This window comes from Aeribacillus sp. FSL K6-8210 (genome assembly GCF_037963925.1).
GTDB lineage: Bacteria > Bacillota > Bacilli > Bacillales > Aeribacillaceae > Aeribacillus > Aeribacillus composti.
The window spans coordinates 100001-156499 of sequence record NZ_CP150172.1; the positions used below are offsets into that span (position 1 = coordinate 100001).

Below are 56499 nucleotides of genomic sequence, written 5' to 3' on the forward strand. Positions count from 1 at the left end.
AGCTCTTCAGCGCCGATGGTAGTGAGGGTTTGTCCCTTGTGAGAGTAGGACGCTGCCAGGCTGCCTTTATTTAATTGTTTTTAGGAGGATTAGCTCAGCTGGGAGAGCACTTGCCTTACAAGCAAGGGGTCGGCGGTTCGATCCCGTCATCCTCCACCATCTTGCATGCTCGTGAAGATCAATTGGAGAGCATGTTCTGTCTTCTTTGATTATACTTCAGCGTACTACATTGAGATTCTTCTTAAGCAAGCTTACTTTCATTGGAATAACAATTTAAGCAAAGGCAAAAACTGAGTATTGAAGTTGTTATTATGCCGGTGTAGCTCAATTGGCAGAGCAACTGACTTGTAATCAGTAGGTTGGGGGTTCGATTCCTCTCGCCGGCATCATTTTAGTTGTTTTATTATGAATATGTCTTTCAATCAGTTGTCAGACAAGCAATGCTTCATCAAATTTGTGGCAGGTTGTTTTGCCCTGATGTCATTGATCGTCTTCCCAATAGTTAAGACAGAAGAGACAGCTGAAAAAATATTTTTGATCATGAGCCATTGCTCAGCAGGTAGAGCAACGAGCAAGGCTTCATCGAATAAGCGACGAGTTGTCCCGACGCATCCAACATCCTCGAAAAGACTGGCAGAGGAAGGGACATCTGACAAATGAAAAATGGATTAGGAGAAAAAAATTTTTTATGAGCCATTAGCTCAGTCGGTAGAGCATCTGACTTTTAATCAGAGGGTCGGAGGTTCGAATCCTCCATGGCTCACCATTTTGACGCGGGTGTGGCGGAATTGGCAGACGCACTAGAATCAGGATCTAGCGCCTTTATGGCGTGGGGGTTCAAGTCCCTCCACCCGCATCATATGCGGAAGTAGTTCAGTGGTAGAACACCACCTTGCCAAGGTGGGGGTCGCGGGTTCGAATCCCGTCTTCCGCTTTTCTCTGCCGGGGTGGCGGAATTGGCAGACGCACAGGACTTAAAATCCTGCGGTAGGTGACTACCGTACCGGTTCAAGTCCGGTCCTCGGCACCATATTGGCGCCCGTAGCTCAATTGGATAGAGCGTTTGACTACGGATCAAAAGGTTAGGGGTTCGACTCCTCTCGGGCGCGCCATATCGGGAAGTAGCTCAGCTTGGTAGAGCACATGGTTTGGGACCATGGGGTCGCAGGTTCGAATCCTGTCTTCCCGACCAGGGAATTTAAAGGGGCCTTAGCTCAGCTGGGAGAGCGCCTGCTTTGCACGCAGGAGGTCAGCGGTTCGATCCCGCTAGGCTCCATCCAAATATTTATTTATACAACCAATTCCAATAATCCACTGAACCTTAGGGAGATTCCTAAGGTTTTTTTATTGCCCATGAAAAATGGACATGCCTGGCGCAGGTCGTTAAAAATTGCATATCACAATAAATTGATTGTTGAGGAAGCCAATCGGCGATATCATTGTGCTTGGTTATTTCTCACACTGACAGTTCGGAATGTCGAGGGAGGAGAGCTTCGCCAAACGATTTCCGATATGATGAAGGGGTTTAATCGTTTGACGAAGTACAAGCGATTTGATGCAGCCGTCCTTGGGTATTTTCGAGCTTTAGAAATCACGAAAAATCATGAAGAACATACATATCATCCACATTTTCATGTGTTATTACCAGTAAAGAAAAGTTATTTCACAGGCAAGTTATATATTAGTCAAAAAGATTGGACAAGCCTTTGGAAAAAGGCAATGAAACTTGATTACACGCCGATTGTACATATACAGCGGGGCAAAGGGAAAACCAAGATTGATGCTGAACAGATCGAGAGTGAAGTGCGAGAGGCTATAGAGGAGCAAAAAGCTGTTTTGGAAATTTCAAAGTACCCTGTGAAGGATACAGATCTTGTCCGCGGCAACAAGGTGACTGAAGACAATTTGGATACGGTCTACTATCTGGACGACGCGCTGTCGGCTCGGCGACTAATCGGATATGGTGGCATTTTGAAGGAGATACATAAGGAAATGAATCTCGGTGATGCAGAGGACAGCGATCTGGTTAAGATTGAGGAAGAAAATGATGAGGTGGCAAACGCTGCATTTGAGGTTATGGCTTATTGGCATCCTGGCATAAAGAATTACATAATCAAGTAAGAAAAGCAGGCCTAGAGCCTGCATTTCTTACTAAGGTAGATGTTTTTTTAACTTTTTGTCCCATCCTGTGAAGACCATTATTGCCGTTATTGGTAGCCCTAATGCCATAACAAAAATCAAAGATACATTTTCAGATGGACCTAAGATTAAATAAATCAATAACATTATAGCCGCGAGGCTAATATAACTTTTTAAAAATGCTATCAGTGAGTTTTTATTCATAATCTCGCCCCATTTTAAATTATTTTACAATCGTGTATTATATTTGTACTGAATAGGATGTATGGTAATTTTTATAATCAGTTATTGTTATTTTTAATCTCTTTCCTTTTTTTGCAGCATTTATAACTTCTTTTTTATAAAGAGAATTAGAACTCAGTTGTGTTGCTAATGCAGAAGCCCATCCAGCAACTCCACCCCATTTAGTAGCAATAGCTAAAATAACAATTTTTAGATTACTATTACCTTTTATTGCTTTCATATTATTAGCCAACTCTTTATTGAGCTTTGGATAAAGTATAAGACCCTACTACAACTCTCTTTTCTGCTGCATGAGCAACATTACTTGATTTATTAAATCCCAAAAAACTTGTTGATCCTAACAGAGGTGGGGCAACCAATATAATCTTCACTAAAAAACCAAATTTCTTCTTTTTCACAATCATAGCATTATCTCCTTTACTTTCACACTCTTTTTCAATCAAAAAACATCCTTTCCTGGAATTATATGGGCCAATATACTACTACTATAAACAAATATAAGTCTTTTTGGGATACTTTGGATATGATTTAATTAGAATTAGTCGAAAATTTAGAAGGGTTTGAATTAAAGATAGGAAAAAACGTTTTACTTTTTATAACGTGTGGTTTTTGGGATTGATAATGTACAACATTAGAGAGCATACTTCCTTTGCTACAGCGACGATTATTTTAGCTGCTTTCATTGCTGTTTGTTTGATGCTTGAGGTGGTTTGGAAAAGATATAAAAAAGACTTAGAAGAATACGAGAAAGATTTTAAAAAAGCTATCAGAGAACAAAATGCTATTTTGGAAGTTTCTAAGTATCCAGTCAAAGATACGGATGTCATTAAAGGGAATAAGGTCACGGATGAAAATGTGGAAACCGTTTTGGTGTTAGACAACGCCTTGGCATATAAGCGATTAATCGGTTATGGTGGTTTGCTGAAACAGATCCACAAGGAATTGAATTTGGGAGATGCAGAAGATGGAGATTTAGTCTATATCTCCGAAAATGACGAAGTAGCAAACGGTGCTTTTGATGTGATTGGCAAGTGGCATATCGGTTTAAAAAATTATGTGATAAAGAGAGATTAATAGGGTGTAGAAAATTAGAGATACAGAAGATACGGGAGATGATTTTCGTATCTTTTTTTATTGCTCGGCGGGTCACTAGAGGGAAGAAGGTGACGCATGGCGGTTGTCAATTAAAATGTGCGGTAGCGGACCGAAGGGAGCATAAGGAGCACATTTTTTTGTGTTGCTTAACATAGTGCTTTGAAGCCGTTAGTATGATCCGAAAAGTGTATAGCGATGGGGGCAAACAAAACTATCGATATCGATCGAAACATAAAAAATGGGAGAATTTCTAATAAATCGCTAAATATGGTTGATTAATGGTATATTTGGTAATATTATTTAATTGATCAGATGAAGAGAAAGTGAGAGTTTAAATATGAGTTCAGCTATACAATGGCTCAGCAGCTTCATTATTTTTTAGGAAAAATTTAAGAAAATAGATAAACATCGCGTAATGAACATTGTTTCTAAATTTCGTTTTATGGTTTTATTGATGAGGTGCAGACTATGTCATATGTAAGAATTTTTTTTCTTATTGCAATCAATGCTTTAAGAGCATATCAAAGCAATTTGTATGAAAAATTTGAAAAAATTTTACCTGAACTTAAGTATCTGGCGAAATATTATATATACTTTTATGCAGCGTCAAATATTTTATTATTAGGGATTATTCTTTTACTAGACCCTTCTCAAAATGTACATATTCATCGTATTTTAAATGACTATAAATGGGAAATTTTAATCGCAAAATATTTAATGGAATTATTTATCATTATAACTTTGTTAAGATTTGAAGTTCCAAAAGGATTTAAAAAAGTTTATGGATTAATACCGTCTATTTTTTATGTAATCACTGCTAATTTTAAAAACGTTTATACATGGATACTGATACAGTTTATATATTATGCATTTTTAGATAAACAACTTTTTTTGATCTTATTGATTTTAAGCTGTATCATCATTTATCTTTCTTTGTTTGCTAAAATATCAGAATTTCAATACATATTAAATATTTTAAAAATGGCTCGTCTCATGTTTGTAATATTGTTAAGTTATCAAATCATTCAAGAAGTATCGCAAAAAGCAGGTTTTAGCTTCGCGAGTGCAACCAATAAAATCGAGGTTTTATTATTTTTATGGGTGGCTTTTCTATTAATTCTGTTAATATCTAACTATTTTTTATTAAGATATATTAAAGCTACTACACGAATTTTCCAGGAAAAACAATTAATCCATTATTTCAAACTATTTTTTATACCCTTCATATTTTTGACTTTGATACAGATCACATCCAGCTTGTTTGTTTTCATCAGCAATATCGAAGAATCACTGATAATCATATCCTATTTAATTTCATCTCTTTTTGTAAAAATCAAATTTATTGATTTTTTAACTATGGAAACTTATGGTTATTATTTGTTTTATTTAAAGTCTTTAGACAAAAAAATTCAATCTGAGTTTATGATGAATATTAACTTAAATAATTTCTTCTTATTATTGCCCGTTTTACTATTTCACCTCTGTTATCTCATTTTAAATCAGCAATATATTTATGCTTTCCTGCTGATGCTTGTATACATATTAGACATTAAGGCAGATGAACTAATCATTTTAATCACGAGAAAAATATTGAAGAAAAGTGAATTGCCTAATTTGTTTATACACACAAAAAAAGGTTTATCCAACGTATTATTAATAGCGTTTGTTCCCAGTGCCATTATTAGCATTCTTGTAAACAGTAGCAGCATAAAGAGCTCCAGCTTAGCTACAACGATGTTGCTGCTCGTTTCCGTCATACTATTTTGTGTGTCAATATTGGCGCATTATTGGAGGAAGAGCTTTTTTGACGAATTACATAAGTGAGGTAAAAAATAAATGTTAGAAATTAAAAATTTAACGTATAGCATAGGGGAGAAAAAAATTTTAGATCATATATCTTTTTCAATACCTGAAAATGAAGTGACAGCCATTGTCGGGCCAAATGGCGTGGGCAAAACTACAACCGTGCAAATATTGTCGAATATAATCAAAACGGAAAATGCTTCTGTTAAGAGCTTAAATCGTAATAAGAAAATCGTTTACTTGGATATTGAATATTTAGTTTTTGATGAATTGACAGCACAAGAGTTTCTCGAGTTACATTCACGAATTCATAATAAAAATAAAGAAGAGCTTGAAGAGCTATTAAACGAATTTGAAGTATTGAATATTAAAGAATTTTTACCGAACAAGTTAAAAGGTCTTTCTTTAGGGCAAAAGCAAAAATTGATTATATTAATGGGATTTATGTCCAATGCAGATATTTTAATATTTGATGAGCCATTTAACGGTTTAGATTATAAATCTGAAATGAATTTTAAAGAGCTGCTCAGAAAAAATAAGTTTAACTTCACAATTATCATCACTACCCATAATTTTCATGATATCGAAAGGTACACTAAGCAGTGCATTGTGATGGAAGATAGCAAAACGATTAAGCAGATTACAAACGTAAATACTCAAAGTTATAAAAAAAATATATTTCAGTATTTAGGTTTAGAACAGGAGCAGTATAAATGAATCGTCAGTTCGTCATAAAAAGGGAAGAGTTCATGAAAATTCCTCTGCTTATATTTGGTTTTTTATTGGCAGGATTCTTCTTTGGCGCATTATTAGAAGTCGATTTAAAAAGGGAAGCTCTCGATCTAAATTTTATTGATATTTTTTTCAATAACGCCTCAATCGGCATTATGTTAGTTCTGCTAACAAGTTTCATATCTTATCCGATTATTTTATATAATTCATTTTTTTTTAGGGTTAAACATATATTTTGGCATAGAGCTCTTTGGCGTATATAAAACTTTCATGACTTTAATTTTCCATACGCCGATAGAAATAGTAGGATGGATCATATGTATCATCGCTTCGAAAAGAATGAAAGATTTTTATAAAACTGTGTTAAAAAAAGAAATAAACAAAGAAAATATAAAGGCTGTTTGTATGTTATTGCTGACAATGATAGCTGTTTACTTTGTTGCAGCCATAGTGGAATATTATGCTTTTGAATTTCTGGGGGGACATAAATGGTTAAATTAAAAGCAAATGAAAAAATATTATTAATACTGTTTACGCTTTGGTATTTATTATCCATACAATTTATCAGTCAATACATGATCATGAATCAAGGCAGTGTAATCTATGAAATGAACATTTTTAAAACGAAAGAAATCATGTTTGTATTCCTAAATTTTGTCATAATGATCTTTTCGATTGTTTTTCTTTTCTTCATTAGCATTGCATAAATATAGTTAGAATTTTCTGTTAATTAATTTTTGTGAATTTGTGCCAAAAAGACAAAACCTAAAGAAAGGTGGCACTGCCCATTTGGTAAATATATACAGTTAAACCAGAGCGACAACGACAAAAGGGAGATTATGGACTGGCTCGCCCATCAAATTTTCGCAACCAAACATAAGCTGGTTTCCACAGAGCTCTCTTTAACCAACGAGTAATTCGAAGTAGGGATTTCTTACTTTTCATCTCCAATTGAATGAGAACATGTAAGCAATACGTGATCAGGGCTAAGAAAATTTGATTTTGAATAGCTGTTTCACTCATTCCATAAAAGTGCTTAATTTCTACGTGTTGCTTGAGCCATTTGAAAAAGAGTTCAATAGCCCAGCGAGATCGGTAAATATCACTTATCTCTTCTGGTTTTAAATCAAATCGGTTGGTGATGAAACGAAGTAAGTTCCCTTTTGTGTCCATAACTTCTAGTAGACGATAGACATTTTCAGTACGATTTTGTGTGGTACCAATGTAGACCATTTTATCGGATAGAACGTGACAATCATCAGGAAGTGAAAATGTATAGACTTCACGAATGACTGCGTTTTTCTTCAGTCTTGAAACGAAGAAATAGCCATCATCTGTCATCCGATCAAAACGTTCATAGTCCACATAACCGCGGTCAAACACATACATGGCTTCTTGATCATCCACTAGGACTTCGAGTTGATTTCGGTCATGTTCTTTTGCTGTCGTAATCACTGCTTTTTCAGGATAGACGGTGTCTTTATCCATGAAAACGAGCCGTAAGTGTAGCTTTACACCAGCTTTTGTTTTACGGAATTTTGCCCATTTATAATGGGTCAAATTCAACGGGAGTGTACTTGAATCAATGATTTTCAGTGGCATATTCTTTCCGTTTTGATAATGGTGCCGTTGAATTTTCCAAACAAGATCCAAGAACAAATTTGCAAGAATTAGTGGGTTGATCTGATTGTTTTTTCGGGATAGCTGAGAGGCACTTATCGATTCAAATCCGAGTGCTTTTTGAAGATCTTCGTCTACAAGTGCATCACTCATTTCCTCTAAGCTCTTAAATTCGAGCAGCTGGGCTACCAATAAAAGTTTAATATAGGCTTCTGTTGTCAGCTTTTTTGTGTAATAGTCCTGTTTCAATTCTTTGACTTGTTCGCTAAGTTTTTGAATATTTATGGGTGAAACCCATTTACCAAATGATGAAATTAGTGTATTCTTGTCCATAATAGTTATCCTTTACGATTGGATTTGGACAGGAACCACCTGTACTTCCATTGTAAAGGATTTTTTTGTTTCGAAATCAATAAAAAATTGAACATTCTTAGTATTTTGAATCATCAGATTTAATTACTGCAATGCTAGTGTCTTTTCTTTCAAGCTTTTATCTATCGATTTATCATACTATTATTTAAACCGCAGAAATATCCATCCATATTTTCAAGCTTTTTTTATTTAATGATTGGATATTTGCCATTTTCCATTACGATCATTATCACAAACTTTATTCATCAAGAGTATGTTTACAATATTTCAACGAATATATACGCAAAAATTTTCATAACGATTATTGTAAACGTAATATATATATTCATCATTGTTAAAAAAAATATCACCGATTCCAAAAAGGCGCTATTATTGTGTATGTTTTTAATCGTAATAAATGCTCTAGTTTTATTCATTAATTTCAATTCACTATAAAAAATGATCGCATGATCATTGACTGTTTTCCAGAGGAACTTTGCAAAATATATGAGAGGATATGAAAATGGTTAATGAAATAAAAATGTATTTTTCTCGTCACAAACCAATTTATGTTATACTTGCTGCAATCATGATAGGATGCGGACTGCAATATTTCATACTTAGCAATGAGAATATGAAGTCTGTACAGGATGCTTTATCGGAAGAATCGGAGTCATTGATTTTCCAAAGCTTCTCTGTCGATATCATTGCCCTCATTGCCTTGCTATATTATATTTTTTGCTCTGCTGCTTCAATCATGAAAGATGGAGTTTTTGAAAAAAATAAAAGCACCCGTAAAATGATTTTACATAAATATACGCTTCTTATTTGTTCGTATTTATTTGCAACGGAATCATTGTATTATCGACTAGCATAATCGTTATCATACTTTATGGATTTCATCATGATATTTTTTATCATGCATTGTTATTACTTATTGCGAAGTCCTATACCGCAATTTTTTATGTAACATGATCTATGTTTTTGGCTGTTCTATTCAAAAAGTATATGTTTATTTTTTCCATGCTTTTTGTTGTGGAGATTGCAAAAATTGCGGTTTTTGCATTTCTGCGTAAATTTGCTGTTTTTGATTACGTTATATTCAATCATTTAGATATTTCTTCTTATTTCCATTTGCCGTCTTCAGGAATTGATAAGGGATATAACATATTATTTTCCATTGCCATATATTTAGCGTATATATTCCTTCTGCAAGCTTTGAGTGTTTATATATTCAACAAGAAAAGAGAGCGAGTAACCTATTAATTAACATTTATCGTTGTTATGGATGGCATTATCACCATTGTAAAGATTTTGAAAAGGCCGTTTAGCTCGCTAGGCTAGCTGTTAAAAATACTTTTGCTTCATATCAAAAGAAAAGAAAAGTCAGACCTGTTCTCTTTTGTCCATTATATGATTAACTGAATATACCAATGGAAAATTTCCGTTTCATAAAAATATGAAAGCACGGCTCCAATACTGATGAAAGGTCCGAATGGTATCGCCGATTTACGGCTTAATTGTTTCGTGATGATGCCAAATAGACCGAATAATGCACCAATTAAGGTAGACAGGAAAAAAGCTAATAAAACTCCTTTAAGACCTAAAGCATATCCTAAAACAGCAAATAGTTTAATATCTCCGCCTCCCATTCCGCCATTGCTTACAATGGCAATGATATAAAGAAGGATAAAACCGACAGTCATTCCAATTATCGAATCATACCAAGGATGAAGCGGAATCCAGGTCCGCAGGAGAACAAATAGAATGAAGAAAAAGATTAAAATTCGATTCGGAATCAATTTGTAAGATAAATCACTCACCGTAATAATGATCAGGAGTGAAACAAAGGATAGTGCTACTATAAGCTCCTTGCTAAATCCAATTTTGTAAAAACTAAAAACAAATAGTAAACCTGTAAACAGCTCCATCACTGGGTAAATAGCCGAAATCGGTACACGGCAGCTGCGGCATTTTCCTTTCTGAAGCACATATGAAAAGATGGGTATTAATTCATACCAGGATAAGAAATGGCCACAATGCGGGCAGTGCGACCTCGGCTGAACGATTGAGCGTTTTTTCGGGATGCGAAGACCGACAACATTAAAAAAAGACCCGAAAATGATTCCGATAACAAAGAAAAAAAGGTAAACGAAAACCATTGCCAAACTCCTCGTACATTAGTATTCAGGGCTGTTTTTATCATTTTGCGTTTTCTTATTTATTTCTGATGAGTTATTTTTATCTGCTGAATCAAAATAAAAGGTAGTTAATTGAATTTCCATCGTAATGGTTTGATTCGTTTCGTCCTCTAAAAGCTCCTTTTCCCCCGGTTTCGTGAACGAAAGGACGTCCACTCGGGTGATTCGCTCTAATTTTTCTATTTCTTGTAGGAATTGTAAAAAATGCTTGAAATCTGGTGAAACAACCGACAGATTAAAGGTTATTAGCTTCACGTTTTTATATTTTTCTTTCTCTGTCGTTTCGTTGGAAGCTGATTGGTTTTCGCTTTGATTAGACGGAGCATCCGTATTTTCATTTTCAGATTGATTGGCTGTAGACTCCATTTCGGTTGATTCATTTTGCTCCTTATTTTCGTTCGTATCGTTCGTATCTGTTTTATTGTTTTCCGATAATAATTCCGATTCAGACAGCGTTTGCTCATCCTGAAAGGAAATGTTCTGGATTTGGCTGCCGCTGACGTATTCCGCTTCCTGTAAATCAAGCAGCAGCTGGTCCATATTGCGGCTTAACGGCATTTTTTTCTCTAATTGAGCAGTATTTTCTTCCTTATCCGTTTTACTTTTATTCAATTGTGCTTCCAATTGCTTCATTTCCACTTCAAGCTGATTGGCATCTAACTGTGCAAGCGCAACATCGTCTTTCAAAGGCTTTACCGTATACATATACACAACGCCAATAAGCAAAAACAGTAAAACGATTAAACAATAAAAAAAGATTTTCCTTTCTTGGAGGAAATCACTCATCTTCTTCACCCCCGTTTTCGTCCTCTAACGCCGAAGAATGAGTCTCAAGAATAATATTCACATCATATCTCGGAATCTCCTTGAACATTTCTTCATCCACTTGTTCATCTGAAGCTTCTTCAAATGTGAAGGTTTTAATTTCTTTGATCCTTACATTTGTAAAAAGAGGGGAAGAGACGAGCTTTGCAACATAAGATGCGGCAACATCCAATGATTCGAATTGGGTTTGGATCGACAATTGTTTATTTTCATATTCATAATGGCTTAAATAGCTATGATTTGGCAGCAATTCCAGCAATTCTTCAATGAAATGTGAGGTAGGTGCGGTCAATTCCTCTGCTTTAGCAACCGCTTCTTCTAAGCTGCCTGATTGTTGTTTTTTTTGATTTTCTACTTGAGTTTCTAAAATTTCCTTATCCATTTTTAAATTTTCGATTCTCGTATCGGCCAGTTTTTTCTCATTTTTCGTATGAATATATTGATAAATAACGATCGATAAACAGATTAGCCAAACAATAAGAAAAGAGATAAAAATAATCAAAACCGTCGAACTTTGTCTTTCGGATTTCGGCAATAAATTTATTTCAGGGATCACTTAACTTCCCCCTTTCAAGGCAAGCCCCAAAGCAGGTATAAAATGACGAGGAACTTTATCCATTTTTTCAGGAGAAAGGTAAGCATCTAAAATCGTAACGGGAATTTGAAATTGACCTTCTATTTTTTTTCTAATCAAATCTAAGTTTGGAAAATCTCCTAACAGCATAATTTTCGATACAGCTTTCTGACCTTTATGAATGGAGTAGCGGTAAAAATTCATCATCCGCTCCAATTCCATTATTTGATCATCAATTAAACCTAAAAATTGCGCTTCGTCACCATTATACGTCCAGGTGAGCAGATGAATAGGCCGGAATTACTCGCTGCGAATGGCGCTCAATAATCTCTACATTTGTTTGCAGTAGCAAAGAATACAGCATAGAAACGACGAAATTTCCATCATCCTCCCTAAAATAACTCACCTCATTTGCCACTTGCTGCAAAAACGAAAATGAATTTCCAGGTGTTATCTTTTTTCCATTTAATTCTTCTACTAACTCATCTAAAAAGATATAGTCTTTCGGAATATTCCAGCTTGCTTCAGCAATTACATCATTTTGTTCGTTTGCTTCTGTTAAAACCGCTTGAATGTTATGTTCTCCTAAATAAGAGGCCGTTGTTTCAACGTTGTTTATCGTTTTGACTTTATCAATATGGTTCGGCCATTCTGAAAGTTCTTCATCTGTTATATTCACTTTTACAACCAACGGCAGATCAACTGATTTTTTTTTAATAAAGAAGGCATACCACGGTGTTTTTGTTTTTTCGAGCAATTGATCCATCGTTTGATTCAGGTCATACTGAATATCTTCAGATGGAATGGTTAATATTTCCGTGGGTGATTCAATCGTCATATCACTTTGATTTTTCCACTCATTGATCTTATCTGATAAAATGTCTTTAGCTTCATCAACAGTCATTCCACCGACATCAATTCCTCCGACTGTAGAACCATCAGGAATTGTAAAGGCAGCGTTTGCGATATGGGGAGTTCCGAAACTAATGGTCGCAGCTGATATAACGATTATGAAAGAAAAAAACAAAGCCATTAACCTTTTCATCCTGCTCATAAAGAACCTGCCTTTCTATGTATCATTTGTCTGATCAAGCTTAGAAGACTGAAACCGGCAAATAAATATATATTACTAAGGTTGACTTTTCATTTCAATGCCAATATTCGGGATCTTTTAGAAGCGCGGTTGATTGCGCAAGGCTCCAGTTCCTTAGAGCTTGTTTCTTCATCGTATGAGTAAAAGAAGAAGTACAATTGATTTGTCTAATTCAGCCTGTAAAAATATAAAATTTTACAAAATAGGTAAAAAATACAGCTTTATTTAGTTAAAAAGACCTATTTTGGAGCAAAATGAAAGCAACGAAGATGGAATATTTTGTATAATAATAGCAAAATTACAGCAATTCATCCACAATAAAATGTAAAAATTTGAATAAATAGTAAAAATATTGTTTTCTTTTAGTCTAAAAGGCTTTATTTTGAAGTAAAATAAAAGTAATAAATAATGTATTTTTGTATAATCATAGCAAATTTTGGAGAGAAAAATTTTTACGGATTTAGTAAAAATGTTCCATATACTTACATTCTATTATTATGATTCGTTTAAGACAATGGTTTTTTAGTCAAAAAGTCCAATTTCAGAGGATATAGTTCCAATTCACTACAGCCATTGCGACTATTACTTAATATTTAAAAAATGGGTGAATATTCTATGAAAATGAAGATTGTGAAGAGAATGGACGGGTTTACACTTGTGGAGATACTAATTTCTCTCGTCATTCTTTCCATCATTATTTTGGCATTTCTTAATCTTTTTGTTTTTACAAATAAAACAACTGTAGTAAACAATGATCAATTAGTGGCAATTCATCTGGCGAAATCAACAATGGAAAGAATTAAGATGAATCCTTTTTCTTATATTGATGAACCAGATAATGATCGCTTTAATCAGCCGCAAGTTTATACTTCTGACAGCTGCTCGAACCGTCCAGATCCCGATGAATGTGAACTTTTGTTTTCTCCACTTATAAATAATAAAACGTATGCAGTTCAAGTAACGGTCAGTCAAACTGCTAATGAAAAAGCGATTCGATTAATGAATGTACTTGTTGAAGTGAATTTACAAAATTCAAAAACACCCATTACTTCAAAGGTTGAAGGGTATGTGAGCTATGAGTAAAAAAATCATATCCTCTAGTAAAGGAATTACGTTAGTAGAAGTTCTTTCAGTGGTTTTATTGGGTTCTGTTATCGGACTGATCGCTTACTCTGTTCTTTTTAGCGGATTAAAAACATATGACCGTGCTATGGAAGAAGCAGCATTGCGCGATGAAGCAGATTATATACTCGCCCATTTAATTGATGAGCTGTTTGTGTTAAAGGTTAGTGAGATTAAGGAGCAGAAATTGCCGGATCCAAGCGGGAATTACTTTTTGATCAAAAATGACGGCAGCAAAATTGGTTTTGATCATGAACATTCACGTGTAGTGATTAATAACAAAGAATTGTCGTTAACAAACGGAAATATCGTGCTTTCTCGCGAATCAAAATTGATAGAAACTGAACGAGAAGATGTGTTTGAAATTTTGTTAGTTTTACAATCTACTAAAACACAGCAAACAATGAAACTGAAAAGTATTGTGAACATTATTGATGATCGAAAAGGAGTGCAAAATAATAATGAAAATCATAATGAATGAAAAAGGATACTCCTTGATCTTAACCATGTTGATCTTTTTACTATTTACAGTCTTGTCTGTTTCCGTTTTGACAGTGGCTTTATCTGGGGTGAAAAGAAATCAAACAAGCGAGGATTATGTTCAAGCTCGTGAATTAGCCAATAAAGGAATTGAGCATATTACGAGTCAGATTCAAAGTGATTTGAAAAATGAACTCGGAGAAGAAGGAATTACCCGCAGCGAGTTTATAACGAAATTAAATACGATTTTAAATCGCTATAAAGACGAGGTAAATAGTGTTCACAATACTGGCGCAATTGGTGAATATCGAGTATATATACGAAATATAGAAAATGTAATAGAAAATGGTGAAGAAAACCCGCTAAAGAAGAAGATAACCTTTTTAAGCAGAGGATTTGTTGATGGCAAGGAAAAAACGGTTATTTCAGAAGTTGAAATTGGTGCACAATCTGTTTTGGAGACGTTACATTATGCGCTCGGTGCCAACAAATTATGTAAAACTCCAAATACCTGTATACCTGGTGAAGGAAATTTGTTTTTGCACGGCGGGGTTTCAATCACAGGGGATATGAAGGTAGACGGGAATTTAATCATAACGAACCGCGGATATGCATTATTAAATCGTGAGGAGAAATGGATTGCGTCCGTTTACCCGAGCATTTTGCCGGCACAAGGAAAAGCAAACGCAAACTTACTACTTGGCGGAAATATTTTTACCTTTAATCATATTCCTCCATATGAACAACATATTACAACTTCTAATTTTGGAAGTTCTTATACAAAGCTAACAGATCGTATTGATGATGCTTTTTACAATCGGCAAGCCCCGGTTATTGTAAAAAGGCAGCCGATCCGTGATGACATTCAAATTCCTGCACAAAAATCGGTTTTTTATTATAAACATAATTCTCCCGGTGTAACGATCATAAAAGCTAATAATAGACTAATCTCAAACCAAAATCGGCCTAATGACAAAGTTTATGCGAGTCATGATGAATGTTTTTTATGGTGTAATGAAAAATACGATGGAAATTACACATTTACTGGGAATAATCTTTTTAAAAGCTTTGCCACTGCAGGTCATTAACAATTCGCAATTCAGATAATCAATTCAAACAGACCACCTTTAAGGAGGGAGCCTATATAGAGAAAAATTTAACAATTGGCAACGAGTGGTCTGATTCGTACAACCCAAATAATTATGACAAAATTCGGGTGGACGGCCCCATATTTGTGAACGGTGATCTGACGATTAGAGGTGCTGATGCGGAATTTAATTCTATTATGTATGTAATGGGGGATGTGACGATTGAATATTCGCGCATCAATGGATTAGGCCAAAACGGTTCGTTAATTATTTTTGCAAATGGAAATATAAACATTAGAAATAATAGCGTTAACCAGGATGAACCTAGTAATATTAAAGGGTTTTTCTATTCAGAACAAGCATTAGAAATGTTTGGAGTTGGTTCAAATATTCGTATAGAAGGAGGAATATCAGCGAGGCGCATTGTTTTAAATGCGATAAGGGGACGGGCCAGCAATCAAAATTTTAGTGGGGCGCAAAAAATTACGAATAACGATTATTTTGAAGGTGCACAAAACCAAATAGGCAAGCTTTCTAGGCTGCAAATTATTTATGATCCGGAAATTATCAATACGTATGCAGATATAAAGTCTAGAGAGCCCGTTATTAAAAACTTAGATCCGCCTAAAATTATTAATCGTGACATAGAATAAATACCTTTCATCTTATTTTTTTGCCGATATGACCGCCGCCTCTCGTGTATAGTGAAGGCGGTGGAGGAATCGGCTTCTTTTTTAGCTTTTTGTGATGTTTTTCCGTTGCAATACTTTCCGTTATGATCATAAAATGAAAAATTAAGAAATGACAGTCTAAAAGCCAATTTTTCGAGAAAATTGTCGAAAGCCGAAATGGATATTTTTGCTGTTACAAAAACATCTTTAATTGATTTGAATGATGCAAACCGTTTTAATTAATCTGAGAAAAGCGATGGAGGCGAGATTTGCTTATCCTTGTAAAAAAGTATGGACGAAACAATTATTCGCTGCAATGCGGTTTGAGAAGCTCAAGCCTCTTTTATCCTCTTGTAAATGGAAATATACAACAAACAGACAAAACAGCTTAAAACAGAACGAACAAAAACGACAAATTTACGAACAACTAAGAGCTCGCTTCTTCTGAAGATCCTCCGCATCTATTGCAATCAAGCTCGCTTTCTTTAAAACCTTCAATCGGAGTATAATTAATTGATCGCTACTTCAGAAGCATAAACTGTTCCATTCTTGAAGCATATGAGCAGTGAAAGCTTCGTTTGATTTTAAAGCCAGCTCTAAAAGTGCTTTTTTGTTTCATATCATTCTTAGTCTCATACTCAAGAACAATTGAATATTGAGCACTGTTCATCGCATATAATGGGAAAGTATAATACTGTATCATTTCAAAATTCATATATGGTCAGAACAACAAAAGTCATTATTCATATATGGCCAAATCAGAAAAAGTCATTTGGATGGTGAGGAGGAATGATAATGCCTGAGGAATGGAAAATTATGTTGATTCGCATTGTTTTAGCAGTCATTTTAAGTGGATTTATTGGCCTTGAACGAGAATTTAAACGGCATCCAGCAGGCTTTCGCACTCATTTGTTAGTTGGTGTCGGCTCCTGCATGATGATGCTGCTGTCTCTTTATGGCTTTGAAGAATATATGGATCGTTATGAAAATATTCGTTTTGACCCAGCAAGAATTCCTTCTTATGTCATTAGCGGCATTGGTTTTTTAGGTGCTGGAACGATATTAGTGAGAGGGGTTACGGTAAGAGGATTAACGACGGCAGCCTCGATTTGGGTTGTTGCAGGACTTGGCCTTGTTGTTGGGGCAGGAATGTATCCGCTGGCGATTTTTTCTACCTTGATTGTATTGTTGAGTTTGATCTTTCTCAATAAGGTGGAGGCTTTTTTTGCTGAGAAGTCAAGCAAAAAATGGATACAAGTTAATCTTCCAGAAGATGATTTGGTGGAATTTACTCGGAAACTTGAACAATTAAATATTTCTGTTTATAAAATTCATTTTACATTGTCAAAGCCAAAAGAAACTAAACATGCGAAGCGTTCATATTTACTTGAAATTGGCCTTCCAAAAGATGAAATGCCTGAAATCATAAACGAATTATTGAAATTTCAAGAAGTTAAAAAAGTTTTTTAAAGAGCGGGTTTTTTCCATATTGTAAATGGCAATATTATTAGTGAGCTTTTTTGTTGAAATGACACAAAAAAAAATTTATATTATAATTAAGGTCAAATATAGTCAAAGTCAAGTGACTAGTTGTTATCGTTTAGGAAATAAGCATTACGTAAACATCTTGCCTCCTATCCCTCAAGGATATTGCACATTTCTTGAGCGTTTTGCAATTCCAATCAAAAAGTTGAAGGAGGTGTTTTTCGAGGTGCGGAATATATCTGATATTATCGAGCAATATTTAAAGCATGTATTAGATTCTAGCGGAAAAGAAATTGTTGAAATTAAAAGAAGTGAAATTGCGGATAAATTTCAATGTGTTCCATCGCAAATCAATTACGTGATCAACACTCGTTTTACAATTGAACGGGGTTACATTGTCGAAAGCAAAAGGGGTGGAGGCGGTTATATCCGAATTATGAAAATTCGAATCAATGACCGTATCCAGCTGATCAATCAAATTTTAAATGCCATTGGTAAAAGGCTGTCACAATCGTCGGCGGAGGATATTATTTTGAGATTGGCTGATGAAGAGGTTATTTCAGAAAGAGAAGCGAAAATTATGTTGAGCGTAATTGATCGGTCTGTTTTATATATTGATTTGCCTGATCGAGACGAATTGAGGGCAAGGATGATGAAGGCGATGCTCACCTCGTTAAAATACAAGTGAGGATGTGATGGACGATGATTTGTCAAGAATGTCATGAAAGGCCCGCTACTTTCCACTTTACAAAAATTATCAACGGCGAAAAGACTGAAGTGCATATATGTGAAAAATGTGCACAGGAAAAAAGTGATGTATTCATATTCAATATGAATCCAGGCTTTTCTATAAACAACTTATTGTCCGGATTATTAAATATGGACAGCGCCATTAGCAGCCAAGGGCAAAATGTTTTCAAGAAAAATCAGGTCATTCAATGTGAGAAATGTAATATGACGTTTGATCAATTTACGAAAATTGGTAAATTCGGGTGCTCCCATTGTTACAAAACGTTTTATCACCAAATTACCCCGATTTTAAAACGTGTTCATGGCGGGAATACAACTCACGGCGGTAAAGTGCCGAAACGGACCGGTGGAAGTATTCATTTGAAAAAGCGCCTGAAAATGCTTAAACAGGAACTGCAAGAATTAATTGCGAAAGAGGAATTCGAAAGAGCAGCTCAAGTTCGGGATGAAATTCGGTCCATTGAAGCGAAGATAAATGGACGGAACGAAAGGGGAGTATGACATGTCCTTTCAAAAATTTATTCGTTCAGCCATGAGCCCTTGGATGAATCAAGAAGGACCTGATTCCGATATTGTGCTGAGCAGCCGAGTCAGATTGGCGCGAAATATAGAAAATATCAGCTTTCCTACCATTATGTCGAATGAAGAAGCCTTGGCTGTTTTAAATACATTTGAAGAATCATTTTCACAAAGAGTGTTTGACGGTTTAGGAACATTCGTGCTGCTGAAAATGAATGAACTTCAGCCTATTCAAAAACGCGTACTTGTAGAGAAGCATTTGATTAGTCCTTATTTAATGGAAGAATCAGCACTTGGAGGGTGCCTTTTATCTGAAAACGAAGAAGTGAGCATCATGATAAACGAGGAGGATCATATTAGAATTCAATGTTTGTTCCCGGGCCTTCAGCTAAAAGAAGCGTTGAAAATGGCAATGAATCTTGACGATTGGATTGAGGAAAAAGTTGATTATGCATTTGATGAACATAGGGGCTACTTAACTAGCTGTCCAACAAATGTCGGTACCGGCTTGCGGGCTTCCGTGATGATGCACCTTCCAGGACTTGTCTTAACACAGCAGATTAACCAAATTATACCTGCTATCAATCAATTAGGATTGGTTGTGAGAGGTCGGTACGGAGAAGGAAGTGAAGCGATAGGTAATATATTCCAAATTTCGAACCAAATTACGCTAGGCAAATCAGAAGATGATATTGTCGATGATTTAATAGGTGTTGTCGGGCAATTAATTGCTCAAGAACGGGCTGCAAGAGATGCTTTATATAAAACGAATCCGCATCATCTAGAAGACCGTGTATATCGTTCTTACGGCACTCTCAAATACAGCAGAATTATTCCATCGAAAGAAGCAATTCAATGTTTATCAGATGTGCGCTTAGGAATTGACCTGGGAATTATTCAAAATGTTTCACGCAGTGTTTTAAATGAGCTTATGATTTTAATTCAGCCCGGATTTCTGCAACAATATTCAGGAGGAGTTCTACGGCCGAATGAACGGGATATTCGCAGGGCAACATTAATTCGTGAAAGGCTTCAATTAGAAAGGAAGCAAAGGGAGGATGATGAACAATGATGTTTGGGAGATTTACGGAACGGGCGCAAAAAGTGCTTGCTTTAGCGCAGGAAGAAGCTGTACGCCTCGGACATAACAATATCGGCACAGAGCACATATTGCTTGGGCTCGTGCGCGAAGGAGAAGGAATTGCCGCTAAAGCGCTTCACGCTCTAGGATTAAGTCCAGAAAAAATCCAAAATGAAGTGGAAAGCCTGATAGGACGGGGACAAGAAATTTCGCAAACGATCCATTACACACCGAGAGCAAAGAAAGTCATTGAACTGTCAATGGATGAAGCAAGAAAATTAGGACATTCTTATGTCGGAACAGAACATATTCTATTGGGATTAATTCGAGAAGGCGAGGGAGTTGCTGCGCGTGTTTTAAACAATCTCGGAGTAAGCTTGAACAAAGCGCGTCAGCAAGTTTTACAGTTGTTAGGCAGCAATGAAGTATCCTCAAGCCATCAAGGAAGTTCGATGACAAACGCAAATACTCCGACGCTTGATAGTCTTGCGCGGGACTTAACGGCTGTTGCACGGGAGGGCGGACTTGATCCAGTCATCGGCCGAAGCAAAGAAATTCAGCGTGTCATCGAGGTTTTGAGCCGAAGAACAAAAAATAATCCTGTTTTAATAGGTGAACCTGGTGTTGGGAAAACTGCCATAGCAGAGGGACTTGCTCAGCAAATTGTGAATAATGAGGTTCCTGAAATTTTGAGAGATAAGCGCGTTATGACCCTTGATATGGGAACAGTTGTAGCTGGCACAAAATATAGAGGGGAATTTGAGGACCGCCTTAAAAAGGTAATGGATGAAATTCGCCAAGCAGGAAACATCATTTTATTTATTGACGAGCTTCATACACTGATCGGCGCAGGCGGGGCGGAAGGTGCAATTGATGCTTCCAACATTTTAAAACCTGCTTTGGCTCGGGGAGAATTGCAATGTATCGGGGCAACGACTTTGGATGAATACCGTAAATATATTGAAAAGGATGCTGCACTTGAACGGCGCTTCCAGCCAATCCAAGTCGACGAACCGTCCATTGAAGAGAGCATTCAAATTTTAAGAGGCTTAAGAGACCGATATGAAGCACACCACCGGGTATCCATTTCCGATGAGGCGATTGAAGCGGCTGTTAAACTTTCAGATCGGTATATTTCCGATCGGTTCCTGCCTGATAAAGCGATTGACTTGATTGATGAAGCAGGCTCCAAAGTCCGTCTTCGCTCATTTGCAACACCTCCGAATTTAAAGGAATTGGAGCAAAAATTAGAAGAAGTGCGAAAAGAAAAAGAAGCTGCAGTCCAAAGCCAAGAATTTGAAAAAGCAGCTTCATTAAGAGATACAGAACAGCGGCTCAGAGAGGAATTAGAGGAAACGAAAAAATCATGGAAGGAAAAACAAGGTCAAGAAAATTCTGAAGTGACCGTAGAGGATATTGCAATGGTTGTTTCAAGCTGGACGGGAATTCCGGTTGTTAAACTTGCCCAAACAGAATCAGAGCGGCTTTTGAATCTCGAAGAAATTTTACACTCGCGCGTTATTGGTCAAGAAGAAGCTGTCACTGCAGTCGCAAAAGCTGTCAGACGGGCACGTGCAGGCTTAAAAGATCCGAAGCGTCCGATCGGTTCATTTATCTTCTTAGGACCGACAGGTGTAGGGAAAACGGAATTAGCCCGTGCATTAGCTGAAGCAATGTTTGGTGACGAAGATGCTATGATTCGAATCGATATGTCAGAATATATGGAGAAGCATTCTACGTCAAGGCTCGTTGGTTCGCCTCCTGGATATGTAGGCTATGAAGAGGGAGGACAATTGACGGAAAAAGTGCGCCGCAAGCCATACTCAGTCGTATTATTGGATGAAATTGAAAAAGCTCATCCAGATGTGTTTAACATTTTGCTGCAGGTGCTTGAAGACGGAAGACTCACAGACTCAAAAGGGCGCACCGTTGATTTTCGAAATACGATTTTAATCATGACTTCAAATGTAGGGGCAAGCGAATTAAAACGGAATAAATATGTCGGCTTTAATGTTCAAGACGAAAATGAAAATTATAAAGATATGAAAAACAAAGTGATGGATGAACTGAAAAAAGCATTTCGTCCTGAATTTTTGAACCGGATTGACGAAATTATTGTGTTCCACTCTTTAGAGAAAAAACATTTGAAAGAAATTGTTTCGCTGATGGCGGATCAGCTGACAAAACGATTAAAAGAACAGGATATAGAACTCGAATTAACGGATCGTGCAAAAGAAAAGCTGGCTGAAGAAGGCTTTGACTTAGAATATGGAGCGCGTCCGTTGCGGAGAGCGATTCAAAAATATGTCGAAGATCGCTTATCAGAGGAATTATTGAAAGGCACGATCTCGCAAGGTCAAAAAGTTGTATTGGATGTGCAAAATAATGAATTTGTCGTAAAAACTGCAGAAAAGGTTCAATAATCCAATGGGCATACAGCTTCACGTATGCCCCTCTCTTGTGCGCCCGGCATGGGTGTAATCTATAGGGTGAAAGTCCCGAGCTGCGAAGGCAGAAGTAGCAGTTAGCTTAACGCAAGGGTGTCCGTGGTGACGCGGAATCTGAAGGAAGCGAGCGGCAAACTTTGGGTCTCTCGGAACACGAACTTCATATGAGGCTAGGTATCACTGGGTGAGTTTGCAAGACAAAACAAAGCCCTTTCTGCCGAAGGTGATACAGAGTAAATGAAGCAGATGGATGGAAGGAAAGATTACACTCTTACCCGGGGAGGTCTGGCTGGCACGCCAAGTAACCTTGGTAACCTATCTAGTGATAGATAGCTGAACAGTCAGAAGTCAGCAGAGGTCATAGTATTAGTTGGTCTAGAACAACTAAGAAGGACCGAACAATTAAGAGAGAATAGCCCTTGGCATTCAGTGAGTCATGATGAACACAGAAAACGTAGTACCTCACTTGAGGGAGGAAGCGGTGAATCCCGTGGGAGATCTCTTGGAGGGTGGAGTGACCACTGGCATAAAGAGAACAGCTATTCACGGAAGTTATAAAGACTTGCGTCAATTATCTTAATTGAACCGCCGTATACGGAACCGTACGTACGGTGGTGTGAGAGGACGGGAGTTAATCGCTCCCTCCTACTCGATTCATTATATTGTCGTTTATCGATTGAACGAAGTGGGGAATAACCGAATGTCAAAGATCAAATCAAAATTTATTTGTCAATCGTGCGGATATGAATCGCCGAAATGGATGGGAAAATGTCCAGGGTGCGGCGAATGGAATTCAATGGTTGAAGAAGTTATCAAGCCAAAGGGAAAACACCGCATTGCTTTTAGTCATTCCGAATCATCCACTGTCAGCAAACCTTCTCCAATTCATCAAATCCAAGCTGCGCAAGAACCTAGAATGCTTACAGGACTTCATGAGTTTAACCGCGTATTGGGAGGCGGAATTGTAAAAGGGTCTCTCGTTTTAATTGGAGGGGATCCTGGAATTGGAAAATCCACTCTCTTATTGCAAGTCTCCTCACAGCTGGCAGAGAGAGGGAACGATGTTTTATACATTTCGGGAGAAGAATCTTTAAAACAGACAAAACTGCGCTCCGACCGACTCGGGGTAAAAGGCGAAAGACTATTCGTGCTTTCTGAAACGGACTTAGAAATCATCATTCAATCCATAATGGAAACTGAACCGGCTTTTGTCATCATTGATTCCATTCAAACGATTTATAACAGTGAAATTGCTTCTGCTCCTGGTAGCGTATCTCAGGTTCGAGAATGTACGGCTGAATTAATGAGATTGGCAAAAACAAAAGGAATTCCGATTTTTATTGTCGGTCATGTAACAAAAGACGGCACAATTGCAGGGCCGCGCATTTTAGAACATATGGTTGATACTGTATTGTATTTTGAAGGTGATCGACACCATACGTACCGAATTTTACGGGCAGTTAAAAACAGGTTCGGATCCACTAACGAAATAGGAATTTTTGAAATGAAGGAAGCAGGTCTTAAAGAAGTGCTCAACCCGTCAGAAGTGTTTTTAGAAGAGCGTGCAAAAGGGGCATCTGGTTCAACAGTAGTCGCTTCCATGGAAGGGACAAGACCTGTTCTAGTCGAAATACAAGCTTTAATCACCCCGACAAGCTTTGGAAACCCCAGAAGGATGGCAAATGGGATTGATCATAATCGTGTTTCTTTGTTGATGGCGGTATTGGAAAAACGTGTTGGTTTATTGCTCCAAAACCAAGATGCCTACTTAAAAGTTGCCGGCGGGGTGAAATTAGACGAGCCTTCAATTGACTTGGCAATTTGCATCAGTATAGCTTCAAGCTTTAAAGATGTTCCGACGAACATTTATGATGTTTTTGTAGGTGAGGTTGGTTTAACAGGAGAAATTAGAAGGGTTTCACGAATTGAACAGCGTGTACAAGAAGCTGCCAAACTGGGATTTAAGCGGATTTTTTTACCGAAAGCCAATCTGGGCGGTTGGAAATGGCCGGAAGATATAGAAATTGTCGGTGTGCAAAACATTTCAGAAGCGCTCGAACTTGCAATAGGGGGATAAGCTATGAAACAAGAAAAATCGCTTAAGGAAATCTTGCAATTTGTAGCCCCAGGCACACCAATCCGGGAAGGAATTGAAAACGTGCTGCGCGCAAAGACCGGGGGGCTAATTGTTGTAGGATATAACGAAAAAATCAAACAAATTGTAGACGGGGGATTTTATATCAATTGCCCTTTTTCCCCCGCCTATTTATATGAACTAGCTAAAATGGATGGAGCCATTATTTTAAGCGACTCAGGGCAAAAAATTTTATACGCAAACGCACAGCTCGTTCCGGATACGAGCATAGAGGTAAGAGAAACAGGCATGAGGCATAGAACAGCTGAACGAGTAGCAAAGCAAACAGGAAATCTCGTAATTGCTATTTCTGAAAGAAGAAATGTCGTCACATTATATTTTGGCAATTCCCGCTATGCGTTGAGGGATATCGGCGTCATTTTGACGAAGGCCAATCAAGCTTTGCGGACGTTGGAAAAGTATAAATCTGCCACTGACCAATCCATTAATAATTTAGGGTCTTTAGAGTTTGAAGATTTAGTCACGATCGATGAAGTGATCCAAGTTTTACATAGAATAGAAATGGTGCTGCGAATTAAGAGTGAAATTATTAATTATATTTACGAACTCGGTACAGAAGGGCAGCTGATTCAGCTTCAGATGACCGAGCTTTTAGCAGATATTGAAAAAGAAGCGGCTCTGCTTATCAAAGATTACAGCATGGAGCGGCTGAATGATCCTATTCCAGTATTAAAGCAGCTGCAAGAATTGTCCAGCTCAGCATTATTAGATGATGCTGTTTTATTGAAGCTGCTCGGATATCCTCATTTTACCAATATGAATGAACCTGTTGTTCCTCGAGGTTACCGGTTTTTGCATAAAATACCAAAGCTTCCTTCCGTTATTATTGAAAATTTAGTGATAACCTTTGAAAATTTGAAACAAATTGCAAATGCTACCGTAGAAAAGCTTGATGAAGTGGAAGGAATAGGTGAAGTTAGGGCGAGGAAAATTAAGGAAGGATTAAGGCGCCTCCAAGATCAGTATAACATTGCAAGGGAGCTCTAACACATCCTTTACAGTAATTTATCAATATTTTTACAATCCTTGTTTTTAGATGTTTGAAAGGTTTGAAAGTGTATATAATGAAATAAAGGAGGTGGAGGTATGTTAAAACGAATTGTTCAAATATTTTTCTTTTTTGTTGGCGGAACGTTAGGTGTTTTGTTTATACCGGAATTATTATTTCTCTTAAATCTTGATGATGTTCCATTTCTGATGACACCATATACATTGGCGATATTAGGTGCAATTTTATTTTATATAACCTCCTTCTGGCTAGTGGATTATGTGGTGAATTGGATAAAATTTATAGAAGAGAAATTAGTGAAAGCTCCGGTTACGGATGTATTATTTGGCAGTTTAGGATTAATTTTTGGTCTGATTATTGCTTATTTGATTGGAATTTCATTATCTGAACTTCCATACCCAATTATCAATAACATTGTTCCGATCTTTTTAACCATAATTTTAGGATATTTAGGTTTTCAAATCGGATATAAAAAGCGCGACGAACTGTTGAACTTGTTTTCGATTACAGCAAGAATCAGCAAGAAGAAAGCCTCTCAAGAAGAAGAGGAAAATGTTGAAAAGAAAAGCTTAAAAATATTAGATACAAGTGTTATTATAGATGGCAGGATTGCAGATATTTGTCAAACAGGTTTTTTAGAAGGGACCATTATTATTCCTCAATTTGTGTTGGAGGAACTTCAGCATATAGCGGATTCTTCAGATGTGCTAAAAAGAAATCGAGGAAGAAGAGGTCTGGATATTTTAAATAAAATCCAAAAAGAGCTGGACATTAAAGTGGAAATATGGGAAGGCGACTTCGAAGATATACAAGAAGTCGACAGCAAGCTTGTAAAACTGGCAAAAATCATTCAAGGCGTTGTGGTCACAAACGATTTCAATTTAAATAAAGTATGTGAGCTCCAAAACGTCTCTGTTTTGAACATCAACGATTTAGCCAATGCGGTAAAACCGATTGTACTACCAGGGGAAGAGTTAAATGTCCAAGTAATTAAGGATGGAAAAGAGCATAACCAAGGTGTTGCTTATCTTGATGATGGCACGATGATTGTTGTCGAGGACGGAAGGGACTATATCGGGAAAAATATTGATATTCTCGTTACAAGCGTTCTTCAAACATCTGCCGGACGAATGATTTTTGCAAAGCCAAAGCTGCTGGAAAAAGCATTGTAATAAGGGAGAAAGAAGATGGAATATCGGGTTGTCATACCAGCTGCAGGGCAAGGGAAAAGAATGAGGGCAGGAAAAAATAAACAGTTTATCAAACTTAATTCTTTACCTGTGATTGTTCATACTTTAATGGTGTTTGAAAAAGATCCTCAATGCACCGAAATTGTTCTAGTCATAAACGAGAAAGAGCGTGAAGAATTTCTTTCTTTACTGAAAAAATATAAAATAAAAAAAGTGCAAAAACTAGTTCCCGGAGGACAGGAACGCCAATATAGTGTTTACAACGGGTTAAAAGCTGTTGAAGAAGATGGTATAATATTAATTCACGACGGTGCAAGGCCTTTCATTCGCAGGGAAACCATTCATCAGCTTGTTGAAAAGGCTCATTTAGAGGGCGCAGCGGTCGTAGCCGTTCCTGTAAAGGATACTGTGAAAAGGGTTCGCAATATGGAAGTCATTGATACTGTTGAACGTTCTAGCTTGTGGGCAGTTCAAACGCCACAAGCTTTTCGTCTTTCCATCGTATTAAAAGCTCATGAAGCGGCCAATAGGGATCAATTTGTAGGAACAGACGATGCAAGTCTTGTAGAAAGAATTGGCGAAAAAGTTTGTATTGTACATGGGGATTATTCAAATATAAAGCTTACAACCCCTGAAGATTTGATTTTTGCCCGTGCGATTTTAGAGAGTGAAAGAGGGGAAAGGGAATGATTCGGATTGGACAAGGTTTTGATGTTCATCAGCTTGTGGAAGGAAAACCGCTTGTGATCGGTGGAGTCAACATTCCTTATGAAAAAGGATTGCTTGGACATTCTGATGCTGATGTTCTTCTTCATGCATTGACAGATGCCTGCTTGGGAGCGATTGGAGGAGGAGATATCGGCAAGCATTTTCCTGATACGGATCCTGCATATAAAGATATTGACTCGGCGAAATTGCTTCAAGAGGTATGGAACTTGGTAAAGGAGAAAGGCTATATATTAGGCAATGCGGATTGTACAATTATTGCTCAAAAACCAAAAATGGCGCCTTACATCCATCAAATGCGTACTAGAATTGCGGAGCTCTTGGAGGCTGAACTTGACCAAGTGAATGTTAAAGCAACGACGACGGAGGAGCTTGGGTTTACAGGACGCGGGGAAGGAATCGCTGCACAGTCAATCGTTTTATTGCAAAAGAAAAAGTAATCTTTGAACATCAATGGTTTGGTGGTACAATATTTTAAAGAATTACGGTTTGATTATTGGAGGGACAAAATATGGCTGACAATGGAATACGGGTTCGCTATGCACCGAGTCCGACGGGGCATTTACATATTGGAAACGCACGCACTGCATTATTTAATTATTTGTTCGCTAGAAGCCAAAATGGGAAATTTATTATTCGAATTGAAGATACCGATCAGAAGCGGAATATCGAAGGAGGAGAACAAAGCCAGCTTTTTTATTTAAAATGGCTTGGAATTGATTGGGACGAAAGCATAGACAAGGGCGGAGATTACGGTCCTTATCGACAATCGGAGCGGACAAGCATTTATAAAAAATATTATGAAGAGCTCTTGGAAAGAGACCTGGCGTATAAATGTTATTGTACGGAAGAGGAGCTTGAAAACGAGCGTCAAGCGCAAATCGATCGCGGTGAAATGCCAAGATATTCAGGGAAATGCGCGCACCTTTCTAAAGAACAGCAAGAGGCACTCGAAAAAGAAGGACGGAAACCAAGCATTCGTTTCCGGGTTCCAAAAGGAAAAATATATAAATGGAACGATATCGTAAAAGGAGATATTTCTTTTGAGTCCGATGATTTTGGGGATTTTGTCATCGTGAAAAAAGACGGAACACCGACTTATAATTTTGCCGTCGCCGTCGACGATCATTTAATGGAAATCAGTCATGTGTTGCGCGGAGAAGACCATATCTCCAATACACCGAAGCAAATGATGATTTATGAAGCTTTTGGATGGGAACCGCCTGTTTTTGGTCATATGACGTTAATCGTCAATGAAAACAGAAAAAAATTAAGCAAGCGTGATGAGAGCATCATTCAATTTATTGAACAATATGCTGAATTAGGGTATTTGCCTGAAGCGCTCTTTAATTTTATCGGTTTGTTAGGATGGTCTCCTGTTGGGGAAGAAGAGATTTTCAGCAAAGAAGAGTTTATTAAAATTTTTGATCCAAACCGATTATCAAAATCACCTGCTGTTTTCGATACACTGAAATTAAAATGGATGAACAATCAGTACATGAAAAAGCTTGATCTCGAAAAAGTAGTCGACCTTTCGCTGCCCCACCTTGTAAAAGCCGGGCGCATCAGTGAAAATATGTCAGAAGATGAAAGAGATTGGGTGCAACGTCTCATTTCCCTGTATCAAGAGCAAATGAGCTACGGTGCAGAAATTGTCGAATTAAGCGAAATGTTTTTTAAGGAAGAGATAGAGATCGATGAAGAAGGAAAACTTGTGCTTCAAGAAGAACAAGTTCCTTCCGTGTTAAGCGCATTTTTGGAAGAAGTGAAAGCAATTCAAGATTTCAAAGCAGATGAAATCAAAAAAGCGATTAAGTCAGTTCAAAAAGCGACAGGTCAAAAGGGGAAAAAATTGTTCATGCCGATTCGCGTTGCGACGACCGGGCAGACACACGGTCCTGAGCTGCCGCTTGCCCTTGAGCTCTTAGGAAAAGAAAAGATTATCACAAGGCTGGAAAAAGCACTAGATTAACTTTTTAAAAAAATTGTAATATAGTATGTATGAACAGATGACGGAAAAACGTTGAGAAGGAGAAGTAAGAAAGCAAACGGCTTTTCAGAGAGAACCTCCTTTGGCTGAAAGAGGTTTAAGCACGCGCTTTCTGAAATGCCCCTTCGAGTCTTTTGTCGAAACCAGCGGGAGTAGACAAAAGCGGAGACTCACCGTTATAAGAGTTAAAGTTGAGGGAAAAGAAAAGCTATACTTTTCCCTAAACAGAGTGGAACCGCGCTTATTTGCGTCTCTGTATCTACAGAGGCGCATTTCTTTTTCAGTAGGGTATTATGATTACTTTTTATGGGAGGGAGAAAAATATGTGGAAAATATTAAAAGAAGATGTGGAAGTCGTTTTTGACCAAGACCCTGCTGCGAGATCTTATTTAGAAGTAATCTTAACTTATTCAGGCCTTCACGCCATATGGGCTCATCGGTTGGCGCATGCGTTTTACAAACGGAAATTATACTTTATCGCCAGGGTCATTTCGCAAATAAGCCGCTTTTTCACGGGAATTGAAATCCACCCTGGTGCCAAAATCGGTCGTCGTTTTTTCATCGATCATGGCATGGGTGTCGTTATTGGCGAGACTTGTGAAATTGGCGATAATGTTACTGTATATCAAGGAGTTACATTAGGCGGAACAGGTAAAGAAAAGGGGAAACGGCATCCTACCATCAAAAATAATGTTCTCATTGCAGCTGGCGCGAAGGTATTAGGATCTATTACGATTGGAGAAAACTCGAAAATTGGCGCAGGTTCTGTCGTTTTGCGCGATGTTCCGGATAATTCGACTGTTGTAGGCATTCCGGGGAGAGTTGTTGTGCAAAACGGGAAAAAGGTGAGAAAAGATTTAAATCATAGAGATTTGCCGGATCCTATTTCAGATAAATTAAAAGAGCTTGAAAAAGAAATAGGAAAATTAAAGGCAGAATTAGATAATCTGAAAAAAAAGGAGGGCGTTCAATGAGTATCAAAATTTATAATACATTATCTAGGAAAAAGGAAGAATTTATTCCTTTAGAGGACAACAAGGTAAAGATGTATGTTTGCGGTCCTACCGTTTACAACTATATTCACATCGGAAATGCTAGACCAGCCATTGTATATGATACAGTTCGTCGATATTTGGAGTACAGAGGGTACGATGTGAAATATGTGTCGAATTTTACCGATGTGGATGATAAATTGATTAAAGCTGCAAATGATTTGGGCGAAACGGTTCCGGAAATTGCAGAACGATTTATTAAGGCCTATTTTTCTGATATTGATGCACTGGGATGCAAAAGAGCGGATGTTCATCCTCGTGTAACGGAAAATATGGAGACAATCATTGAATTCATCCAAGCTCTCATTGACAAAAATTATGCCTATGAAGTCGACGGAGATGTGTATTATAAAACACGGTATTTTAAGGAATACGGAAAGCTTTCGCATCAATCAATAGATGAGCTTCATGCCGGTGCCAGAATACAAATTGGCGAAAAAAAGAGAGATCCGCTTGATTTTGCACTTTGGAAAGCAGCAAAAGAAGGGGAAATTTCATGGGATAGCCCTTGGGGAAAAGGACGTCCTGGCTGGCATATTGAATGCTCCGCAATGGCAAGAAAATATTTAGGGGATACAATTGATATTCATGCAGGCGGCCAAGATTTAACTTTTCCGCATCATGAAAATGAGATCGCACAATCCGAAGCGCTTACCGGCAAACCTTTTGCGAAATATTGGATGCATAACGGTTATATTAATATCAACAATGAGAAGATGTCTAAATCACTCGGAAATTTTATTCTTGTTCAAGACGTTTTAAAGCAGTATGACCCACAAGTATTTCGATTTTTTATGCTGTCTGTACACTACCGACATCCTATCAATTATTCGAAAGAACTTTTGGATAGTACAAAAAACGGATTGGAAAGAATCCGCACCTCATATATCAATTTAAAGCATCGGCTGGAAAGTAGTGCGAATCTCACTGATGATGATGAAAAATGGCTGGAAGAAATCAGCCGGCTAAAGAAGGAATTTATTCATGAAATGGACGACGATTTCAATACGGCGAATGCTATATCTGTCATTTTCGATTTAGTGAAACATGCAAACTATTATTTGGAAAGAAAAAACACCTCCGAAAAAGTAATTAAGGCATTTTTGCAGCTATTTAATGAATTTGGCGATGTATTAGGTTTGACATTTGATGTTCAAGAGCTGCTGGACGAAGACATTGAAAGGCTGATAAACGAGCGAAATCAAGCTAGAAAAGAAAGAAATTTTGCTTTAGCCGACAAAATTCGAGATCAGCTCAAGGAAATGAACATTATATTGGAAGATACGCCTCAAGGAACAAGATGGAAAAGAGGATAAATATGATTGAGCTTGAAAAAATAAAAGAAGCACGGCAGCTTAACGGTCTTGTTTTAGCATATATGGGCGATGCTGTATATGAAGTATTTGTCAGGCATCATCTGTTATCAAAAGGAACTGTCAAACCGGGCCAGCTTCATAAATTGGCGAAGTCGTTTGTTTCGGCCAAAGCGCAGGCAGCGATTTTAAAAACATTAACTGACAACGGCTTTTTCAATGAAGAAGAGCTGGAAATAATGAAAAGAGGGCGAAATGCCAAATCAAACACGGTGCCGAAAAATACCGATGTACAAACATACCGATACAGCACGGCTTTCGAATCTTTAATCGGCTATCTTTTTTTAACAGGTGATCAAGATCGGCTAAACGACGTCATAGATGCTGCAATGGCTGCAACATACGAGAAAGGGGGAGTTGAACGTGGCGGATGAATATATATACGGGAAGAATTCGGTTATCGAAGCATTGAAATCGAACAGGGATATTAACAAAGTGTTTATTGCGGAAAATTCATATACTAAACAAGCGCAGCAAATTATAATGCTGGCGAAAAATAAAGGGGTAGCAGTTCAATTCGTTCCAAAGAAAAAGCTCGATCAGATCGTTTCGGGCAGCCACCAAGGAGTCATTGCGCAAGTTGCTGCATATAAGTATACGGATTTTGAAGATTTGTTCAAATTGTCTGACGAACGCGGGGAAGCGCCCTTTTTTCTGATTCTAGATGAAATTGAAAATCCGGCAAATCTCGGCTCGATTATGAGAACAGCTGATGCTGCTGGAGTACACGGCATTATTATTCCAAAGAACCGGGCGGTCGGTTTAACCAATGTAGTGGCAAAAACGTCAACGGGAGCAATTGAATATGTTCCCGTAGTCCGTGTGACAAACTTGGCACGCACGATTGACGAGCTGAAAAACAGAGGTATATGGATTTACGGCACTGATGCAAAAGGGGAAGACGATTATCGGACAATTGACGGGAAACTCCCCGTTGCATTAGTAATTGGCAGTGAAGGGAAAGGAATCAGCCGCTTAGTAAAAGAAAAGTGCGACTTCCTTGTGAAAATTCCGATGGTTGGTCATGTTACTTCTTTGAACGCCTCCGTTGCTGCCAGTCTATTAATGTATGAAGTTTTTCGCAAACGGCGGCCATCAGGAGAGTAGCCAATGGATATTTTATTAGTCGATGGATACAACATTATTGGTGCTTGGCCTGATCTGCAAAAATTAAAAGATGAAAACAATTTGGAGGATGCAAGGAAGATCCTGATCAACAAGATGGCCGAATATCAAGCATACACTGGGATGAAGGTGATTGTCGTTTTTGATGCTCATTTAGTGAAAGGAATTGAAAAAAAATATTTAGATAATCGCGTGGAAATTATTTTCACGAGAGAAAATGAAACCGCTGATGAACGGATTGAAAAGCTGGCCAAAACATTAAAAAATATTAAGACGAAAATTTATGTAGCAACGTCCGACTATATAGAACAATGGACGATTTTTTCCCAGGGAGCTTTGAGAAAATCGGCGCGCGAGCTATATAACGAAGTGGTGTCTATTGAAGAAAGCATTCGAAAAAAAATTCAGCAAATTCAGGGCGAGCGCCCCGCTTCGAAAATTCGCCTTTCTTATGAAGTTGCCGAAAGATTCGAAAAATGGAGAAGAGGAGATTTATCGTAATTTTGACATAAGTTGACGTTTATGGAAATCTTACAGTATAATATTTCTAATAATTGTATGCGCGGTCGGGGTGATTTGCATGAGTGTTCAAGACAACAAGGGGGAAAAAATAAAAAAATTGCAGAAGCTTGAAGATGAACAAATTGTAGAGCTCGTCCACAAAGGCGACAGCGCTGCATTAGATTTCTTGATTACAAAATACCGGAACTTTGTGCGGGCCAAGGCAAGATCCTACTTCCTCATCGGGGCGGATCGTGAGGATATAATTCAAGAGGGGATGATTGGATTATATAAAGCGATTCGTGACTTTAAAGAGGACAAGCTTACCTCCTTTAAGGCTTTTGCCGAGTTGTGCATTACCCGCCAAATGATTACTGCCATTAAAACTGCTACCCGTCAAAAACATATTCCTCTAAACTCGTATGTTTCATTGGATAAACCCATTTATGATGAAGAGTCAGATCGCACACTGATGGATGTAATATCTGGAGCAAAAGTAATGGATCCAGAAGAACTCATCATTAACCAGGAAAAGTTTGATGATATAGAATTGAAAATGGGGGAAATATTATCTGATCTTGAACGGAAAGTGTTGTCCCTTTATTTGGAAGGTCGTTCCTATTTAGAAATTTCAGAAGAATTAAACAGGCATGTAAAATCTATTGACAATGCCTTGCAGCGGGTGAAAAGAAAGCTAGAAAGATACTTAGAGCTGAGGGAATTTACTTCATAACTCATTGACATAAAAATTGCCATTATGTTACTGTTTAATAGAGTAAGTATCGGTAGGTGTAATATGAGGAAAAAAATAGTTCTAGCTTGTTCTCAATGCGGCAGCCGAAATTATTCAACGATGAAAAAGGCGACCGAAGAACGGTTGGAAATCAAAAAGTTTTGTAAAACGTGCCAAGCTCATACCACTCATCGGGAAACAAAGTAAATTGCACGATTCTTGGATTTCTGGAGGTAAACAAATGCAGCGCTTGACTGGATTTTTTCGAGATGTCGTAAAAGAAATGAAAAAGGTCAGCTGGCCGAAAAGAAAGGAATTGGTTCGCTATACGATTACGGTCATTACAACGGTAGCCTTTTTTGCTATATTTTTTGCTATTGTCGACTTAGGAATTTCTGAGTTATTAAGGCTTATTCTTGAATAAAAGCCTTTTATCCATGATATAATAGATATTATTCATAAGTCCGTCAGTAAACCCGGTAAACGGGTTTTTTCATTGCCTAAAAATGAAATGGGGAGGGAAGGACAAGGTCCTCTGATATGGAAAAGAACTGGTATGTTGTGCATACATATTCCGGCTATGAAAATAAAGTAAAAGCGAATTTAGAAAAACGCGTAGAGTCAATGGGCATGCAGGACAAAATTTTTCGTGTGATCGTCCCTGAAGAAGAAGAAATGGATATGAAAAGCGGAAAGAAAAAAGTGACGAAAAAAAAGGTTTTCCCTGGGTATGTTTTAGTAGAGCTCATCATGACGGATGATTCATGGTATGTGGTTCGCAACACTCCCGGAGTTACCGGATTCGTCGGCTCTGCAGGGTCTGGATCTAAACCAACTCCGCTTTTGCCGGAAGAAGTACAGGCAATTTTCAAACGCATGGGAATAGAAGAGGCTCGTGTGGAAGTTGATTTTGAATTAAAAGAAACGGTAAAAGTAAATGACGGCCCGTTTGCTAATTTCACGGGCGTTATCGAAGAAATCGATACAGATAGAAAAAAAGTCAAAGTTCTCGTCAATATGTTTGGGCGTGAAACACCAGTTGAACTAGATTTTTCCCAAGTTTCCAAATTGTAAAATGTAGAAAAACAAACTTGAAATCATTAATTAAAAATGGTAATATTTCTTAAGTCGATATGTCTCTGAAAGAGACTGAATGATGCATTAATCTTTCTCTCATTCATATAAAGAAGGATGTTGCATGAGTGGGAGGGTTTTACCCTATTACCACATCACGGACTTAAGGAGGTGTGTCTCGTGGCTAAAAAAGTGATTAAAATTGTGAAATTGCAGATTCCTGCAGGTAAAGCTAATCCTGCGCCGCCAGTAGGACCTGCTCTCGGTCAAGCTGGGGTTAATATCATGGGATTCTGTAAAGAGTTCAACGCTCGCACGGCTGATCAAGCTGGCTTAATTATTCCTGTTGAAATTACGGTATTTGAAGACCGTTCATTTACATTTATTACGAAAACTCCGCCTGCTGCCGTTCTTTTGAAAAAAGCAGCTGGAATTGAATCAGGTTCTGGTGAACCGAATCGTAATAAAGTGGCAACAATTAAACGCGATAAAGTTCGCGAAATTGCCGAAACGAAAATGCCTGACTTAAATGCAGCTAGCGTTGAAGCAGCAATGCGTATGGTTGAAGGCACAGCCCGAAGCATGGGCATTGTGATCGAAGACTAATCAATATGCATTGGTGTAGTAGGTTGCGAGTTTGTTTATTCAAGTTCGCAACCTTTATTCGTGGGAGGTTATTCCGCTAAAACCACATAAGGAGGAAAATGATATGGCAAAAAGAGGTAAAAAATATTTAGAAGCTGCAAAGCTTGTTGATCGTTCAAAAGCTTATGACGTAAAAGAAGCAATTGAATTAGTAAAGAAAACGAATATCGCAAACTTTGATGCGACAGTTGAAGTTGCATTCCGCCTTGGCGTTGATCCTCGTAAAAACGATCAGCAAATCCGCGGGGCTGTTGTGCTGCCGAACGGTACAGGTAAAACACAACGTGTATTAGTGTTCGCTAAAGGGGAAAAAGCAAAAGAAGCGGAAGCTGCTGGTGCGGATTATGTCGGCGACAGCGACTACATCAATAAAATTCAACAAGGCTGGTTTGACTTCGATGTTGTTGTGGCTACCCCTGATATGATGGGTGAAGTCGGTAAACTTGGACGTATTTTAGGTCCTAAAGGTTTAATGCCGAACCCTAAAACAGGAACGGTAACATTTGAAGTTGAAAAAGCTGTCAAAGAAATTAAAGCTGGTAAAGTTGAATACCGTGTAGATAAAGCTGGGAACGTTCATGTTCCAATCGGAAAAACTTCTTTTGACAGTGAAAAATTAGTTGAAAACTTTACAACAATCTACGATGCGCTATTAAAAGCAAAACCGGCAGCGGCAAAAGGCACTTACATGAAAAACGTTTCTGTAACGTCTACAATGGGCCCTGGAATTAAAGTAGATCCTTCCAGCTTTGTCGTGAAATAATAAACCGGTTTGACAAGCAGGGTGTATTTTAGTAAAATAAAAATGTTGTGTAATTAAATAGAATTCATTTATACCGTAGACAGTAGGTGCCGAAAGGCTTAATATCCTACCGAGGTGTATGATATAGATTAAGCGGAACGTTTGCTTATTTGTACGATACCTCCATGTCTGCGGGCATGGAGGTATTTCATTTCACCGGCGGTATAAGTGTTCATTTTCAATTTGCAGGAGGTGTAAACAAATGAGCAGCGCAATTGAAAAGAAGAAACAGATCGTTGAAGAAATTGCAGCCAAATTCCGTGAAAGCGTCTCTACTGTTATCGTAGATTACCGCGGTCTTAATGTAGCGGAAGTAACGGAATTGCGCAAAAGACTTCGTGAAGCAAATATAGAGTTCAAGGTTTACAAAAATACGTTAACTCGCCGTGCTGTTGAACAAGCAGAAATTTCTGGATTAGAAGAAGTGCTGACTGGTCCAAACGCTATCGCATTTAGCACTGAAGATGTCGTGGCGCCTGCTAAAATTTTGAATGATTTTGCAAAAGAGCATGAAGCGCTTGAGATTAAAGCTGGCGTCATCGAAGGCAATGTTGCAACAGTTGATGAAATTAAAGCGATTGCTGACCTTCCATCTCGCGAAGGCTTGCTTTCTATGTTGCTTTCTGTACTGCAAGCTCCTATTCGCAACTTTGCACTTGCAACAAAAGCAGTTGCAGATCAAAAAGAAGAGCAAGGCGCTTAAAGCAAATTTTCGTATTAAACTATTAGCAATTTAAAACATAAGGAGGAAAAACAAATGACAAAAGAACAAATTATTGAAGCGATAAAAGAAATGACTGTTCTTGAACTTAACGACTTAGTAAAAGCAATCGAAGAAGAATTTGGCGTAACTGCTGCTGCTCCTGTTGCTGTGGTTGGTGGCGCTGGCGGCGGTGAAGCTGCTGCAGAAAAAACTGAATTCGATGTTATTCTTGCTAATGCAGGTGCACAAAAAATTAAAGTTATCAAAGTTGTTCGTGAAATCACTGGCCTTGGCTTAAAAGAAGCAAAAGAATTAGTTGACAACACGCCAAAACCATTAAAAGAAGGCGTATCTAAAGAAGAAGCTGAAGAACTTAAAGCAAAACTTGAAGAAGTTGGAGCAGAAGTTGAAGTTAAGTAAAAGCTGTTAAATAAATAGAAAAGCTCGCTGATTCATTGGCGGGCTTTTCTTTTATGTATGAATTTCTGCCTGTAGAAAATACTCCTAAAAAAGGGGTGCAGAAAATGAGCGAACATTATTTTTCGGAAAAACCGGAAGTGGAAAGCAATAGGAGAAAAATTGAGTGCACGTTGAGAAATCATCCATTTGCGTTCATGACCGACCGCGGAGTTTTTTCAAAACGGGAGGTTGATTTTGGAACGCAGCTATTAATTGAAACTTTCGCTGCTCCCGAAATTCCAGGAGATATTTTGGATGTAGGCTGCGGATACGGACCGATCGGATTGTCAATTGCAAAATCGGAACCCGATAGAATGATTGATATGATCGATATAAATGAAAGGGCAGTCGAACTTGCAGAACTGAATGCTCGAATAAACAACATTCAAAATGTCCGTGTGTTTCAAAGCAATTTGTTTGAAAAGCTGGAAGGGAAATGGTATGCTGCTATTTTAGCAAACCCTCCCATTCGGGCTGGAAAACAAGTCGTCCATCATATATTTGAAAAAAGTTTTGATCATTTAAAAGACCATGGAGAGCTTTGGATCGTTATCCAAAAAAAGCAGGGGGCTCCTTCCGCTAAACAAAAGCTGGAGACTCTGTTTCGTTCGGTAGAAGTGGCAGAGAGAAAAAAAGGTTATTATATTTTTAAAGCAAAAAAAGATTGACCTGCAATCCAGGATATGTTAACATTATAAAATGCCAATATATTAATTTCCATTTGTAGCTAAATTTTTTCTTGGATGTATAGAACCAATCCATTAAGGAAAAAATAATAAAATCAACTATTTCTGCGCAGTGGTTTTCTTTTTTCATAAAGAAAATCCTTTTTCTTTTTACTTGTAATAGTATTTATTTTATTATATAAAACATGGAATGCTATTTACAAGATATTATTATGCTGATTTGAGGGGTGACTCAGTTGACAAGTCAACTAGTTCAGTACGGACGACACCGCCAACGCAGAAGTTATGCGCGTATTAAAGAAGTGTTGGAATTACCTAATCTTATTGAAATCCAAACCTCTTCGTATCAGTGGTTTCTTGATGAGGGTCTTCGTGAAATGTTTCAAGACATATCTCCTATCGAAGATTTCACTGGTAACCTCTCGCTTGAGTTTATTGACTACAGCTTAGGTGAACCGAAATACTCCGTTGAAGAAGCAAAAGAACGCGATGTTACTTATTCTGCCCCGCTGCGGGTAAAAGTGCGCCTAATTAATAAAGAAACAGGCGAAGTGAAAGATCAAGATGTATTTATGGGCGATTTTCCGCTTATGACGGAAACCGGCACATTTGTGATCAATGGCGCAGAACGAGTAATTGTTTCCCAATTAGTCCGTTCACCTAGTGTTTACTACAGCGACAAAATTGATAAAAACGGTAAGAAGGGCTTTACAGCTACCGTCATTCCAAACCGTGGCGCTTGGTTAGAGTACGAAACAGATGCAAAAGATGTTATATATGTCCGCATTGATCGCACTCGCAAATTACCAGTTACGGTTCTTTTACGTGCCCTTGGGTTTGGCTCTGATCAAGAAATCATCGATGTGTTCGGAGAAAATGAATATTTAAGAAATACGTTGGATAAAGACAATACCGAAAGCCCAGAAAAGGCGCTTCTTGAAATTTACGAACGCCTGCGTCCTGGTGAACCGCCAACAGTTGAAAACGCAAAAAGCTTATTGATCTCCCGTTTCTTTGATCCAAAAAGATATGATTTAGCAAGTGTCGGCAGATATAAAATTAACAAGAAACTTCATATCAAAAACCGACTCTTTAATCAACGATTAGCAGAAACTCTAGTCGACCCTGAAACTGGAGAAATCATTGCTGAAAAAGGAACTATTATTGATAGAAGAACGCTGGATAAAATTTTGCCTTACCTTGAAAAAGGAATAGGTTTTAAAAAATTCACTCCTGATGGTGGAGTAGTTGATGAAGACATCACGTACCAATCTATTAAAATTTATGCTCCAAACGATCCGGATGGAGAAAAAATTCTCAACGTTGTTGGCAACGCAAACATTGATGAAAGTGTAAAAAACATTACGCCAGCAGACATTATTGCGTCCATCAGCTACTTCTTTAATTTGCTATATGGAGTAGGAAATACAGATGATATTGACCATCTAGGAAACCGCCGTCTTCGTTCGGTAGGGGAGCTTTTGCAAAACCAGTTCCGAATCGGACTTTCACGGATGGAGCGTGTTGTGAGGGAAAGAATGTCCATTCAGGATGCCAATACGATTACTCCGCAGCAATTAATCAACATCCGTCCAGTAATTGCGGCCATTAAAGAATTTTTTGGCAGCTCCCAATTGTCCCAATTCATGGATCAAACAAATCCTCTTGCAGAACTGACGCATAAGCGCCGTTTATCTGCATTGGGACCTGGCGGACTCACACGTGAACGAGCAGGCTTTGAAGTTCGCGACGTCCATTATTCCCATTATGGACGCATGTGTCCAATTGAAACGCCTGAAGGTCCAAATATCGGATTGATTAACTCATTATCAACATATGCAAAAGTAAACCGTTTCGGTTTTATTGAAACGCCGTATAGAAGAGTTGACCCTGAAACAGGGAAGGTAACAGACCGAATTGACTATTTGACAGCTGACGAAGAAGATAACTATGTTGTTGCTCAGGCTAACGTGCCAGTAGCAGAGGATGGAACGTTTTTAGAAGATAATATTGTTGCCCGTTTCCGCGGGGAAAACATAGTGGTGAAAAAAGACCGTGTCGACTACATGGACGTTTCGCCTAAGCAAGTTGTATCAGCAGCAACAGCTTGTATCCCGTTCTTGGAAAACGATGACTCCAACCGTGCATTAATGGGTGCGAACATGCAGCGCCAAGCTGTTCCTTTGCTTCAACCAGAAGCGCCTATTGTTGGTACCGGAATGGAGTATGTATCGGCTAGAGACTCTGGAGCAGCTGTCATCTGCAAGCACGCAGGCGTTGTCGAACGAGTTGAAGCCAACAGAATTTTAGTTCGCCGTTATGAAGAAGTGGACGGCCAAAAGGTTAAAGGTGATCTCGACGAGTACAAATTGTTGAAATTCGTCCGTTCCAACCAAGGAATGTGCTACAATCAGCGCCCAATTGTATCTGTTGGAGACGAAGTCGAGAAAGGCGAAATTTTAGCTGACGGTCCTTCCATGGAAAAGGGAGAGCTTGCTTTAGGCCGAAATGTACTTGTCGCCTTTATGACATGGGATGGATATAACTATGAAGATGCCATCATCATGAGCGAGCGTCTTGTAAAAGAAGACGTCTATACTTCCATCCATATTGAAGAATATGAGTCTGAATCCCGTGATACAAAATTGGGTCCGGAAGAAATCACTCGTGATATTCCAAATGTCGGAGAAGACGCTCTTCGCAACTTGGATGAACGAGGCATTGTCCGCATTGGAGCAGAAGTTAAAGACGGCGACTTGCTTGTTGGGAAAGTAACGCCAAAAGGAGTTACAGAACTGACTGCTGAAGAACGATTATTGCACGCTATTTTTGGAGAAAAAGCACGTGAGGTTCGTGATACATCACTTCGTGTTCCGCATGGGGGCGGAGGTATTGTTCTTGATGTAAAAGTGTTTAACCGTGAAGACGGAGATGAACTGCCTCCAGGTGTCAACCAGCTGGTGCGTGTATACATTGTACAGAAGCGTAAAATCTCTGAAGGAGATAAAATGGCAGGCCGCCATGGAAACAAAGGGGTTATTTCCCGAATTCTCCCTGAGGAGGACATGCCGTTTTTGCCGGATGGAACACCAGTTGACATCATGTTAAATCCATTAGGAGTACCTTCCCGGATGAACATCGGGCAAGTACTGGAATTGCACCTAGGAATGGCGGCTAAGAAGCTGGGCATTCATGTTGCAACTCCGGTATTCGATGGTGCGACAGAAGAAGATGTATGGTCAACAATTGAAGAAGCTGGGATGGCTCGTGATGCGAAAACGGTCCTTTACGACGGCCGCACTGGGGAACCTTTCGATAATCGCGTGTCTGTCGGAATCATGTATATGATCAAACTGGCGCACATGGTTGACGATAAACTGCATGCTCGTTCCACAGGTCCATACTCGCTTGTTACACAGCAACCGCTCGGCGGTAAAGCACAGTTCGGTGGACAGCGGTTCGGAGAAATGGAGGTTTGGGCTTTAGAAGCCTATGGAGCAGCATATACATTGCAAGAAATCCTTACTGTAAAATCAGACGATGTTGTCGGTCGTGTAAAAACATACGAGGCAATCGTAAAAGGCGAAAATGTGCCTGAACCTGGAGTTCCTGAATCTTTCAAAGTATTAATTAAGGAGCTTCAAAGCTTAGGACTGGATGTTAAAATTCTCTCAAGCGATGAACAAGAAATCGAAATGAGAGAATTGGAAGATGAGGTAAATTCCACCCAGTCAGATGGCCTCTCTTTAACGACTGATACAATCGAAGAGGAAGTTGTTGATAAAGAAGAAAAAGATGCAGTTGCCAAAGAGTAAAGGAATTTTTTGCTACGGAAGATAAAAAGGGAGGTAGGCCCCTTGCTGGATGTAAATAATTTTGAGTATATGCACATCGGTCTTGCTTCACCTGATAAAATTCGTTCATGGTCATATGGTGAAGTGAAAAAACCAGAAACGATCAACTATCGTACTTTAAAGCCTGAAAAAGACGGTTTGTTTTGTGAACGTATATTCGGTCCGACAAAAGATTGGGAATGCCACTGCGGAAAATATAAACGGGTTCGCTATAAAGGCGTAGTATGCGATCGATGCGGTGTTGAGGTTACGCGAGCAAAAGTGCGTCGGGAGAGAATGGGGCATATCGAACTTGCTGCCCCTGTCTCTCATATTTGGTATTTCAAAGGGATTCCAAGCCGTATGGGACTAGTTCTTGACATGTCACCTCGAGCATTGGAAGAAGTTATTTATTTTGCCTCTTACGTCGTGACAGATCCTGGGGACACACCACTTGAAAAGAAACAGCTTTTATCTGAAAAAGAGTATCGCACATACCGCGAGAAATACGGAAATGCCTTCCAAGCATCAATGGGTGCGGAAGCAATTAAAAAATTATTGCAAGATATCAATCTTGATAAAGAAGTAGAAGCGTTAAAAGAAGAGCTTAAATCTTCTCAAGGCCAGCGGCGCACAAGAGCGATTAAACGCCTTGAAGTGATGGAGGCATTCAGAAATTCCGGAAATGACCCTTCATGGATGGTGTTGGATGTACTTCCTGTCATTCCGCCTGAATTGCGGCCGATGGTTCAATTGGATGGCGGACGCTTTGCAACTTCCGATTTGAACGATTTGTATCGCCGTGTTATTAACCGAAACAATCGTTTAAAAAGACTGTTGGATCTTGGAGCGCCAAGTATCATCGTGCAAAATGAGAAACGGATGCTTCAAGAGGCTGTTGACGCACTTATTGACAATGGACGCCGTGGTCGTCCAGTTACTGGACCGGGAAATCGTCCACTGAAGTCACTCTCTCATATGCTGAAAGGAAAGCAAGGACGCTTCCGTCAAAACCTGTTAGGAAAACGGGTTGACTACTCTGGACGTTCCGTTATCGTTGTCGGCCCAAATCTGAAAATGTATCAATGCGGTTTGCCAAAGGAAATGGCGCTTGAGCTCTTTAAGCCTTTTGTCATGAAGGAGCTTGTTGAAAAAGGGCTGGCACATAACATTAAAAGCGCCAAACGGAAAATTGAACGCGTCCATCCTGAAGTTTGGGATGTGTTGGAGGAAGTCATTAAAGAACATCCGGTTCTGCTTAACCGGGCACCGACTTTGCACAGATTAGGAATCCAAGCGTTCGAACCAACGTTAGTCGAAGGGCGCGCCATTCGTCTACATCCGTTGGTATGTACAGCCTATAATGCTGACTTCGACGGTGACCAAATGGCTGTTCACGTTCCGTTATCGGCAGAAGCACAAGCAGAAGCAAGGCTGTTAATGCTTGCGGCTCAAAACATTTTAAATCCGAAAGACGGAAAACCGGTTGTTACGCCTTCACAAGATATGGTGTTGGGGAACTATTACTTAACAATGGAACGTGAAGGAGCGATCGGAGAAGGGAAAATTTTCAGAGATCCTGATGAGGCGCTCATTGCCTATCAAAACGGCCATGTACATTTGCATACACGAATTGCAGTACATGCCGGTTCCTTAAAGAACGAAACATTTACAGAAGAACAAAATAAAAAGCTTCTGATCACAACGGTAGGAAAATTAATATTCAACGAAATACTGCCGAATTCGTTCCCGTATATTAATGAGCCGTCAACTAAGAACATTCAAGAATGCACGCCTGATAAATATTTTGTTGATCCGGCACAGGTAGATGTGCGGGAGCACATTAAAAACCAAGAAATCATTCCGCCATTTAAAAAAGGAATTTTAGGAAAAATTATTGCCGAAGTCTTTAAGAGATTCCATATTACTGAAACATCGAAAATGCTTGACCGCTTAAAAGATTTAGGCTTTAAATATTCGACTAAAGCCGGAATTACAATCGGTGTTTCTGATATTGTTGTGTTGGCGGAAAAAGAAGCAATTTTAAAAGAGGCGCAAGCTAAAGTTGACAATGTCTTGAAGCAATTCAGACGCGGATTAATCACTGAAGATGAGCGGTACGATCGTGTTATCTCTATTTGGAGTGCTGCTAAAGACACCATTCAAAGCAAGCTGATGAATTCATTAGATAAGCGGAATCCGATTTTCATGATGAGCGATTCAGGAGCTCGCGGAAATGCATCTAACTTCACGCAGCTTGCGGGAATGCGCGGACTGATGGCTAACCCTGCTGGACGAATTATTGAGCTTCCAATTAAATCGAGTTTTAGAGAAGGTTTGACAGTGTTAGAATACTTCATCTCGACCCATGGTGCCAGAAAAGGTCTGGCAGATACAGCATTAAAAACTGCTGACTCCGGTTATTTAACACGCCGCCTTGTAGATGTTGCGCAAGATGTGATTATTCGTGAGGAAGACTGCGGAACAGACAGAGGAATTTTAGCGAGAGCGCTGAAAGACGGTTCAGAAGTTATCGAAAAACTCGAGGAACGGATTATCGGACGATATGCAAGAAGATCGGTTATTCATCCTGAAACGGGCGAAGTGCTTGTCAGGGAAAATGAAATGATTACCGAAGACATAGCAGCTCAAATTGTCAATGCAGGGATAGAAGAAGTTTGGATTCGCTCTGCATTCACATGTAATACAAGACATGGTGTATGTAAAAAATGTTATGGACGGAACTTGGCTACCGGCACTGATGTCGAAGTAGGCGAAGCGGTAGGAATTATCGCTGCTCAATCGATCGGAGAGCCGGGTACACAGCTGACGATGCGTACTTTCCACACCGGTGGGGTTGCCGGCGACGACATTACCCAAGGTTTGCCGCGTGTTCAAGAATTGTTTGAAGCCCGTAATCCAAAAGGGCAAGCGGTTATTTCAGAAATTGACGGGGTAGTTGCTGAAATTAATGAAGTGAGAGATAAGCAGCAAGAAATTGTCGTCCGCGGTGAAGTGGAAACACGCACATACATGGCGCCATTTAACGCCCGCTTAAAAGTAGCTGTGGGGGACCGTGTAGAGCGCGGCCAAGAAATTACGGAAGGTTCAATAGATCCAAAAGAATTGTTGAAAGTAAAAGACATTTTAGCCGTTCAAGAATATTTGCTTCGTGAAGTGCAAAAAGTGTACAGAATGCAAGGTGTGGAAATCGGCGATAAGCATATTGAAGTAATGGTGCGGCAAATGCTGCGGAAAGTCCGTGTCATCGATTCCGGCGATACGGATGTTCTGCCGGGAACACTCCTTGACGTTCATCAATTTACAGAAGCGAATAAAAAGGTGCTTTTGGAAGGAAAACGCCCTGCAACAGGACGGCCGGTATTGCTCGGTATTACAAAGGCATCGCTTGAAACGGAGTCCTTCTTGTCTGCCGCATCATTCCAAGAGACAACACGCGTATTAACGGATGCGGCCATTAAAGGAAAACGGGATGAACTGTTAGGCTTGAAGGAAAATGTTATTATCGGTAAGCTTGTTCCGGCTGGAACAGGAATGCAGCTCTATAGAAAAATAAAACCGGTCATGAATAAAAAATCCGTTGACGAAACGATTTCGGTTGAATAATTGTCGGGGAAAAGATGGATGCCGTAAAATGCACAGTTGACATCCATCTTTTCCAATGTTAATATTATCAAGGTGTGTAAATATCACCTGTCACTTTGGAGGATATGAAATATGTCTTATGAAAAAGTAGCACAGGCTGAAAAGATTATTATTGGTACAAAGCAAACAGTGAAAGCTCTGAAAAATGACACTGTAAAGGAAGTTATCATTGCAGTGGATGCTGACCCGAAAGTGACAAACAAAGTGGTTCAGCTGGCTGAAGAGAAAGAAGTTCCTTTAATTAAGGTCGATTCTATGAAGAAGCTCGGAAAAGCTTGCGGAATAGAAGTTGGAGCGGCAGCTGTTGCAATTATAAAATAAACATTGTTTTTGTAGATTTCTGCAAAAACAATTGTTTTTACCAAATTATGAACCGCCTGGATGTGTGGGTTTGAAAAAACGTTTGAAGGGAGGAAATGTATATGCCTACAATTAACCAATTAGTGCGAAAAGGCCGCACGCGCAAAGTAGTAAAATCAAAATCTCCTGCGTTAAACAAAGGATACAACAGCTTCAAAAAAGAACAAACAAATTTATCTTCGCCGCAAAAACGAGGAGTATGTACACGTGTTGGAACAATGACACCTAAAAAACCAAACTCAGCTCTTCGTAAATATGCACGTGTCCGCTTGTCAAACGGAATTGAAGTAACAGCTTATATTCCGGGGATCGGACATAACCTGCAAGAGCACAGCGTTGTGCTAATCCGCGGCGGACGTGTAAAAGACTTGCCTGGTGTCCGCTATCATATCGTACGCGGAGCTCTTGACACAGCTGGAGTTGAAAACCGTAAGCAAGGCCGTTCCAAATATGGAACGAAACGTCCTAAAAACTAAAAGATAATATAATAAATACAGAATGAAGGGAGGAATTTAGTGATGCCACGTAAAGGACCTGTACCAAAACGTGACGTACTACCAGATCCAATTTACAATTCAAAATTAGTAACTCGTCTGATTAATAAAATCATGATTGACGGTAAAAAAAGCAAAGCGCAAAAAATTCTTTACAATGCATTTGATATCGTGAGAGAACGAACTGGCAAAGATCCAATGGAAGTGTTTGAACAAGCATTGAAAAATATTATGCCAGTATTAGAAGTTCGTGCACGCCGTGTAGGGGGCGCAAACTACCAAGTACCTGTAGAGGTTCGTCCTGAACGCCGCACAACTTTGGGTCTTCGCTGGTTAGTAAACTATGCCCGCCTTCGTGGTGAAAGAACGATGGAAGAACGTCTTGCGGCTGAAATCATTGACGCAGCAAACAACACAGGTGCGGCAGTGAAAAAGCGTGAAGATACACATAAAATGGCTGAAGCGAATAGAGCATTTGCACATTACCGCTGGTAATAAACATAATATTTATCAATACCCATGAAGGAAGGAGAAATTACCCGATGCCAAGAGAGTTCTCCTTAGAAAAAACTCGCAATATCGGTATTATGGCGCACATTGATGCTGGTAAGACGACAACAACTGAGAGAATTTTGTTCTATACAGGCCGCATTCACAAAATCGGGGAGACTCACGAAGGAGCTTCCCAAATGGACTGGATGGAGCAAGAACAAGAACGCGGTATTACCATTACATCTGCCGCTACAACAGCTCAATGGAAGGGACATCGGATCAATATTATTGATACGCCAGGGCACGTAGACTTCACGGTTGAAGTTGAACGTTCTTTGAGAGTCCTAGACGGAGCAGTTGCAGTTCTTGATGCTCAGTCTGGTGTTGAGCCGCAAACGGAAACAGTTTGGCGCCAAGCAACAACATACGGAGTGCCGCGCATTGTATTTGTTAACAAAATGGATAAAATCGGCGCAGACTTTTTATACTCTGTCAAAACACTTCACGATCGCTTAGAGGCTAACGCACACCCTATTCAGCTCCCGATTGGAGCAGAAGATCAATTTCAAGGTATCATTGACCTTGTGGAAATGAAAGCATATTACTATCTGGATGATCTAGGTACGCGTTCGGAAGCTCGTGAAATTCCAGACGAGTATAAAGAACAAGCAGAAGAGCTGCACACTCGATTGATTGAAGCAGTTGCAGAGCTTGATGAAGAATTGATGATGAAGTACCTTGAAGGAGAGGAAATTTCCGTTGACGAGCTGAAAGCAGCTATCCGTAAAGGTACTTGTAACGTTGAGTTTTATCCTGTTTTATGCGGCTCAGCTTTTAAAAACAAAGGCGTGCAGCTAATGCTGGATGCGGTAATTGATTACTTGCCATCGCCAATCGATGTGCCACCGATAAAAGGCGTCATCCCTGATACAGAGGAAGAAACAGTTCGCAAATCAAGCGACGATGAACCATTTGCTGCATTGGCGTTTAAAGTAATGACAGACCCATATGTAGGAAAATTAACTTTCTTCCGCGTATATTCAGGAACATTAAGTTCCGGTTCATACGTATCCAATTCCACAAAAGGTAAACGTGAACGGATTGGACGTATTCTACAAATGCACGCGAATCACCGCGAAGAAATTCCAATGGTATATGCAGGTGATATTGCTGCTGCAGTTGGTTTAAAAGATACAACAACTGGAGATACTCTATGTGATGAAAACCATCCGGTTATTTTAGAATCGATGGAGTTTCCAGAGCCTGTTATCAGAGTTGCGATTGAACCTAAATCAAAAGCAGACCAAGACAAAATGTCAACAGCATTGCAAAAACTATCTGAAGAAGACCCAACATTCAAATCGCATACGGATCCGGAAACTGGCCAAACAATTATTGCCGGTATGGGCGAACTTCACCTAGACATTATCGTTGACCGTATGAAACGTGAATTTAAAGTTGAATGTAATGTAGGTGCGCCGCAAGTTGCGTATCGCGAAACATTCCGCTCATCCGCACAAGTTGAAGGTAAATTCGTACGTCAATCAGGCGGACGCGGACAATACGGTCACGTTTGGATCGAATTCAGTCCAAATGAAGAAGGAAAAGGATTTGAATTCGAAAACGCAATTGTCGGTGGTGTCGTTCCACGCGAGTACATCCCAGCGGTTCAGGCTGGTTTGGAAGATGCAATGCAAAACGGTGTGCTTGCAGGCTATCCGTTAATTGACATTAAAGCTAAACTTTTTGATGGGTCTTACCACGATGTTGACTCAAGTGAGATGGCGTTTAAAATTGCCGCTTCACTTGCCCTTAAAAATGCTGCTCAAAAATGTAACCCGGTACTCCTTGAGCCAATTATGAAAGTTGAAGTAATTGTACCTGAAGAGTACATGGGAGACATCATGGGTGATATCACTTCACGCCGTGGACGTGTGGAAGGAATGGAAGCACGTGGAAATGCACAAGTTGTAAAAGCAATGGTTCCACTTGCTGAAATGTTTGGTTATGCAACCGCACTTCGTTCCAATACACAAGGACGCGGTACATTTACGATGCACTTCGATCATTACGAAGAGGTGCCTAAAAACATTGCAGAAGAAATTATCAAAAAAAATAAAGGCGAATAATTGATTTTCAACCATTGTTCAAGTATAAATACTTATGTAGCCCTTGGATGCGGATGCACTTGCGCCGCCTCCAAGTATTCTATATATTTATTTAAAATGAAACATATTTTTTTAAGGAGGAAAAATTACTTATGGCTAAAGCGAAATATGAACGCTCTAAACCACATGTTAACATTGGTACAATCGGCCACGTTGACCATGGTAAAACTACTTTGACTGCAGCTATTACTACTGTTCTTGCAAAACAAGGTAAAGCTGAAGCTCGTGCATATGATCAAATTGACGGTGCTCCAGAAGAGCGTGAACGCGGAATCACGATTTCAACTGCGCACGTAGAATACGAAACTGACAACCGCCACTATGCACACGTTGACTGCCCTGGACACGCAGACTATGTTAAAAACATGATCACTGGTGCTGCTCAAATGGACGGCGCTATCCTAGTTGTTTCTGCTGCTGACGGTCCTATGCCGCAAACTCGTGAGCACATTCTTTTATCTCGCCAAGTAGGTGTGCCTTACATCGTTGTATTCTTAAACAAATGCGACATGGTAGACGACGAAGAATTATTAGAACTAGTTGAAATGGAAGTTCGTGACCTTCTTTCTGAATATGACTTCCCTGGCGACGATGTACCTGTTATCAAAGGTTCTGCGCTTAAAGCACTTGAAGGAGATGCTGAATGGGAAGAAAAAATCATTGAATTAATGAACGCAGTTGACGAATACATCCCAACTCCAGAACGCGATACAGAAAAACCTTTCATGATGCCTGTTGAAGACGTATTCTCTATCACTGGTCGCGGTACAGTTGCAACTGGTCGTGTAGAACGCGGCGTTGTAAAAGTTGGTGACGAAGTAGAAATCGTTGGTTTAGCTGAAGAATCTAAGAAAACAACTGTTACTGGTGTTGAAATGTTCCGTAAGCTTCTTGATCAAGCTGAAGCTGGAGACAACATCGGTGCTTTACTTCGCGGTATCGCACGTGACGAAGTAGAACGCGGTCAAGTTTTAGCAAAACCTGGTTCTATCACACCGCACAAAAAATTCAAAGCACAAGTTTACGTTCTTTCTAAAGAAGAAGGTGGACGTCATACTCCATTCTTCTCTAACTATCGTCCACAATTCTATTTCCGTACTACAGACGTAACTGGAATTATCACTCTTCCAGAAGGCGTAGAAATGGTAATGCCTGGAGATAACGTTGAAATGACTGTTGAACTCATTTCTCCAGTTGCGATTGAAGACGGTACGAAATTCTCTATCCGCGAAGGCGGTCGTACTGTAGGTGCAGGATCTGTTTCAGCTATCCTTGACTAATTGAAAAAAGCGAGTCGAATAGGCTCGCTTTTTTTATTATAAATATGAAGTCTGCAAAGCATTAACTTTTAAAGAAACAACACTAAATTTTATAGGAAATCCTGAATTTTTCTTGCATTAGACACCTGTTTTTTATATAATGTATAACGTTGGTCTTTGACTGCGATGAAGCGGGAGGTTGCTGATACACCCGGCCGCTTTGCCATGGCGGGCGTACAGGAAATTCTCGTGGAGAATTGTCTATGGAAAGTAGGCGAAAAGGAGGGAAAATAATGGCAAAACAAAAAATTCGAATTCGATTAAAAGCGTATGATCACAGAATCCTTGATCAATCTGCCGAAAAAATTGTAGAAACTGCAAAACGTTCGGGAGCAAATGTTTCTGGTCCAATTCCGCTACCGACTGAAAAAACAGTTTATACAATTCTTCGAGCAGTGCACAAATATAAAGATTCTCGTGAACAATTTGAAATGCGTACACATAAACGTTTAATCGATATTGTCAACCCTACACCGCAAACGGTTGATGCGTTAATGCGTTTAGATTTGCCTTCTGGTGTAGACATTGAAATTAAACTGTAACGATAGATTAAAACATTTGAAATTTAGGAGGTGTGACTCATGACCAAAGGAATCTTAGGAAGAAAAATTGGAATGACGCAAGTATTTGCAGAAAACGGTGAATTAATTCCTGTTACTGTAGTTGAAGCATCCCCAAACGTCGTTCTTCAAAAGAAGACTGTTGAAACAGACGGCTACGATGCGATTCAACTAGGTTTTGAAGACAAGCGTGAAAAGCTTGCAAACAAGCCGGAAAAAGGTCACGCTGCAAAAGCAAATACTGCTCCTAAGCGCTTCATTCGTGAAGTTAGAGGTGCTAATGTAGACGAGTATGAAATTGGTCAAGAGGTTAAAGTAGACATTTTTTCTGCTGGGGAACTTGTTGATGTGACAGGTATTTCTAAAGGGAAAGGATTTCAAGGTGCGATTAAACGTCACGGACAATCACGTGGCCCAATGTCTCACGGTTCACGGTACCACCGTCGTCCTGGTTCAATGGGAGCCATTGCACCAAACCGTGTTTTTAAATCAAAAGAACTTCCTGGAAGAATGGGCGGTGAACGCGTAACCGTTCAAAATCTTGAAGTTGTAAAAGTAGATGCTGAACGCAATCTTCTTTTAATCAAAGGGAATGTTCCGGGACCGAAAAAATCATTAGTTATTATTAAATCTGCAGTAAAAGCGAAGTAATTTCAACAGGAAAGGAGGAAACGGAAAAATGCCGAAAGTTACGTTATATAACCAAAACGGATCAGCAGTTGGCGAAATCGAATTAAATGATTCTGTTTTTGGTATTGAGCCGAATAAACACGTATTATTTGAAGCTGTCATTATGCAAAGAGCTTCTCAAAGACAAGGCACTCATAAAGTAAAAAACCGTTCTGAAGTTAGTGGCGGTGGCCGTAAGCCATGGCGTCAAAAAGGTACAGGACGCGCACGTCAGGGATCCATCCGTTCACCTCAATGGCGCGGAGGTGGTACAGTATTTGGACCAACACCTCGCACATATGCATACAAATTACCGAAAAAAGTCCGCCGCTTAGCAATCAAATCAGCTTTATCTTCTAAAGTTCAAGAGAACAATATTGTTGTATTAGAAGATTTAGTGTTGGAAGCTCCAAAAACGAAAGAAATGGCTGGAATTCTCAAAGGGCTTTCCGTTGACAGAAAAGCGCTGATTGTAACAGGAGACGAAAACGAAAATGTAATCCTGTCTGCACGCAATATTCCAGGTGTAACAGTTGTTACGGCTAATGGAATCAACGTGTTGGATGTGTTGAGCCATGATAAACTTGTTATTACAAAAGCAGCGGTGGAAAAAGTAGAGGAGGTGCTTGGATAATGAAGGATCCTCGAGATATTATTAAGCGCCCCATCATCACTGAACGTTCAATGGATCTAGTAGCTGACAAAAAATATACATTTGAAGTAGATGTGAAAGCAAACAAAACAGAAGTGAAGGACGCTATTGAAAAAATTTTCGATGTCAAAGTTGAAAAAGTCAACATTATGAATTACAAAGGAAAACTTAAACGTGTTGGCCGGTTCAGCGGTTTGACAAATCGCCGTAAAAAAGCAATCGTGAAATTAACGGCAGACAGCAAAGAAATCGAATTGTTCGAAGCATAATTTTGAAAGTGAAGGAGGGAAACTGAGATGGCGATTAAAAAATATAAACCAACCTCTAACGGTCGCCGCGGCATGACAGTATCTGATTTTGCTGAAATCACTACTGACAAGCCGGAAAAGTCGTTGCTTGCTCCGCTTCATAAAAAAGCAGGACGCAACAACCAAGGTAAGCTAACTGTTCGTCATCAAGGCGGAGGCCATAAACGTCAATATCGTATTATTGATTTTAAGCGCGATAAAGATGGAATACCAGGACGCGTTGCTACTATTGAGTACGATCCAAACCGCTCCGCAAACATTGCATTAATTAACTATGTTGACGGAGAAAAACGCTATATTCTGGCTCCTAAAAACTTAAAAGTAGGAATGGAAGTAATGTCAGGACCTACAGCTGATATTAAAGTTGGAAACGCACTTCCTCTTCAAAATATCCCAGTAGGTACTGTCATTCATAACATCGAATTAAAACCAGGAAAAGGCGGACAATTGGTTCGTTCTGCAGGTACTTCAGCTCAAGTGCTTGGTAAAGAAGGAAAATATGTATTAGTTCGTTTAGCTTCTGGTGAGGTCCGCATGATTTTGGCAACTTGCCGTGCCACTGTCGGCCAAGTAGGGAATGAGCAGCATGAATTAATTAATATTGGTAAAGCAGGACGTTCCCGCTGGTTAGGCAAACGTCCAACAGTTCGCGGATCTGTTATGAACCCTAGCGATCACCCGCACGGTGGGGGAGAAGGAAAAGCACCTATTGGTCGTAAATCTCCTATGACGCCTTGGGGTAAACCGACTCTTGGGTTTAAAACTCGCAAAAAGAAAAACAAATCCGATAAATTTATCGTTCGCCGTCGTAAAAAATAACGGGGTTGTTCTACGGTTCATCAGAACCGTAGCGCAATCACGAAGGGAGGTAACATTATGGGTCGTAGCTTAAAAAAAGGACCATTCTGCGATGATCATTTAATGAAAAAAATCGAAAAATTAAATGAAACTGGAAGCAAACAAGTCATCAAAACTTGGTCTCGCCGTTCAACTATTTTCCCATCTTTCATCGGTCATACCATTGCGGTCTATGATGGAAGAAAACATGTTCCGGTATACATTACTGAAGACATGGTAGGACATAAGCTTGGAGAGTTTGCTCCAACTCGTACTTACAGAGGCCATGCCGGCGATGACAAGAAGACAAAACGCTAATATGAGAGGAGGATTTTAGGATGCAGGCTAAAGCTGTTGCGAGAACAGTACGAATTGCTCCTCGTAAAGCTCGTTTAGTTATTGACTTGATCCGAGGAAAGCAAGTTGGTGAGGCAATTGCCATTCTTCGCCATACACCTAAAGCTGCTTCACCAATTATTGAAAAAGTGTTAAAATCGGCTGTTGCAAATGCAGAGCATAACTATGACATGGACGGAAACAATTTATATATTGAAAAGGCTTATGTTGATGAAGGACCAACTTTGAAACGCTTTAGACCACGTGCACAAGGTAGAGCGAGCCAAATCAACAAACGCACAAGCCATATTACGATCATTGTTTCGGAAAAAAAGGAGGGATAATTAGTGGGTCAAAAGGTAAATCCAGTCGGTCTTCGAATTGGCATCATTCGTGATTGGGAATCGAAATGGTATGCAGAAAAAGATTATGCAGACCTGTTACATGAAGACCTCAAAATTCGTGAATACATTAATAAACGTTTAAGCGATGCATCCGTTTCCCGCATTGAAATTGAACGTGCGGCAAACCGTTTAAATATCACTATCCACACAGCTAAGCCAGGAATGGTTATCGGTAAAGGTGGTACAGAGGTCGAAGCTTTAAGAAAGGCTTTGAACCAACTAACTGGCAAACGTGTGCACATTAATATTTTAGAAATTAAAAAAGCTGATTTAGATGCAAAACTTGTTGCGGAAAATATTGCACGTCAGCTAGAAAACCGCGCTTCGTTCCGTCGTGTTCAAAAACAAGCGATCCAACGTGCAATGCGCGCAGGTGCATTAGGTATTAAAACAATGGTATCCGGCCGTCTTGGTGGTGCAGATATCGCACGTTCTGAACATTACAGTGAAGGAACGGTACCGCTTCATACTCTTCGTGCAGACATCGATTACGGAACTGCAGAAGCGGATACAACGTACGGAAAATTGGGCGTAAAAGTTTGGATTTATCGTGGAGAAGTTCTTCCAGCTAAAAAGAACAATGAGGAAGGAGGCAAATAATTATGTTAATGCCTAAACGCGTAAAATATCGTAGAGAACATCGCGGGAAAATGCGCGGACGTGCAAAAGGCGGCACTGAAGTTCATTTCGGTGAATATGGCATTCAAGCTCTTGAGCCTGCTTGGATCACCAACAGACAAATTGAAGCAGCACGTATCGCGATGACGCGTTATATGAGACGTGGCGGAAAAGTTTGGATTAAAATTTTCCCGTCTAAACCATACACGGCTAAACCTTTAGAAGTACGGATGGGTTCCGGTAAAGGGGCACCTGAAGGCTGGGTTGCCGTAGTGAAGCCGGGCAAAGTATTGTTCGAGGTTGCGGGTGTTTCTGAAGAAGTTGCACGTGAAGCACTGCGTCTTGCATCTCATAAATTACCGATCAAAACAAAATTTGTAAAACGTGAAGAAATTGGTGGTGAATCAAATGAAAGCTAAAGAAATTCGTGATCTAACCACTGCCGAAATTGAACAAAAAGTGAAATCTTTAAAAGAAGAATTGTTTAACTTGCGCTTCCAGCTTGCGACTGGTCAGCTTGAAAATACTGCCCGCATCCGTGAAGTACGCAAAACGATTGCTAGAATGAAAACTATTATTCGCGAAAGAGAAATTGCTGCAAACAAATAATCGTGAGAGGAGGTTTGCCAAATGAGTGAACGCAACAAGCGCAAAGTTTATACTGGACGCGTCGTGTCGGATAAAATGGATAAGACCATCACTGTTCTTGTTGAAACTTATAAAAAACACCCGCTTTACGGAAAACGCGTGAAATATTCTAAAAAGTTCAAAGCTCATGATGAGCAAAACAAAGCGAAAGTCGGCGATATCGTTCGCATTATGGAAACTCGCCCGCTATCTGCAACAAAACGTTTCCGTTTAGTTGAAATTGTAGAAGAAGCAGTTATTATTTAATTTGGTTCGGATGAAAAAAATTCCGAAGGGAGGTCACGAACATGATTCAACAAGAATCTCGTTTAAAAGTTGCTGATAACTCTGGTGCACGTGAATTGTTAACAATTAAAGTTCTTGGCGGATCTGGTCGTAAAACAGCAAATATCGGTGATATTATTGTCGGTACGGTTAAACAAGCAACACCAGGAGGCGTTGTTAAAAAAGGTGATGTAGTAAAAGCTGTTGTTGTGCGTACAAAACGTGGTGTGCGCCGTCCTGACGGTTCGTACATTCGTTTTGACGAAAACGCATGCGTCATCATCCGCGAAGACAAAAGCCCGAGAGGTACTCGTATTTTTGGACCGGTT

The 56499-nt window shown here is 39.2% G+C and carries 62 protein-coding genes, 9 tRNA genes, 1 rRNA gene, 1 pseudogene and 2 other annotated features (2 of these 75 only partly in view); of the genes and pseudogenes, 65 read left to right on the forward strand and 8 right to left on the reverse strand.

Features of this window, described 5'->3' with window-relative positions:
• The 11 genes from rrf to NSQ41_RS00525 form a co-directional block, all read left to right on the forward strand.
• Window positions 1-61, forward strand: a 5S ribosomal RNA gene (gene rrf / locus NSQ41_RS00475); it begins 55 nt to the left of the window's first position.
• 22 nt (window positions 62-83) lie between these two features.
• Window positions 84-159: transfer RNA gene (locus NSQ41_RS00480), tRNA-Val, on the forward strand.
• Between the two features lie 154 nt (window positions 160-313).
• Window positions 314-386, forward strand: a tRNA-Thr gene (locus NSQ41_RS00485).
• 304 nt (window positions 387-690) lie between these two features.
• Window positions 691-766, forward strand: a tRNA-Lys gene (locus NSQ41_RS00490).
• 7 nt (window positions 767-773) lie between these two features.
• Window positions 774-856: transfer RNA gene (locus tag NSQ41_RS00495), tRNA-Leu, on the forward strand.
• Between the two features lie 6 nt (window positions 857-862).
• Window positions 863-934, forward strand: a tRNA-Gly gene (locus tag NSQ41_RS00500).
• 7 nt (window positions 935-941) lie between these two features.
• A tRNA-Leu gene (locus tag NSQ41_RS00505) sits at window positions 942-1030 on the forward strand.
• Window positions 1031-1035: 5 nt separating this feature from the next.
• A tRNA-Arg gene (locus NSQ41_RS00510) sits at window positions 1036-1112 on the forward strand.
• A 3-nt stretch (window positions 1113-1115) separates the two neighbouring features.
• Window positions 1116-1192, forward strand: a tRNA-Pro gene (locus NSQ41_RS00515).
• 11 nt (window positions 1193-1203) lie between these two features.
• A tRNA-Ala gene (locus tag NSQ41_RS00520) sits at window positions 1204-1276 on the forward strand.
• A gap of 77 nt (window positions 1277-1353) precedes the next feature.
• Window positions 1354-2121, forward strand: a complete 768-nt coding sequence (locus tag NSQ41_RS00525) for a protein rep (RefSeq protein WP_339210757.1) — start codon at window positions 1354-1356, stop codon at window positions 2119-2121.
• Window positions 2122-2380: 259 nt separating this feature from the next.
• Here NSQ41_RS00525 and NSQ41_RS00530 read toward each other — a convergent pair whose 3' ends face one another.
• Together NSQ41_RS00530 and NSQ41_RS00535 are read right to left on the reverse strand one after the other, a co-directional pair.
• The gene (locus NSQ41_RS00530) at window positions 2381-2602 is read right to left on the reverse strand and encodes a hypothetical protein (protein ID WP_063387107.1); all 222 of its coding nucleotides are present in this window, start codon (window positions 2600-2602) and stop codon (window positions 2381-2383) included.
• Window positions 2603-2618: 16 nt separating this feature from the next.
• Entirely contained in the window at window positions 2619-2825 is a 207-nt protein-coding gene (locus tag NSQ41_RS00535; protein ID WP_153028081.1) for a hypothetical protein, read from the reverse strand.
• Window positions 2826-3108: 283 nt separating this feature from the next.
• Here NSQ41_RS00535 and NSQ41_RS00540 point away from each other — a divergent pair.
• From NSQ41_RS00540 to NSQ41_RS00560, 5 genes and pseudogenes are all read left to right on the forward strand, one after another.
• A pseudogene (locus NSQ41_RS00540) lies at window positions 3109-3456 on the forward strand (protein rep); the annotation flags it as partial.
• 489 nt (window positions 3457-3945) lie between these two features.
• Window positions 3946-5301, forward strand: a complete 1356-nt coding sequence (locus tag NSQ41_RS00545; RefSeq protein ID WP_339198242.1) for a hypothetical protein — start codon at window positions 3946-3948, stop codon at window positions 5299-5301.
• 12 nt (window positions 5302-5313) lie between these two features.
• Window positions 5314-5997 (forward strand): ABC transporter ATP-binding protein, encoded by a 684-nt coding sequence (locus NSQ41_RS00550; RefSeq protein ID WP_339198244.1) that lies wholly within the window; start codon window positions 5314-5316, stop codon window positions 5995-5997.
• 32 nt (window positions 5998-6029) lie between these two features.
• Complete coding sequence (locus NSQ41_RS00555) at window positions 6030-6275, forward strand: hypothetical protein (RefSeq protein ID WP_339210759.1); 246 nt, start codon at window positions 6030-6032, stop codon at window positions 6273-6275.
• Window positions 6276-6500: 225 nt separating this feature from the next.
• A complete protein-coding gene (locus NSQ41_RS00560) occupies window positions 6501-6719 on the forward strand; it encodes a hypothetical protein (RefSeq protein ID WP_339210761.1) in 219 nt (72 codons plus the stop codon).
• Window positions 6720-6849: 130 nt separating this feature from the next.
• On the opposite strand, the gene NSQ41_RS00565 is transcribed toward NSQ41_RS00560, so the two are convergent.
• Window positions 6850-7965 (reverse strand): IS4 family transposase, encoded by a 1116-nt coding sequence (locus tag NSQ41_RS00565; RefSeq protein ID WP_339210755.1) that lies wholly within the window; start codon window positions 7963-7965, stop codon window positions 6850-6852.
• Between the two features lie 541 nt (window positions 7966-8506).
• On the opposite strand from NSQ41_RS00565, the gene NSQ41_RS00570 reads away from it, so the two are divergent.
• The gene (locus tag NSQ41_RS00570; protein WP_339198252.1) at window positions 8507-8860 is read left to right on the forward strand and encodes a hypothetical protein; all 354 of its coding nucleotides are present in this window, start codon (window positions 8507-8509) and stop codon (window positions 8858-8860) included.
• 532 nt (window positions 8861-9392) lie between these two features.
• Here the strand turns inward: NSQ41_RS00570 and NSQ41_RS00575 are convergent.
• The 5 genes from NSQ41_RS00575 to NSQ41_RS00595 form a co-directional block, all read right to left on the reverse strand.
• On the reverse strand, window positions 9393-10145 hold the full coding sequence (locus NSQ41_RS00575; protein WP_339198255.1) for a prepilin peptidase: 753 nt from the start codon (window positions 10143-10145) through the stop codon (window positions 9393-9395).
• 18 nt (window positions 10146-10163) lie between these two features.
• Complete coding sequence (locus NSQ41_RS00580; RefSeq protein ID WP_339198258.1) at window positions 10164-10970, reverse strand: hypothetical protein; 807 nt, start codon at window positions 10968-10970, stop codon at window positions 10164-10166.
• The gene (locus tag NSQ41_RS00585; protein WP_339198261.1) at window positions 10963-11565 is read right to left on the reverse strand and encodes a PilN domain-containing protein; all 603 of its coding nucleotides are present in this window, start codon (window positions 11563-11565) and stop codon (window positions 10963-10965) included. Before NSQ41_RS00585 ends, NSQ41_RS00580 begins: the two co-directional genes overlap by 8 nt.
• On the reverse strand, window positions 11566-11787 hold the full coding sequence (locus NSQ41_RS00590) for a hypothetical protein (RefSeq protein ID WP_339210764.1): 222 nt from the start codon (window positions 11785-11787) through the stop codon (window positions 11566-11568).
• Window positions 11788-11848: 61 nt separating this feature from the next.
• Entirely contained in the window at window positions 11849-12616 is a 768-nt protein-coding gene (locus NSQ41_RS00595) for a hypothetical protein (protein ID WP_339198267.1), read from the reverse strand.
• 675 nt (window positions 12617-13291) lie between these two features.
• On the opposite strand from NSQ41_RS00595, the gene NSQ41_RS00600 reads away from it, so the two are divergent.
• From NSQ41_RS00600 to rplN, 48 genes are all read left to right on the forward strand, one after another.
• Complete coding sequence (locus NSQ41_RS00600; protein ID WP_339198270.1) at window positions 13292-13759, forward strand: prepilin-type N-terminal cleavage/methylation domain-containing protein; 468 nt, start codon at window positions 13292-13294, stop codon at window positions 13757-13759.
• Window positions 13752-14279: a hypothetical protein gene (locus NSQ41_RS00605; protein ID WP_339198273.1), complete on the forward strand. Its 528-nt coding sequence runs from the start codon at window positions 13752-13754 to the stop codon at window positions 14277-14279. The genes NSQ41_RS00600 and NSQ41_RS00605 overlap by 8 nt, the downstream gene beginning before the upstream one ends.
• On the forward strand, window positions 14260-15366 hold the full coding sequence (locus NSQ41_RS00610) for a hypothetical protein (protein WP_339198276.1): 1107 nt from the start codon (window positions 14260-14262) through the stop codon (window positions 15364-15366). Before NSQ41_RS00605 ends, NSQ41_RS00610 begins: the two co-directional genes overlap by 20 nt.
• Window positions 15367-15512: 146 nt before the next feature.
• Window positions 15513-16019: a hypothetical protein gene (locus tag NSQ41_RS00615; RefSeq protein WP_339210765.1), complete on the forward strand. Its 507-nt coding sequence runs from the start codon at window positions 15513-15515 to the stop codon at window positions 16017-16019.
• Window positions 16020-16832: 813 nt separating this feature from the next.
• Window positions 16833-17507: an MgtC/SapB family protein gene (locus NSQ41_RS00620; protein ID WP_327863051.1), complete on the forward strand. Its 675-nt coding sequence runs from the start codon at window positions 16833-16835 to the stop codon at window positions 17505-17507.
• A 241-nt stretch (window positions 17508-17748) separates the two neighbouring features.
• Window positions 17749-18210, forward strand: coding sequence for a CtsR family transcriptional regulator (locus tag NSQ41_RS00625; protein WP_063387474.1), 462 nt, complete (start codon window positions 17749-17751; stop codon window positions 18208-18210).
• A gap of 14 nt (window positions 18211-18224) precedes the next feature.
• Window positions 18225-18773 (forward strand): UvrB/UvrC motif-containing protein, encoded by a 549-nt coding sequence (locus tag NSQ41_RS00630; RefSeq protein WP_063387128.1) that lies wholly within the window; start codon window positions 18225-18227, stop codon window positions 18771-18773.
• A gap of 1 nt (window position 18774) precedes the next feature.
• A complete protein-coding gene (locus NSQ41_RS00635) occupies window positions 18775-19863 on the forward strand; it encodes a protein arginine kinase (RefSeq protein ID WP_339193809.1) in 1089 nt (362 codons plus the stop codon).
• Window positions 19860-22295: an ATP-dependent protease ATP-binding subunit ClpC gene (clpC, locus tag NSQ41_RS00640; protein ID WP_063387130.1), complete on the forward strand. Its 2436-nt coding sequence runs from the start codon at window positions 19860-19862 to the stop codon at window positions 22293-22295. The genes NSQ41_RS00635 and clpC overlap by 4 nt, the downstream gene beginning before the upstream one ends.
• Before the next feature lie 724 nt (window positions 22296-23019).
• Window positions 23020-24396: a DNA repair protein RadA gene (radA, locus tag NSQ41_RS00645; RefSeq protein ID WP_130156460.1), complete on the forward strand. Its 1377-nt coding sequence runs from the start codon at window positions 23020-23022 to the stop codon at window positions 24394-24396.
• Between the two features lie 3 nt (window positions 24397-24399).
• Window positions 24400-25461, forward strand: coding sequence for a DNA integrity scanning diadenylate cyclase DisA (gene disA / locus NSQ41_RS00650; protein WP_339210768.1), 1062 nt, complete (start codon window positions 24400-24402; stop codon window positions 25459-25461).
• 99 nt (window positions 25462-25560) lie between these two features.
• The gene (locus NSQ41_RS00655) at window positions 25561-26655 is read left to right on the forward strand and encodes a PIN/TRAM domain-containing protein (protein WP_063387133.1); all 1095 of its coding nucleotides are present in this window, start codon (window positions 25561-25563) and stop codon (window positions 26653-26655) included.
• 15 nt (window positions 26656-26670) lie between these two features.
• Window positions 26671-27363 carry a 2-C-methyl-D-erythritol 4-phosphate cytidylyltransferase gene (ispD, locus tag NSQ41_RS00660; protein ID WP_063387134.1) on the forward strand — a complete coding sequence of 231 codons (693 nt, stop codon included), beginning with the start codon at window positions 26671-26673 and terminating at the stop codon, window positions 27361-27363.
• Window positions 27360-27839, forward strand: a complete 480-nt coding sequence (gene ispF / locus NSQ41_RS00665) for a 2-C-methyl-D-erythritol 2,4-cyclodiphosphate synthase (protein WP_339193817.1) — start codon at window positions 27360-27362, stop codon at window positions 27837-27839. The genes ispD and ispF overlap by 4 nt, the downstream gene beginning before the upstream one ends.
• 71 nt (window positions 27840-27910) lie before the next feature.
• The gene (gltX, locus tag NSQ41_RS00670; protein WP_063387136.1) at window positions 27911-29371 is read left to right on the forward strand and encodes a glutamate--tRNA ligase; all 1461 of its coding nucleotides are present in this window, start codon (window positions 27911-27913) and stop codon (window positions 29369-29371) included.
• A 42-nt stretch (window positions 29372-29413) separates the two neighbouring features.
• Window positions 29414-29647, forward strand: a binding site (T-box leader).
• A 65-nt stretch (window positions 29648-29712) separates the two neighbouring features.
• A complete protein-coding gene (gene cysE / locus NSQ41_RS00675; RefSeq protein WP_063387137.1) occupies window positions 29713-30363 on the forward strand; it encodes a serine O-acetyltransferase in 651 nt (216 codons plus the stop codon).
• Window positions 30360-31757 carry a cysteine--tRNA ligase gene (gene cysS / locus NSQ41_RS00680; protein WP_339210770.1) on the forward strand — a complete coding sequence of 466 codons (1398 nt, stop codon included), beginning with the start codon at window positions 30360-30362 and terminating at the stop codon, window positions 31755-31757. Before cysE ends, cysS begins: the two co-directional genes overlap by 4 nt.
• A 2-nt stretch (window positions 31758-31759) precedes the next feature.
• Window positions 31760-32188, forward strand: coding sequence for a Mini-ribonuclease 3 (locus NSQ41_RS00685; protein ID WP_327873331.1), 429 nt, complete (start codon window positions 31760-31762; stop codon window positions 32186-32188).
• Window positions 32136-32921 (forward strand): 23S rRNA (guanosine(2251)-2'-O)-methyltransferase RlmB, encoded by a 786-nt coding sequence (rlmB, locus tag NSQ41_RS00690; protein WP_339198296.1) that lies wholly within the window; start codon window positions 32136-32138, stop codon window positions 32919-32921. Before NSQ41_RS00685 ends, rlmB begins: the two co-directional genes overlap by 53 nt.
• A gap of 3 nt (window positions 32922-32924) precedes the next feature.
• Window positions 32925-33440 carry an NYN domain-containing protein gene (locus tag NSQ41_RS00695; RefSeq protein WP_063387141.1) on the forward strand — a complete coding sequence of 172 codons (516 nt, stop codon included), beginning with the start codon at window positions 32925-32927 and terminating at the stop codon, window positions 33438-33440.
• Window positions 33441-33519: 79 nt separating this feature from the next.
• Entirely contained in the window at window positions 33520-34173 is a 654-nt protein-coding gene (gene sigH / locus NSQ41_RS00700; RefSeq protein WP_063387142.1) for an RNA polymerase sporulation sigma factor SigH, read from the forward strand.
• Window positions 34174-34236: 63 nt separating this feature from the next.
• Entirely contained in the window at window positions 34237-34380 is a 144-nt protein-coding gene (gene rpmG / locus NSQ41_RS00705) for a 50S ribosomal protein L33 (protein WP_082829425.1), read from the forward strand.
• Between the two features lie 34 nt (window positions 34381-34414).
• Window positions 34415-34597: a preprotein translocase subunit SecE gene (gene secE, locus NSQ41_RS00710; RefSeq protein ID WP_063387143.1), complete on the forward strand. Its 183-nt coding sequence runs from the start codon at window positions 34415-34417 to the stop codon at window positions 34595-34597.
• A gap of 116 nt (window positions 34598-34713) precedes the next feature.
• Entirely contained in the window at window positions 34714-35247 is a 534-nt protein-coding gene (gene nusG, locus NSQ41_RS00715; protein WP_063387144.1) for a transcription termination/antitermination protein NusG, read from the forward strand.
• Window positions 35248-35427: 180 nt separating this feature from the next.
• Window positions 35428-35853, forward strand: coding sequence for a 50S ribosomal protein L11 (rplK, locus tag NSQ41_RS00720; protein ID WP_063387145.1), 426 nt, complete (start codon window positions 35428-35430; stop codon window positions 35851-35853).
• Window positions 35854-35956: 103 nt separating this feature from the next.
• Window positions 35957-36655 (forward strand): 50S ribosomal protein L1, encoded by a 699-nt coding sequence (rplA, locus tag NSQ41_RS00725; protein ID WP_063387146.1) that lies wholly within the window; start codon window positions 35957-35959, stop codon window positions 36653-36655.
• A gap of 55 nt (window positions 36656-36710) precedes the next feature.
• Window positions 36711-36853 (forward strand) — a sequence feature (ribosomal protein L10 leader region).
• A gap of 43 nt (window positions 36854-36896) precedes the next feature.
• Window positions 36897-37397 carry a 50S ribosomal protein L10 gene (gene rplJ, locus NSQ41_RS00730; RefSeq protein WP_063387147.1) on the forward strand — a complete coding sequence of 167 codons (501 nt, stop codon included), beginning with the start codon at window positions 36897-36899 and terminating at the stop codon, window positions 37395-37397.
• Window positions 37398-37451: 54 nt separating this feature from the next.
• On the forward strand, window positions 37452-37817 hold the full coding sequence (gene rplL, locus NSQ41_RS00735; protein WP_063387148.1) for a 50S ribosomal protein L7/L12: 366 nt from the start codon (window positions 37452-37454) through the stop codon (window positions 37815-37817).
• A gap of 104 nt (window positions 37818-37921) precedes the next feature.
• Window positions 37922-38524 carry a class I SAM-dependent methyltransferase gene (locus NSQ41_RS00740; RefSeq protein WP_063387149.1) on the forward strand — a complete coding sequence of 201 codons (603 nt, stop codon included), beginning with the start codon at window positions 37922-37924 and terminating at the stop codon, window positions 38522-38524.
• A 254-nt stretch (window positions 38525-38778) separates the two neighbouring features.
• The gene (gene rpoB, locus NSQ41_RS00745) at window positions 38779-42357 is read left to right on the forward strand and encodes a DNA-directed RNA polymerase subunit beta (RefSeq protein ID WP_339193827.1); all 3579 of its coding nucleotides are present in this window, start codon (window positions 38779-38781) and stop codon (window positions 42355-42357) included.
• A gap of 42 nt (window positions 42358-42399) precedes the next feature.
• Window positions 42400-46002: a DNA-directed RNA polymerase subunit beta' gene (rpoC, locus tag NSQ41_RS00750; protein ID WP_339198305.1), complete on the forward strand. Its 3603-nt coding sequence runs from the start codon at window positions 42400-42402 to the stop codon at window positions 46000-46002.
• A 111-nt stretch (window positions 46003-46113) separates the two neighbouring features.
• Window positions 46114-46362, forward strand: coding sequence for a 50S ribosomal protein L7ae-like protein (locus NSQ41_RS00755; RefSeq protein WP_063387152.1), 249 nt, complete (start codon window positions 46114-46116; stop codon window positions 46360-46362).
• Between the two features lie 101 nt (window positions 46363-46463).
• Window positions 46464-46877, forward strand: coding sequence for a 30S ribosomal protein S12 (rpsL, locus tag NSQ41_RS00760; protein WP_063387153.1), 414 nt, complete (start codon window positions 46464-46466; stop codon window positions 46875-46877).
• Window positions 46878-46919: 42 nt separating this feature from the next.
• Complete coding sequence (rpsG, locus tag NSQ41_RS00765; RefSeq protein ID WP_063387154.1) at window positions 46920-47390, forward strand: 30S ribosomal protein S7; 471 nt, start codon at window positions 46920-46922, stop codon at window positions 47388-47390.
• Between the two features lie 47 nt (window positions 47391-47437).
• Window positions 47438-49516, forward strand: coding sequence for an elongation factor G (gene fusA / locus NSQ41_RS00770; RefSeq protein ID WP_066247907.1), 2079 nt, complete (start codon window positions 47438-47440; stop codon window positions 49514-49516).
• Window positions 49517-49647: 131 nt separating this feature from the next.
• Entirely contained in the window at window positions 49648-50835 is a 1188-nt protein-coding gene (tuf, locus tag NSQ41_RS00775; protein WP_063387156.1) for an elongation factor Tu, read from the forward strand.
• 272 nt (window positions 50836-51107) lie between these two features.
• Window positions 51108-51416 carry a 30S ribosomal protein S10 gene (rpsJ, locus tag NSQ41_RS00780; protein ID WP_063387157.1) on the forward strand — a complete coding sequence of 103 codons (309 nt, stop codon included), beginning with the start codon at window positions 51108-51110 and terminating at the stop codon, window positions 51414-51416.
• A 39-nt stretch (window positions 51417-51455) separates the two neighbouring features.
• Window positions 51456-52085: a 50S ribosomal protein L3 gene (gene rplC / locus NSQ41_RS00785; protein WP_063387158.1), complete on the forward strand. Its 630-nt coding sequence runs from the start codon at window positions 51456-51458 to the stop codon at window positions 52083-52085.
• A gap of 28 nt (window positions 52086-52113) precedes the next feature.
• Window positions 52114-52737: a 50S ribosomal protein L4 gene (gene rplD / locus NSQ41_RS00790; protein WP_063387159.1), complete on the forward strand. Its 624-nt coding sequence runs from the start codon at window positions 52114-52116 to the stop codon at window positions 52735-52737.
• Complete coding sequence (rplW, locus tag NSQ41_RS00795; RefSeq protein ID WP_063387160.1) at window positions 52737-53024, forward strand: 50S ribosomal protein L23; 288 nt, start codon at window positions 52737-52739, stop codon at window positions 53022-53024. Before rplD ends, rplW begins: the two co-directional genes overlap by 1 nt.
• A gap of 27 nt (window positions 53025-53051) precedes the next feature.
• Window positions 53052-53882 (forward strand): 50S ribosomal protein L2, encoded by an 831-nt coding sequence (rplB, locus tag NSQ41_RS00800; protein WP_063387161.1) that lies wholly within the window; start codon window positions 53052-53054, stop codon window positions 53880-53882.
• A gap of 57 nt (window positions 53883-53939) precedes the next feature.
• Entirely contained in the window at window positions 53940-54218 is a 279-nt protein-coding gene (gene rpsS / locus NSQ41_RS00805; protein WP_063387162.1) for a 30S ribosomal protein S19, read from the forward strand.
• A 20-nt stretch (window positions 54219-54238) separates the two neighbouring features.
• The gene (rplV, locus tag NSQ41_RS00810) at window positions 54239-54580 is read left to right on the forward strand and encodes a 50S ribosomal protein L22 (protein WP_063387163.1); all 342 of its coding nucleotides are present in this window, start codon (window positions 54239-54241) and stop codon (window positions 54578-54580) included.
• Window positions 54581-54583: 3 nt separating this feature from the next.
• On the forward strand, window positions 54584-55240 hold the full coding sequence (gene rpsC, locus NSQ41_RS00815) for a 30S ribosomal protein S3 (RefSeq protein ID WP_063387164.1): 657 nt from the start codon (window positions 54584-54586) through the stop codon (window positions 55238-55240).
• Between the two features lie 2 nt (window positions 55241-55242).
• Window positions 55243-55677 (forward strand): 50S ribosomal protein L16, encoded by a 435-nt coding sequence (gene rplP / locus NSQ41_RS00820; protein WP_063387165.1) that lies wholly within the window; start codon window positions 55243-55245, stop codon window positions 55675-55677.
• Window positions 55667-55867 carry a 50S ribosomal protein L29 gene (gene rpmC / locus NSQ41_RS00825; protein ID WP_063387166.1) on the forward strand — a complete coding sequence of 67 codons (201 nt, stop codon included), beginning with the start codon at window positions 55667-55669 and terminating at the stop codon, window positions 55865-55867. The genes rplP and rpmC overlap by 11 nt, the downstream gene beginning before the upstream one ends.
• A 21-nt stretch (window positions 55868-55888) precedes the next feature.
• Window positions 55889-56152: a 30S ribosomal protein S17 gene (gene rpsQ, locus NSQ41_RS00830; protein WP_063387167.1), complete on the forward strand. Its 264-nt coding sequence runs from the start codon at window positions 55889-55891 to the stop codon at window positions 56150-56152.
• Between the two features lie 41 nt (window positions 56153-56193).
• On the forward strand, window positions 56194-56499 hold the 5' portion of the coding sequence (rplN, locus tag NSQ41_RS00835) for a 50S ribosomal protein L14 (RefSeq protein ID WP_063387168.1). The gene runs 63 nt beyond the window's last position; only the first 306 of its 369 coding nucleotides appear in the window; it begins with the start codon at window positions 56194-56196; the stop codon falls past the right edge of the window.

Bases quoted from the DNA above. Each gene is read 5' to 3' on its own strand.
- sigH (WP_063387142.1), top strand. From the start codon at position 33,520: ATGAGTGTTCAAGACAACAAGGGGGAAAAAATAAAAAAATTGCAGAAG.
- rplJ (WP_063387147.1), top strand. From the start codon at position 36,897: ATGAGCAGCGCAATTGAAAAGAAGAAACAGATCGTTGAAGAAATTGCA.
- rlmB (WP_339198296.1), top strand. From the start codon at position 32,136: ATGCTGCAATGGCTGCAACATACGAGAAAGGGGGAGTTGAACGTGGCG.
- ispF (WP_339193817.1), top strand. From the start codon at position 27,360: ATGATTCGGATTGGACAAGGTTTTGATGTTCATCAGCTTGTGGAAGGA.
- NSQ41_RS00545 (WP_339198242.1), top strand. From the start codon at position 3,946: ATGTCATATGTAAGAATTTTTTTTCTTATTGCAATCAATGCTTTAAGA.
- NSQ41_RS00600 (WP_339198270.1), top strand. From the start codon at position 13,292: ATGAAAATGAAGATTGTGAAGAGAATGGACGGGTTTACACTTGTGGAG.
- rplB (WP_063387161.1), top strand. From the start codon at position 53,052: ATGGCGATTAAAAAATATAAACCAACCTCTAACGGTCGCCGCGGCATG.
- NSQ41_RS00610 (WP_339198276.1), top strand. From the start codon at position 14,260: ATGAAAATCATAATGAATGAAAAAGGATACTCCTTGATCTTAACCATG.
- disA (WP_339210768.1), top strand. From the start codon at position 24,400: ATGAAACAAGAAAAATCGCTTAAGGAAATCTTGCAATTTGTAGCCCCA.
- ispD (WP_063387134.1), top strand. From the start codon at position 26,671: ATGGAATATCGGGTTGTCATACCAGCTGCAGGGCAAGGGAAAAGAATG.
- rplL (WP_063387148.1), top strand. From the start codon at position 37,452: ATGACAAAAGAACAAATTATTGAAGCGATAAAAGAAATGACTGTTCTT.
- clpC (WP_063387130.1), top strand. From the start codon at position 19,860: ATGATGTTTGGGAGATTTACGGAACGGGCGCAAAAAGTGCTTGCTTTA.
- NSQ41_RS00655 (WP_063387133.1), top strand. From the start codon at position 25,561: ATGTTAAAACGAATTGTTCAAATATTTTTCTTTTTTGTTGGCGGAACG.
- NSQ41_RS00580 (WP_339198258.1), bottom strand. From the start codon at position 10,970: ATGAGTGATTTCCTCCAAGAAAGGAAAATCTTTTTTTATTGTTTAATC.
- NSQ41_RS00740 (WP_063387149.1), top strand. From the start codon at position 37,922: ATGAGCGAACATTATTTTTCGGAAAAACCGGAAGTGGAAAGCAATAGG.
- NSQ41_RS00605 (WP_339198273.1), top strand. From the start codon at position 13,752: ATGAGTAAAAAAATCATATCCTCTAGTAAAGGAATTACGTTAGTAGAA.
- rplA (WP_063387146.1), top strand. From the start codon at position 35,957: ATGGCAAAAAGAGGTAAAAAATATTTAGAAGCTGCAAAGCTTGTTGAT.
- NSQ41_RS00635 (WP_339193809.1), top strand. From the start codon at position 18,775: ATGTCCTTTCAAAAATTTATTCGTTCAGCCATGAGCCCTTGGATGAAT.
- rpsG (WP_063387154.1), top strand. From the start codon at position 46,920: ATGCCACGTAAAGGACCTGTACCAAAACGTGACGTACTACCAGATCCA.
- radA (WP_130156460.1), top strand. From the start codon at position 23,020: ATGTCAAAGATCAAATCAAAATTTATTTGTCAATCGTGCGGATATGAA.
- rplP (WP_063387165.1), top strand. From the start codon at position 55,243: ATGTTAATGCCTAAACGCGTAAAATATCGTAGAGAACATCGCGGGAAA.
- NSQ41_RS00565 (WP_339210755.1), bottom strand. From the start codon at position 7,965: ATGGACAAGAATACACTAATTTCATCATTTGGTAAATGGGTTTCACCC.
- rpsS (WP_063387162.1), top strand. From the start codon at position 53,940: ATGGGTCGTAGCTTAAAAAAAGGACCATTCTGCGATGATCATTTAATG.
- nusG (WP_063387144.1), top strand. From the start codon at position 34,714: ATGGAAAAGAACTGGTATGTTGTGCATACATATTCCGGCTATGAAAAT.
- rpmC (WP_063387166.1), top strand. From the start codon at position 55,667: ATGAAAGCTAAAGAAATTCGTGATCTAACCACTGCCGAAATTGAACAA.
- cysS (WP_339210770.1), top strand. From the start codon at position 30,360: ATGAGTATCAAAATTTATAATACATTATCTAGGAAAAAGGAAGAATTT.
- gltX (WP_063387136.1), top strand. From the start codon at position 27,911: ATGGCTGACAATGGAATACGGGTTCGCTATGCACCGAGTCCGACGGGG.
- NSQ41_RS00530 (WP_063387107.1), bottom strand. From the start codon at position 2,602: ATGAAAGCAATAAAAGGTAATAGTAATCTAAAAATTGTTATTTTAGCT.
- NSQ41_RS00575 (WP_339198255.1), bottom strand. From the start codon at position 10,145: ATGGTTTTCGTTTACCTTTTTTTCTTTGTTATCGGAATCATTTTCGGG.
- NSQ41_RS00570 (WP_339198252.1), top strand. From the start codon at position 8,507: ATGGTTAATGAAATAAAAATGTATTTTTCTCGTCACAAACCAATTTAT.
- NSQ41_RS00685 (WP_327873331.1), top strand. From the start codon at position 31,760: ATGATTGAGCTTGAAAAAATAAAAGAAGCACGGCAGCTTAACGGTCTT.
- NSQ41_RS00560 (WP_339210761.1), top strand. From the start codon at position 6,501: ATGGTTAAATTAAAAGCAAATGAAAAAATATTATTAATACTGTTTACG.
- cysE (WP_063387137.1), top strand. From the start codon at position 29,713: ATGTGGAAAATATTAAAAGAAGATGTGGAAGTCGTTTTTGACCAAGAC.
- tuf (WP_063387156.1), top strand. From the start codon at position 49,648: ATGGCTAAAGCGAAATATGAACGCTCTAAACCACATGTTAACATTGGT.
- NSQ41_RS00695 (WP_063387141.1), top strand. From the start codon at position 32,925: ATGGATATTTTATTAGTCGATGGATACAACATTATTGGTGCTTGGCCT.
- secE (WP_063387143.1), top strand. From the start codon at position 34,415: ATGCAGCGCTTGACTGGATTTTTTCGAGATGTCGTAAAAGAAATGAAA.
- rplW (WP_063387160.1), top strand. From the start codon at position 52,737: ATGAAGGATCCTCGAGATATTATTAAGCGCCCCATCATCACTGAACGT.
- NSQ41_RS00555 (WP_339210759.1), top strand. From the start codon at position 6,030: ATGAAAATTCCTCTGCTTATATTTGGTTTTTTATTGGCAGGATTCTTC.
- rplC (WP_063387158.1), top strand. From the start codon at position 51,456: ATGACCAAAGGAATCTTAGGAAGAAAAATTGGAATGACGCAAGTATTT.
- NSQ41_RS00595 (WP_339198267.1), bottom strand. From the start codon at position 12,616: ATGGCTTTGTTTTTTTCTTTCATAATCGTTATATCAGCTGCGACCATT.
- rplV (WP_063387163.1), top strand. From the start codon at position 54,239: ATGCAGGCTAAAGCTGTTGCGAGAACAGTACGAATTGCTCCTCGTAAA.
- rpmG (WP_082829425.1), top strand. From the start codon at position 34,237: ATGAGGAAAAAAATAGTTCTAGCTTGTTCTCAATGCGGCAGCCGAAAT.
- NSQ41_RS00755 (WP_063387152.1), top strand. From the start codon at position 46,114: ATGTCTTATGAAAAAGTAGCACAGGCTGAAAAGATTATTATTGGTACA.
- NSQ41_RS00525 (WP_339210757.1), top strand. From the start codon at position 1,354: ATGAAAAATGGACATGCCTGGCGCAGGTCGTTAAAAATTGCATATCAC.
- NSQ41_RS00590 (WP_339210764.1), bottom strand. From the start codon at position 11,787: ATGAATTTTTACCGCTACTCCATTCATAAAGGTCAGAAAGCTGTATCG.
- NSQ41_RS00550 (WP_339198244.1), top strand. From the start codon at position 5,314: ATGTTAGAAATTAAAAATTTAACGTATAGCATAGGGGAGAAAAAAATT.
- rpsJ (WP_063387157.1), top strand. From the start codon at position 51,108: ATGGCAAAACAAAAAATTCGAATTCGATTAAAAGCGTATGATCACAGA.
- fusA (WP_066247907.1), top strand. From the start codon at position 47,438: ATGCCAAGAGAGTTCTCCTTAGAAAAAACTCGCAATATCGGTATTATG.
- NSQ41_RS00620 (WP_327863051.1), top strand. From the start codon at position 16,833: ATGCCTGAGGAATGGAAAATTATGTTGATTCGCATTGTTTTAGCAGTC.
- rplD (WP_063387159.1), top strand. From the start codon at position 52,114: ATGCCGAAAGTTACGTTATATAACCAAAACGGATCAGCAGTTGGCGAA.
- rpsQ (WP_063387167.1), top strand. From the start codon at position 55,889: ATGAGTGAACGCAACAAGCGCAAAGTTTATACTGGACGCGTCGTGTCG.
- rpsL (WP_063387153.1), top strand. From the start codon at position 46,464: ATGCCTACAATTAACCAATTAGTGCGAAAAGGCCGCACGCGCAAAGTA.
- NSQ41_RS00630 (WP_063387128.1), top strand. From the start codon at position 18,225: ATGATTTGTCAAGAATGTCATGAAAGGCCCGCTACTTTCCACTTTACA.